Origin of the sequence: Brevibacillus halotolerans, from assembly GCF_026891775.1 — a bacterium.
In the GTDB taxonomy this organism is placed as follows: Bacteria; Bacillota; Bacilli; order Brevibacillales; family Brevibacillaceae; genus Brevibacillus_B; species Brevibacillus_B halotolerans.
In genome coordinates this window covers 230687-288357 of record NZ_JAPTNK010000004.1, presented here as the reverse complement: position 1 = coordinate 288357, position 57671 = coordinate 230687, and the positions used below count along the sequence as shown (strand labels likewise).

Below are 57671 nucleotides of genomic sequence, written 5' to 3'. Positions count from 1 at the left end.
GAGGTGAGATTGCGAATGAAGGAGCTTGAGGCCGGCGAAAAAACTACGAAATGTCGGATAAATGTAAGGAAGTTTTTATCTGTATTTTTTATGGAAGCAAAAAAATGAGGGATGTCTCCATCATAAGAGACGTCCCTCATCCTTTATTTTTAAACCGCTGTTATGCTAGTTTTTCTTTTTGCTTCTTTTGTCCCATTTGAATAAGGATTAGGAAGGCACTAGCTGCAACACCGCCAGCTAGCATTAGCATGAAGCCACCATCCCAGCCAGAAGCATCAACTAAAAATCCGATTACGGCATTAGCTACGAAGCTACCGCCTACATACCCGAACAATCCTGTCATACCTACTGCTGTACCTACAGCGAACTTTGGTACGAAGTCGATAGCGGATAGCCCGATTAAAAATTGTGGTACATAGATCAAACAACCGATAACAGATACCGCAATACTGATTGCTAGTACGTTGGAAGATTTCCAATATACCAATGTTGCAAGTACAACGCCTACCATACTAATGATACATAATGGCATACGATTACCTTTAAACACACGGTCGCTCAACCAACCAACAAGTAGGGAGCTTGGGATCGCAGCCCATTCAAATGCAAGATATGCCATATGGGATTGTGCTTGCGTAAAGCTTTTTACATCTGTTAGGTATAGAGGAACCCAGTTCAATACACCGAAGCGAATCAAGTAAACAAATGCGTTAGCAAAGCAGAGGAACCACACAAATTTGTTTTTCACAACATATTTCATCAAGATCTCTTTAGGAGATAGATCAGTACCATTTGATTCATCTTTTACATCATCATAATCGTTACGATACTCGTCAATTGGCGGAAGTCCGCAAGATTGAGGCGTATCTTTACCGCAGAACCATACAAAAATCGCAATAAGAATAGCTAGAGCTGCTGGGAAGATGTATACACCTGCTTGCCAGAACTGTGTACCGAAAATACCTAGACCCACACCAACGATTGGAGCGATGATACCGCCACCAATATTATGAGAGCAATTCCAGATACCCATTTTTGTTCCGCGTTCTTTCTTGGAGAACCACTTTGCCATTACGATACTGCATGGAGGAGCCCCCATACCTTGGAACATACCATTCATGAACAATAAAACGATAAACAGACCAAAGCTAGAAGTGAAACCAAAGAAAATGTTAGCCAAGGCAGACAGTACTAAACCAAAAGCAATAAAGCGTTGTGTATGAGCCTTGTCTGCTAGGTTACCCATAAAGAATTTACTTACGCCATAGGTAATAGCCATAACAGAGCTTAATAGACCGATTTGAGTTGTAGTAAAACCAAAATCACTTTTTAGGTAGGTTGTAGAAAGTGCGAAGTTACTACGAACTAAATAATAACCAGCATAACCGATGAAAATTCCGATCAATGTACGGATACGGAAGATCTTGTACATTTTAGCGATCATATGTTCAGGTAGACGAGGTGCGGCTGGAGCTTGCTTTAACCATCCAAACATGAATCATTCTCCTTGAGGTTGTTTTGTATCTCGTAATTTGTTCCAAAGTTTGATGATGGTATCATGCCATTTCATAGACTCATGAATCTGTATAACATCCATATTCAACCTATTCATCTTTTCTTGTTGTACGGTAGGAATCCCATATGATACACGTTCTAATACCTTTGCTGCTTGTTTGGACAACGAATAATCAATAAATAAATCAGCAACAAGTCCGTTTGGTGCATGCTTAATCTTAGAGAGAGCATTGACAGCTAATCCTGTATCTTCAGGGACAATGCTGATCAGTGGGAAGCCGGCTTCGCGTAGCTTTCGCTGATCCCCCAGAAAGTTAATTCCAATGAGATACTCTCCAGAACTTACTAACTGTGCCGGCATGTAGCCGTTTACAGTTAGAGCAGCTATATTTGGATGTAAACGTGTAATATAGTCGATTGCCTGCTTTTCACCTAATGTTTCAAACAAGGATAAAATAAATGTGTAGGCCGTGCCGGAGAAATTAGGGTTGGACATCACGATTTGGTTCTTATAAGCAGGATGTAACAAATCGGCCCATTTTGTTGGGAATGATAATCCTAACGGTTCAATCTCTTTGTGCCAGCGGTCTGCATTAATAGCTATAGATAACTGTTCGATCTCATAGCCGTACCAGTAACCATCCTCATCCTTTGTTTCTACGGGAATGTGGGAGCCGTTCTTGCTGTTAACGGGCTCTGACAGCTTCTCATTTTTCATTGTGATATGAGCGTCGACCGTGCCGCCGATAACTAAATCAGCTTGAGGGTTATTTTTCTCCTGTGCAACCCGGCGCAGAATGTCTTCTGTAGATAAACGCATGAATTCATACGTGCAGCCGGTTTCTTGGCAAAAGGATGATAGCAAAGCATTTCCTACTTCTTCACGAGAAGCAACATAGGCAACAAGGTGATGACCTTTTAAACGAGGAATCCCATGTTTATCATAGGTAATAGGATTCACTTCTTTGGAACAACTAACAAGTAATAAGGAACAAATACTTAACAGCAAGAAAAAGAATAAACGTTTCGTCATCATAGATCAGCCTTTACTTTCTTTATAAGAGTTCTGCTAAACGCCCAGTCATATAGATGGAATTCCCATTATCATCGCCTAAATACTGAACAATAAAGTATTTCTCATAAACGATAAAAGTAAGAATATCGTTACGGTCATTCCTTTTCTGCTTGCCATTCTTATAGACGGTGATGATGCCGAGCGGCTGCTGTTTCTGGAAGGTGAGCTGCTTAATTTCGGACGTATCCTTAATTTCGTACGCTTGCTTTAGTTTTTCAATCAAGAAAACCTTTTCATGAATGCGTTTACCGGAATCGGCCACCGTTTTTTTGACAAAAACGTCCTTAGCCTTTTGGGTAAACTCTGCAAACTGGTTCGATGAATAAAACAAGCGAAGCAGGTGTGTCCGAAAAGCAGATAAAATGGGAGTATCATACTTCTGGCCATACGTTAGCTCATCGAAGGTAAAAGCATTTTCTAACTGAAATCTATGCTCAACCCCATTAAGATAACGGATCTTGCCAGAGAACATGGTTCCTCTCTTATCTCCTGAAACAACGAGCGGATCATTTTCTTTTTTAATAAGATCAATGTAAGAAATGATTGAGTATAGCAAAACCTCATCAGTAATGTTTACGACTCCCCATTTTTCGTGGTGTATCATCGCTTCCACGGGCAAGGAATCGCTTACTTTTTTCAACACTTCATTCTGATCTTCTATCACGACTACTTTCCGATAGAGACTTTCTTGCAGGGAGTAGCCAACGGAAGATAAGAGTATAAGCATGATGATGAAAAGCAAAGCTGGTCTTAATATTTTTTTCATGTTTCTTGCTCTCCTCATAAGATAACCAACGATTATTTCGGAATTACATCTCAATTGTTTCGTAAATGTATTATTTAAGCGGTTTCACTTAGCAATATGTTCCAATCCGGCGGGGGTAGGGAAAAGTAAACGTACGGTTGTACCGGTTATTTCATCAGAAGCAATATCCATGCTACCACCCTGTTTTTTCATAAGCTCCCGGCATAATAACAACCCGAAGCCATTGCCGAAACTAGACTGAAGCGCTTCATTCGGTGGTGCATGCTTAATTTGGTCAAGCATTTCCTCACTGATTCCAATGCCATCATCGTGTATAACAAGGGTTAAGCTATGTTCAGCGATTTCCACATGAAACTCAAGGAAGGATGCATCACTATATTTAATCGCATTGTCTAATAGGTTTAAAAAAATCTGCTTTGTTTTATCTTGATCAGCTACTATTTTTGCAGATTCGACATGATTGTAAATCGTGATCTTGTATTTATTTAATCGTGGTTGGACACTAAAGACAGCTTCTTTTAAAATCGGTTGAATATCACATATCGTAGGTGAGACGTTAAATGGACTGTTTCCATATTTGGAGGTTTTCAGCAATTCCTCTACCAATGCAAGTAGGCGTTCGCTTTCAATAGAAATGTGCCTTAGACAATCCTTTACGTCTTGTTTATTTTCTAATCGGGGAATTAAATTGGCGTATCCCATAATGGCAGTCAGCGGCGTTTTTAATTCATGAGTGACCCGATCTAAAAAATCCTTTTGTTTTACCTTTTCCTCTTGAAGCTGAGTTATGTGCAGTTCAATGGCATGGGCCATCACATTAAACGATTGGGAAAGCTGCTTAATCTCTTCATAATCCTGTAGCTCGATTTTGCATTGGTACTTTCCATTGGCTAATTGCTGGGCCATGTCGCGTAATTTCTCAATCGGTCTGCTCAAAGAAATCGCAAATCTATGGGCAAAGAGTGCTACAGCAACAAACATGAGAATACAAGAAATCATAAATGTTTTATTGAAGTTGCTAATTAATAAGTCTTCTTGCTCAAGCTCATGAATAAAGCGAACAACACCAATTACTTTTCCGTGTACGTAAATCGGACTAGAGAATAGCAACAGGGGTGCTGATGTGGATTTTTCTATCATGTATGCTTTTTTCCCATCTAAAGCTTGAACGATATCGAGGTTTAAATTGGGAAAAGCCGTTCGTTTTGTATCAGCTAGTACCTCACTATTTATACCGATGATTTGTGTACGAGTACCTAAGCGTTTAGACAAATAAGAAGCGATTAGAGGGGCACCATTTTGCAAAGTCACAGTGGCCTCCGATTTTTCCCGCTCAACATAATTAATGCTATAGATTTGAGCCTCAACGCTTAACTTTTGAAAAGAGGTTACCGCATTTGTAAAAACATTTTTCTGCAACGTAACAATCAAGACAACGTACAAGAGGAGCATGACAGGAATTAAAATAGCCAGGATCGTTACATTTAAGTTTTTTTTAAGTGTCATACTCTCACCTAACAATCAATTTTATAGCCTACACCATATACGGTTTTAATTTTATCTCCGTATGAACCTAGTTTTTTGCGCAAGCGTTGAATCATGATATCGACAGCACGTGTATTGTCTGGATATTCGAACTTCCAAACCTTCATTAGAAGGTCATCTCGGGTAAATACACGTTGTCTATTTTTAAGTAACAAAAACAACAAATCATATTCTCTGTACGTTAGTGTTATTTCTTTTCCCTCAAGAAATACTTTTCGCTCGTTCGGATGGATGAGAAAGCGATCAATTTTCAGATTATCTGGGTCCGGCTTCTCTTTCATTTTTTCCATACGTCGTTCAATGATTTTAATCCGAAGTAGAAGCTCCGTACTATGAAAGGGCTTGGTGATATAATCATCAGCACCAAGCTGCAAGCCTAATAATTTATCATTAATTTGCCCTTTAGCCGTTAGCATAATGATGGGAATATCGCTATCCTTCTCACGGAATTCCCGCAATAGTTGATAGCCATCTATGTCAGGGAGCATGACATCTAAGATAATCATGTCTGGTCGTTGCTCCCATTGAGCTAAAGCCTCTTCTCCATTAGCTGCCACTAGCACCTGATGACCCTCTATTTCTAATGTCAGGCGTATTAGATTTTGTAAACTATTTTCATCGTCCACAACTAATACCTTCATAGCAATCTCCTCTCCAGTGAAAGGTAGGCAAGAATTCACTAGTAGTATTGTGTCAATAAGAGCCAAAAAGTAGCCTAGTTATTCTACAGGCTACTTTTTGCTTCATGTATTTCTTTATTTATGGGTGTGAAACCATTACTTCTAAGGAGCCAGTCAGCTTATATGTCCCAAATTGAGCTGGAAGGATGAAGTGGTCCCCTTTCTTTAATGCAAAGGATTGCCCATCCTTTTCAAGGGTACCTGTACCCGCTAGCACGCTTACTAATAAGAAAGCTTGATCCTGTTCAAAGGTAGCCGTACCACTGATTTCCCATTTGTATACAGAGAAGAATTCATTTGTTACGTACGTCGTGATGGTAGCATCACCGTTTTTTTGTACCGTAATAGTTGGGTTTGTATCAACATGTGGTGCAGTTGTTACGTCAATTGCTTTCTTTAGGTGTAGATCGCGTTTTTTTCCCTGATCATCCACACGATCATAGTCATATACACGATAAGTAGTGTCAGAGCTTTGTTGTGTTTCTAGCACCAGCGTTCCTTGGCACAAGGCATGAATTGTTCCACTAGGGACATAGAAGAAATCACCCGGCTTGATTTTTACTTTACGCAAGAAATCAGACCATTTACCGCCCATGATCATCTCTTCTACTTCTGCCTTTGATTTTGCGTTATGCCCAAATACTAGCTCAGCATCCTCGTCACAATCAATGATGTACCAGCATTCTGTCTTTCCATATTCCCCATTCTCGTGCTTATGAGCGTATTCATCATTAGGGTGTACTTGGACCGATAAATCATCATTGGCATCAAGAATTTTGGTCAACAGTGGGAATTTTTCGCTTTGATGGTGGCCAAACAATTCTTTATTGTTTTCCCAGAGGTCTGCTAATGTTTTTCCCTGATGAGGACCGTTTAGCACGACACACATACCGTTTGGATGGGCAGAAATGGCCCAGCATTCACCGGTTTTATCAGAAGGAATATCGTATGGAAAACGATCACGTAAGGCGGTTCCGCCCCAAATGCGTTCTTGAAAAACAGGTTGTAAAAATAGCGGCTGTATATTCATTATGTTCATCCTTTTCGCTAACATATCGTATTTGTTGAGCTAAATAACAGTCTTCATTATACAAAAAAAATATAAAGGAACAACCTTATTTTAAGGAAATGTAGGTAAGTTATCATAGGTAATCCTATCCTGTAGGGGAAATCAATAGAGAAAAACAGCACCTTGTAGACTTTAGCGTCTGCTAGGTGCTGTTTTGATAGATAAGCAAGTCAAAAATGTTCAACCATATTTGATTATGTAGGAATAGGTAACACTGCTTTAGCCATATCCGTAAATTCTACAGCCACGTACATGCTCAAAAATTGCGATATGCTGCGATTGATTTTAAGGATTCTGGTTCGTTTAAGGAAAGTAGGAATGAAGAAACGAGCTTTGCCATTGACGCCATTTCTTGAGTTTTTTCACTAGATAGTTTGATAGCTTTATCGTTTCCTCTCCAGTTAGCGGTAATTCAAAAGGAAAATGTACCTTCCTTACTTTTATGTATACCATCCTTTGACAGGGTGGCACCTGCTGTTTGCTCTTCTGTTATTGCAGTGTGCCCGTCTGAAGTAGATGTATGATGAGAGCAACCCAAGGCTAGTATGACAAGTAGAAGTGCCATGGCACCCAGTAAAAGCTTTCTCATGATTGCTGTGTCCCCCTGATTATCTCTTGTATCTCTACACATAAGTATAGGGGGAGGGTGAGATGAATGGGTTTCAAAAAGGTTACAAAGCGACCTGAGGGAAAACCATTGAAACAACGGCTATTTTCATGGGAGCAGTTTGTCCCTCTAGCGTTTCTTTACGCAAAAAAGGCCAGCGCACAGAATTTGATTATTTCTGTACGCTGACCCGGTAAGCTAGCACCTATTTATACTACGTAGGGAAAAATTAGTATCCCCAAATCATTGTGAATAAAGTACCGAAAATGGTGACTAAGCCTACAAATAGGGCGTAACCAACATTCAGATACAGCGAGTTTGCTGTTGAATTTTCTTCATTGATATGCATGAAGACAAACAACTGCAAGGACGCTTGAATAATAGCGCATACCGACAGGATGGTCATTCCTACTACTGGTGACATGTCCCAAAAGACGACGGCTAAGGCAACCAGAGAAAGGATGAGGGAAAAGATATATCCCATGACGTGACGAATCGGGAATAGCTGTTTCATATTACATCAATCCTTTCAAGTAGACAAAGCTGAAGATAAAGATCCAGACAACGTCAAGGAAGTGCCAGTATAGGGAGAAGATGAAAGTCTTGTTTGCGGTAATCTCATTAATACCTTCACGCTTCATCTGCATAATGATTCCCATTCCCCATAATAGACCAAAGGTAACGTGCGCTCCATGTGTGCCTAACAGAACAAATAAGCTAGATAGAAAGGCACTGGTTTGCAGAGTAGCACCTTCATTAACGTAAGTGATAAACTCAAAAATCTCGACACCTAGGAAGCCTAATCCTAGTAAAAGAGTAATGAGCAAAAAGACTAATGTAGGCTTTTTAAAACCAAGACGCATGCTGTGAATAGCTAGTCCACAAACGAAACTACTGGTTAACAGGAGGATCGTTTCAATCATAACGCCTTTTAGCTCAAAAAGATGAGAGGCTGTAGGGCCGTGACCTGTACGTTGCCACAAAGTAAAATATACAGCAAATAGGGTAGAGAACAGTACGATCTCGGCACCTAAGAATAGCCAGAATCCCAAAATCTTTAATTGATTTTCTTCCGTACGATATTCAAGCGGAAGGGATTTATCTATTTTCATACACGATCACCCCGCAATCTTTCCTCAGTCTCGATGATTTCCTTAACGGGAATGTGTTTGCCATGATCTCGTTCAAACGAGCGAACAGCTAGCATGACGATGACCAGAATTCCTGAGATAATCGCAGGAGTCCACCAGCTAAATACTAGGAAGAATCCAAAGAAGAAGAAGATTATACCAAGAATAAACGGTTGCCCGCTGTTATTTGGCATGTGAATCGGTTCAATTTTATCCGTAAACATCGGTAGATTTTTTTGTTTTGCAAACCAGAAGGCGTCACGACCAGTGTGATTAGGCATCACTGCAAAGTTGTACTCAGGTACAGGACTGTGTGTACTCCATTCTAGCGTACGTCCACCCCATGGATCCCCATTTACATCGCGCGGACTGTAACGGCAGCTCCAATAGATGTTGTAAACCAATAAGATAAAGCCAAGCGTTAAACCAATAGACCCGATGGTAGCAATCAGATTGAGCGGACCAAAGCCGGTTCCAGCAGAGTATGTGTACATACGACGTGTCATACCATTCAATCCTAGGAAGAATAGAGGCAGGAATGTCGCGTTAAAGGAAACAGCAATAACCCAGAAGCTGATTTTACCTAGACGTTCATTCAATTTAAAACCAAAGACTTTCGGGAACCAGTAGTACATACCGGCAATAACCGCAAACACCGTACCAGGAATCAACACATAGTGGAAGTGAGCTACTAGGAACATGGTGTTGTGGTATTGGTAGTCAGCACTAGCCATCGCAAGCATAACACCTGTTACCCCACCAATCGTAAAGATCGGGATAAAGGCTAGTGAATAAAGCATTGGTGTCGTAAATTCAATCCGACCCTTACGCAGTGTGAAGAGCCAGTTGAATATTTTTACCCCTGTCGGGACTGCTATGGCCATTGTGGTGATCGAGAAGAATCCATTCACCGCACTGCCGTGACCCATTGTATAGAAATGGTGAGCCCAAACTACGAAAGAAAGCAAGGAAATAGCTACCATACTGACAACCATGGAAGTATATCCATAAAGGTTCTTTTTCGAGAAAGTAGCGATGATTTCGCTATAGATACCGAACGCAGGCAGAACAACGATATATACCTCAGGGTGACCCCAAATCCAGAACAGGTTGGCCCATAGCATATCCATACCGCCGTTAGCCATTGTAAAGAACTGACTATCAAATAGACGATCAAACATCATTAGTGCCAACGCTACTGTTAAGACAGGGAAGGCAAACATGATGATCACGCAAGTAATAAGAACAGACCATGTAAACATTGGTATGTGCATCATTTTCATACCAGGAGCACGCATTTTTAAAATGGTTGCAGTAAAGTTAACACCGGTCATCAGTGTACCAATACCCGCAATTTGTAAAGCAATGGAGTAGTAGTTGTTACCTACTGTAGGACTGAATTCTTTACTTGCCAACGGGAAGTAAGCAGTCCATCCAGCGTCAGGCGATCCACCAATAACAAAGGAGATGTTAAAGAGCATCGCACCTGCGAAAAACAGCCAGAAGCTAACGGCATTAAGACGCGGGAATGCTACGTCTCTCGCACCGATTTGAAGAGGAATAACCACGTTCATAAGTCCAATGATAAACGGCATCGCCATAAAGAGGATCATGATAATACCGTGTGTTGTAAAGACCTCATTGTAATGCTGCGAATTTAAGAAGGTATTATCAGGTACAGCTAGCTGAATACGCATCATTACAGCATCTACGCCACCGCGGAATAGCATGAGTAGAGCGGCAATGATGTACATAACACCGATTTTTTTATGGTCAACTGTAGTGAGCCATTCTCTCCACAAGTAGCCCCATTTTTTAAAGTAGGTTAAACCGCCAATGATAGCGACCGTGGCAAGCACAATACTTGCCATAGCGCCATAGATCATCGGTTCACCTGTAACGAAAAATTCGTCCCATTTCATAACCGATTTGACTCCTTTCTGAGCTAGTTATTTCTTATGCTGGTCGTGATTCATTTCGGAATGCTCCGAGTGTTCGGAAGAAGAATCAGAATGCCCAGAGTGCTCAGAAGTAGAGTGTGGCTCCGATTCAGTTGTTGTTCCGCCTCCATGATTATGACCACCATGGGCACCCTCAGGCGCTGGTCTAAATGATAAGTGTGTGGAAGAATACGTTTTTCTTCCTACATGCTCCATGTCAAGCACGCTATCAAATTCAGGCTCTGTCAATTCAGGAGCCGTTTTCTTTACTTCATCCACCCATTTTGAATAATCAGCAGGTGACATTGCTAGAACTTCAAATTCCATTTGTGCAAAGCCTCTACCGGAGAAGTTAGAGTTTTTACCCATGAACGAACCCGGATGATCAGCGGCAAAATGCAATTTGGTAACCATGTCGGACATCGCATATTTTTGACCACCAAGCTGTGGAATCCAGAAGCTCGTGATTGGTCCATACGAATACAGACGGAATTCGATCGGACGGTTTGTCGGGATGTTCAGGTAGTTAACCGTCTCAATGTTTTCCTCAGGATAACTAAAATGCCATTTCCAGTTAGAAGACGAAGCATAAATGATCATTGGCTTCTGATCGTCATAGCCGGCTGGCTTGTTTTCCACTTGATCCAGTGTTTTGACAGTAATAACTGATAAAATCACTACAATGACAATTGGAATGGCTGTCCATGCAATTTCTAATAGCTTACTACCTTCCTCGTGAGGAGGTACATAGCCCTCGTTCGCTTTGGTAGCGCGATATTTCACTAGCATGTAAACAAACAAAACATAAACTACAAATAATACACCAGCCATAACCCACATAGAAAAAATAATGGTGTCCGATTGTATTTTGGCAACAGGTCCTTTTGGATCAAGTACCATTAATGGCTCACAACCGGATAATAAAAGAGCAAGACAAAAAAACATGAAAAGAAACGACCCTTTGTGTCTCATAAGTGACCCCTTTCTCTGAGATGTGTATTAGTCGAAGGAAGACGGGAGATTTCTGCCCCTAGGTGAAAGTCGTTTACCAGTGTTCTATGAGATTACTTTTAATACGAAACCACATATAAAAATAGGGTTCCTAGCGATATGAATAGACTTCATTTATACGGTATGTTAAATTGAACGCCTTAAACGTAAGGAAGGATTACTACAGGTGAGGCATACGCCATGTAGAATTAGTTGTGGTTTGTTGTTAAGTATGCAATGAATCATGGTTGACCTCCTAGGGTGTGAAATCAGTGATGATTGAAAACAAGAAGCCTCATGCAATAACCATATTGGGATATTGCACAAATGTTAAAAATAACAGTATAGAATCATTTTTAAGTTAATTCAATACGGTTTTTTTATAGAAACAGTTTTGTGCAAATACCTCATTTGAAGCTCTAACAATTTTGGCAAAATGTTAGACAATCTGCTTATGAGCATATAAAAAATAATTTTAATATGTTCCCATCTACCTCGAAAAAGTAAAAGCGCTTACTGCCCAACCTTCATTTTATGCTTTCTTGCCTAAATGGCAAGCACCTGATTGTGGTAGAGATGGGGCTATTACACATTGGATGTTAAAAAAATCACAAATTCGCCACGAATTGTATCAATTTGATGTCATTTTTGGCATTTTTGATAAGTGAAAAAAAGTACAATTAAGTTTTTGGATGTTTTTAGGAAAGAAAGGATTTTGGTGATTTATCGCTCAAAAATGAAATAGAAAAAATTTTTGTAACATTTGCTAATAGGTTTCGACTAATACGTAAATATATAGAACAAAACCCAGTAAAATTAGAGTATGCCTTCCCAATGATAAATGGTCGAATCATCAGAGAACCTGTACTTGCGTATACCTTTGAAAAGAATGCGTCTACCAGCATTCATGCAGGAACACAATGATCATACAATGTTCCGGCGTCACTCTACCTGCTCGATTTGACGGCGTTCCAGCCCAAGCTGTACCATGGAAGGATAAGCTAGCAGTAAATGGATAGCTTAGCTTGCAAACTATTCAATGGGGTGGAACTATTTGTAGCGCGCACATAGTTAAGTTAAACCGTAACGAGATTGGCCGAGCAGCGAATGTATTGGCTGAAGGATTTATGGAAGACCCACTGTATCAGCATATCCTGCCTGACCGTTCTACTAGACTGAATGTTCTACAGATCTTTTTTACAAACTATGTTACCATGCTGTATGATTACTCCGATTTATATGCGACCTCCGATAGATTGGAAGCTGTTGCATTAGTATTCAGATCGGAAAAGGCAGAAGCATTGCCTGCATACAGATACATGTGGGATATCTGTCGTACAATCGTAAAGTCGCTGAAAGCTAGTAAGTATATTGGGTTTAGGGGATTTTGCCGAGGATTGGCTATTCTACGCTGTATGAGCTCTGCTTGGTTGTCTGTGTTTGAGGGACGAGTATATATGCATTTGGATATGCTTGTGGTGCAGCCAGAGTTTCGGGGTCAAGGGTATGTGAGTAAAATTATGAAGCCTCTTTTAGAGGAATGTAAGCAACGAAACATCGTATGTACGTTAGAAACTCAAAACCCTCATAACATTGCTATATATGAGCGATATCAATTTACTACAATTGAAGTAATTCCTTTGCCAAAGAGTCAGGTAGAACAGTATTGTATGGTTTATCAATGAACATAATAAGCATTTCTAGATAAAGCAATACAGGTTGAGATAGATGACTTACCGATTAGATCTGTCGTTTGTGATGATAATAATCCAAGCGGCAGTTTTTTTTATTGGTAAGGCATCTGTATAATGAAGAAGGAAAAAGAAGCAAATATAGAAGGTGATTGGATTTTGTTAGAGTGGACAGGGGAACGTATTATTCCTAAATTGCTCAAGCCGATGAATGGAATGCTATTGGAGCATCTAGCGAGGTATTATTTCTCAACTCCGTATTGTCGGGGGAGAGTTCTAGATATCGCCTGTGGTACTGGCTATGGGTGTCACATGGTTGTGAAGGAACGCAAGCGGGAGGTGACCGAGCTGATTGGTGTAGATGTAGATCAAGAGACTCTATTTTATGCAAATCGTGAGTACAATCATCAAAAGGTTACATACTTACAGCATGATGCACTCGATCCTAAGCTTCCCGAAAAATTAGGTATGTTTGATACGATTCTTAGCTTTGAAACCATTGAGCATGTGGCAGATGATCAGCTATTTATGGAAAATATCTATCATATGCTAAAGCCTGGGGGTACATTAGTACTTTCTAGTCCATTTGGTAGAGGAAGAGGGATGCCCACTAGTGAACCGTTTCATGTTCACCAGCTAACTCCTGAGGAATTTGAGCAACTATTTGTTCGCTTTTCTGAGGTAGAAATTTATTACCAGCGTGGATTAACGTTTGAGAAGCCGCGTGATCAGGTTCGTTATTTTATTGGAATGGCTGTCTGCAAAAAGTGATAGCCACAGGTGTTGTTATTGGTAACGGGAAGAGGTGGCGGTTTTGCCAAAATTTCAGTCATTAGGAATACAGGCTTCAATAGAAAAAGCACTGCAACAGAATGGATTATACTCACCCACAGAGATTCAGGAGAAAGGAATTCCTGCAGTATTAACCGGGGTGGATGTAATTGCACAGGCACAGACGGGAACGGGTAAGACATTAGCCTTTGTTTTGCCTATTTTACAGATGATTAATCCTGAAAATCCAGATGTACAAGCTCTAATTGTGACACCGACACGTGAATTAGCCCTACAAATTACCGCCGAGGTAAACAAGCTTATTTTTACGCAGCCTGGCGTACAGGTTCTAGCTATCTATGGTGGACAGGATGTAGAGCGGCAAATGAAGAAATTAAGAGGCAGCCGGCAGATCGTGATTGCTACTCCGGGTCGATTGCTGGATCATATGCGCCGGGGTACGATACAGCTTGCTCAGGTGTCTCAGCTAGTTCTTGATGAAGCCGATCAGATGTTGCATCTGGGCTTTTTACCTGAGGTAGAAGAGATTATTCAAGCCACATCGCCAACCAGACAGACACTATTATTCTCAGCAACGATGCCAAAGCAAATCCAAAGTCTGGCAAAAGGCTTTATGCGCCAGCCTGTCACAATTAAGGCGAAGAGTGAAGGAATTACGGTAGCTAACATCGAGCAGCGGGTAATTGAGACGACCGACCGGGCCAAACAAGCGGCCTTGCGTCAGGCTATTGATGAGTGCCGTCCTTTTTTAGCGGTGATCTTCTGTCGAACCAAACGGAGAGCTGCTACTTTAAATGAAGCCTTGCAAGGATTTGGTTATGCTAGTGACGAGCTTCATGGTGATTTATCACAAGCCAAACGCGAACAAGTCATGAAACGCTTCCGGGAAGCCAGCCTACAATTTTTGGTGGCTACCGATGTCGCCGCACGTGGTTTGGATGTTGAAGGGGTCACACATGTGTTTAATTATGACATCCCTCATGATGTAGAGAGCTATATACATCGAATTGGCAGAACCGGGAGAGCCGGTGGTACAGGGGTAGCGATCACGTTTGTTGCTCCTAAAGACCGGATGTATTTAGATATGATTGAAAAGGGAATTGGGCAGTCCCTAACAAAAGAAGCCTATGGCAATTCCTTTTCTCAAGCGAGTTCTAATGAAGAAACGGCAAGACATACGGCGGACAAAAAGGTAGGACAATCAGAAAATAGACGTCAGTCAAAAGCAGGAGACGGTAATCGAGCGAAAGCTACAGGATCGAAAGCGGGGTCTAAGTCGTCAGCACGATCAGGTCAGGCAAAGCATAATCAGACGAGACCGGGACAAAAGACGGGAGTAAAGCAAGGGGCAAAGACACAAAACAAGCCAAGCTCAAGATCAGGTACACGTCAGGAGATAAAGTCAGGGGCAAAACGATCTGGAGGGACTGCTCCAACCAAATCAAAAGCCAAGTCAAGCCGCTCAGCCGGTCAAGGACGATCAGCTTTCTCTAAAAAAAGAACGAGAACAAAATAAGACAGAGAGTAAAAAAGCTGTTCAGTCATATTGCTGAACAGCTTTTTATATGGATAAAGCAAGAAGCCAAAAGCCAAAACGGCATATAGTAAACATAAAATTTACAAAGTATATTACATGGGATAGGATTGTGGTAAACAAGGTATGGATGATGGTTGTGATGGATGAAATGTTGGCGGATGGGAGTTTCTGAAGCTGTTCTGGGGGAACTTTTTTAGATGTGGGCAAAGATAACATGATTGAAATTGCTTAGTTTATGTAGATCCACTGCGCTTGAGTTTGACCGGATATTTACTGTTATTACCGATACAACAAAAGCCATATTGGGACATATTATCCGTATAGGCTAGTTGCTGTTACGTATGCTTTGATAATGTGTTTTCTACGATCTTATTACAGGGGTCAGGCGAGCAGGTTTGTATAGAGAGAGGCTAGATGCAATCAGGGCTTTCCATTTAAAAGCTTGACAGATGTTTATTGATGTAACTATAATCGTTACAATTGTAATCTTACCTATTCGGTTTTAAGAAAGGAAAGTAACATCGTATGAATTCTTCTTCACAGTCAGCGGCTACGGAAGCTGCTGCTAAATCAAAACGTTTATGGTTAGCGATTGTGTTAGGCGCATTATCTGCGTTTGGACCGCTTTCGCTGGATATGTATCTGCCTGCCTTGCCGGCAATGGCTACCGATTTTCAAACAACTACTTCGGCTGTACAGCTTAGTTTGACAGCTTGTTTATTAGGTTTGTCCCTAGGGCAGTTGTTTGCTGGACCGTTAAGCGATATTCAAGGTCGACGTAAACCGCTGCTGATTGGTCTGGCTATTTATGCAGTCGCTTCTATTTTGTGCGTATTTTCAACTTCTATATGGGCTTTAGTGGCTCTCCGATTTATTCAAGGGGCTGCCGGTTCAGCCGGAATTGTTATTTCACGTGCGATGGTAAGGGATATTTATGTAGGCCCAGAATTAACTAAATTTTTTGCCCTTTTAATGCTGGTTAATGGAGTTGCTCCTATTGCGGCTCCCATCTTTGGAAGTCAGCTCTTACTCTTTACACCGTGGGAAGGTGTTTTTGTAGTATTAGGTGCAATTGGTATTATTATGCTATTGGTTGTTCTATTTGGTTTACCCGAGTCATTGCCTGTCGAGCGTCGTTCCACGGGTGGATTCAAGAACACCTTGGTTACATTTAAAAATCTATTCGTAGATAAAATGTTCATGGGCTTTGCTTTGTCACAAGGCTTGGTGATCGCTGCCATGTTTGCTTATATATCTGGATCACCGTTCGTATTGCAAAATATGTTTGGTGTGTCAGCGCAAATGTTTAGTGTGTTTTTCGCTATCAATGGTTTGGGAATTATTCTTGCTAGCCAAATTACCGGGAAGCTGGCTGGTAAAATTAGCGAGAGTAAGCTGATGATCAGCGGGTTGATTTTAGCGGCGATTGGTGGCGTTAGTCTACTGATTGTGATTTTGCTAGGTGCCGGATTATATGCTATTTTACCACCTTTATTTATAATCGTATCGTGTGTGGGGATTGTAAGTACGGCAGGGTTTTCTCTCGCAATGCAAAGTCAGGGGAAAGCGGCAGGCAGTGCCTCTGCTTTGCTAGGTGTCTTGTCATTAATCTTTGGTGCGCTCCTTGCTCCCCTAGTAGGTATTGGTGGAAGCGGAACGGCGGTTCCAATGGCCATTGTAATAGCAGCAGCAGATGTCGGGGCACTTTTGTGCTATTATTTCATGGTTCATAAGGGCAAACCAACCAGCTAATCCATCTAAATGATCTAAAAGGAAAAGGAACTAATTCAGGTACATTTTTTGCGTACCGGGCTGGTTCCTTTTTTCTGTATAAGGTATGCCTCTTTATCCAACTGGTTTGATCTTTGGCAACTAAGAGCATAATAAGCCGAGCTATTATTTTAGATGCATCTTTGTCGATCAGGAGGAGGCTAGCTTTGATGAATGGGTCATTGCTGATGGAATATGGATGGGTGCTACTCATATTAGTGGCTTTGGAAGGAATTCTAGCGGCTGATAATGCGTTAGTATTAGCCATTATGGTCAAGGATTTACCTGAGAAACAGCGTAAAAAGGCCTTGTTTTATGGCCTAGCTGGGGCTTTTATCTTTCGCTTTGCTTCATTGTTTATCATTTCCTTCTTGGTTGATGTGTGGCAGGTTCAGGCACTTGGTGCTATTTATTTACTATTCATCTCCATCAACCACATTTTTCGCAAAAAATACAGGAAGCCCCAAGAAAAAGAACACACTGATAGGAAAAAAGGAGCCGGTAGTTTCTGGGGGACTGTAGCAAAGGTAGAGCTGGCTGATCTTGCTTTTGCAGTAGACTCCATCCTAGCTGCTGTGGCACTTGCTGTTTCCCTTCCTTCAACGAATCTACCTAAGATTGGAGGACTAGATGGCGGGCAATTCCTAGTGATTTTTACAGGGGGATTTATCGGGTTAATTATAATGAGGTTTGCAGCCAATTATTTTGTGGCGTTGTTAAAACGACGGCCTGGATTAGAAACCGCGGCTTTTTTGATTGTGGGCTGGGTTGGAATCAAATTGCTGGTGTACACCTTCTCTCATCCCCATGTGGCTTTTTTACCAGAGAGCTTCGCAACAATGAAAGCTTGGAAAATTACCTTCTATGTAGTTCTAGTAGGAATCGCACTAGGTGGATGGTTTTTATCGAAAGAAAAAACGACAGAGTCAGGCAGATCATAAATCATGTATAATAAATGATGCCTGAGATCACTTTGAGCTAGAGATTCCTAGGCTGAAATATCTGCTATGGAAGAAGGATACATAACATGAGGATTAATAAATTTATTAGTGAAACAGGCTATTGTTCCCGCCGAGAAGCAGACAAGCTCATCGAGGCTGGGCGAGTCACGATTAATGGAGTGATAGCAGAGCTAGGGAGTCAAGCTACTAGTGAAGACGATGTAAAAATTGACGGAAAAGCGCTGGGGATCAAAAAAGAAGCTATTTATATTGCTCTAAATAAGCCTGTTGGGATTACTTGTACAACAGAGAGGCATATAAAGGGAAACATCATTGATTTCGTCAATCATCCAGAACGGATTTTTCCAATTGGACGACTAGATAAAGACTCAGAGGGATTAATCCTATTAACGAATGATGGGGATATCGTCAACAAAATTCTGCGGGCGGAAAACAACCATGATAAAGAATATATTGTGACGGTGGATAAACCGATTACAGATTCTTTTCTAAAAGGTATGGCTAGCGGGGTACGTATTCTTGGGACTACAACCAAGCCTTGTCAGGTACAACGCATGAATGAACGATCATTTCGAATCATTCTGACCCAAGGATTAAATAGGCAAATCCGCCGAATGTGTCAGGTATTTGGCTATAAGGTTCAGCGTTTACAACGGATACGCATTATGAATATTCATTTGGATGGCATCAAAAAAGGTGAATGGCGTGATGTAACTACAAAGGAATTGAATCAATTGCTACAAAATCTAACGTAATGAACCGACGAAGCGCTTCCTTACATATACAAGACTCTCGTATCGTTCCAGCGTACAAGGTAATTCCACAGCGATTGATGTCTTTTTTAATGGGCAAGGAACGTAGCAAAAGATTTCAACATATAGGTACATGGAGTCCCTTATTTCTGGGGGGTCATGTGCCTTTTTCATTTTTTTAACCGCTATTGGGAGATTTGATGCTAACAAGTCCTATTCAGGCAAGACCTTGTATTCAAAAAGCCCACCTCAAATTACCCCAAGCAAATGGTCTAACCTAAGAAAAATCATAATGTCGCTTATGGTTAAAAAGGAGGGGCGTATAGATGAACCAATTACAAATATCCCTGTGCATGATTGTTTGTGATGAGGAGGAGCACCTTGAACGCTGTTTATCTTCAGCAGTCGATACTGTCTCAGAAATGATCATCGTTGATACAGGTTCACAGGATCGAAGCGTAGAAATTGCCAGGAGCTATGGAGCGCAGGTTATCTCGATACCTTGGAGGGGAGATTTCTCTGAGGCTAGGAATTTATCGTTGGAATATGCGACCAAGCCGTGGATTCTGGTACTAGATGCGGATGAGGAATGGGTCGTGCCACCAGCCGAGCAATTGATAGAGATGATGGACGAGGCAGAAGCGTTTGGCTATTATGTCCAATTGCAAAGCTATGTGGGCGCTACAGGAGAAGAATTTATCACTAATTCGGTTTGTCGCTTTTTTCGAAACGATGAACGCCTGCGCTTTCGAGGAATGATTCATGAAGAGATTGCCACGTGTATTCTGGAAGTGGAACCAGAAGGTGTGAGATTTTCGCCTATGATGGTTAAGCACTATGGCTGTTTAGACCATGTTATCGCTCAAAAAAATAAAGCTACCCGGAACATTTCTCTTATCCAAAAGGCACTGCTAGAAAAGCCGGATGACCCTGTGTTGATTTACGCTCTAGGCACAGAATATTTTCAGCAGGAAGAATACCAGAAAGCGCGGGTATTATTTGAAGCACTACTTTCTGCTGTTCCTCTTCGGGTTGGTTATATGTCGGATGTATTGCTAAAGCTAGCGTTTTCCTATAAAGAGATGGGCAATACGAAAGAGGCGCAAAACATGATAGAGGAAGCGTTGCGCCATTATCCAGATTTTGTTGATCTGATCGAACTGCGGGCCATTCTTCATATTGAAGAAAATGAGCTAGATTCAGCTCTTGCGTTATTACAGAAAGCCGTCCTTCTGGGAGATGTATCTCATAAATATACATCGTGTTCAGGGGCGGGGACCTACCGGAGCTTTTATATAAGGGGATTGCTTTATGAAAGACTGCTTTCTTATGAAAAATCATGTCGTTGCTATGAGGAAGCCTTGACCTTCCAGCCACAATTCCATGCAGCTTGGCAGAGATTAATCCGTATACGAGGAGCTTTTAATCAAATTCAAGAATTAGTGGAGCAATTCCAGTTATATAAGGGGAAATTGTCGCCTCAGGTCCAAAGCAGTATCGTGCAATATTTGATGGAATTAAATCAGCCGCAGTGGTTCACACAATATCAGTTGCTATTGCCGGATGCTTATACCCATAATCCGCTTTGGAAAGGAATTTTCCTCGCACAGCTTGGAAAGGAGGAGCTTGCTTTACTAAGCGTCAGGGAAGCACAGCAATGCTTTCATACCCATATGCAGGCGGATAAACAGCTTGAGGCGGATCTTTTACTATGGGCGATTTTCCTGCAAATGAATGAATACGCGCAGGCTTATGAAATCGTCTTACGGTTAGCTCAACGGCAAAAAGAATATCAAGCTTTATTTGGATGGAAGCCAGGCCAAATCATGGCTTTGTCGCGACCTGTATACCAATCCTGTAGTCGAGCATTGCTAGCGATAGGGGCTTGGGAAAAATGGTTAGACCTGCATCGTTCTTGTTCCCCCTTAGGATGGACAGAGGAAGTAAATGATTCGTTTGCAATCGCGTTGCTTCGAGCCCCTCATTCTATCCAGCTTCAATTCCTCCAAATGTTTCTAATGGAAACTCATTTATCTTCGCGACTTCTTCAGATTGCTGGAGTTCTTGCTATTCAATGCAGGAAATACCACGAAGCTACGACTTTATTCGAAAGGCTGAACCATAGCTCCATCGAGAAGGAACAAATAATAGCCCAGTTAGGCCTATTATATGCGCAAGCAGGGCTAGCTAAGAGATGGAGAGCTGATATTTTATCTGATCAGGTCAACAGCTTGCAGTTTTTATCTATTTTTTCGTAAGGACAGCACGAAAGCAGGTTAATACGCTACCATACATTTGTGTTTTGACAGCATCTTCAGCATTTTCTAAAAGGGGAAAGTCCCCCCAGTTCACATGAGGAAAAACAATTGCTTTGCTCATGGTTCCCTTCCTTTTCTTGAGCTGAATAACCTTCTGAAGTGTATGGGAGTATGCAGGGATTGGGCCCTTTTTTTTGAAAGTAAACAGGGAGGAAAAATTCTGATTCAAGATAGTTTTATTAGGGTAAATAGAAAAGAACTCTGTATTTTCTGTTTTATATTTTGTCTAAGGATGGGAGAGATATGACTTTTCGCCGAAAACAATTGCTTGGCTACAGCTTGATTTTATTCTTATTACTGATTTTAGCTTCCTTGGTTATCTTTACGATGAATAGTATTAATAATAACGTGGAAGAAATTGCGAACGAACGTTCTGTGAAAATCAAGCTAGTGAGCGATTTGCAGAACAAATTTTTTCATATAGACCAAGAGCTTAGCTATATCATTACAGAGAATAATATTTTGCTCATCAATCAAAAAATCGAACAAATGAATCAGAAAATACTAGATACTAATTCCTTATTGACAGTGATCGGCATTAAAATGAATTCGGAGTCTGGACAGCAATTATTAGCGCAAATTAAAGTTCACTATACAGATTATCTCACCTATCAAAAGCAGATTGTAGCGTATGTTAAGGCAGGAAATAAGGAAATGGCTAGAGGCATGTATGTGGGTGGAAAAGAAGAGACTCGCAAAAATGTTATGGAGTTAACGGAAGAATTTAAAAATCGCCAGCAGGAACTAATGGATCAAGCTGCTGACGAATCTGTGAGAACTTACCATAGCATGTTGCTCATCATCATTTTGAGTGTCGTACTTTGTTTGGCATTAGGAATCGGAATTGCAAGCTGGGCTATACGCAGTACCTCGCGTAGTCTTAGTCATATCTCCAGTACAATCTCCGGAATTGATTTTAAACAAGCTGAAAATGTACCGCGATTATCTGTTGTAACGAGAGATGAAATAGGGAACATTTGTGAATCTTTCAACGAGATGGCGGCCTCCCTAGAGGAACATACGACTAAGGTAAAGGAATTTAATAAAAAGATAACAGAGCAAAGCTGGGTAAAGACCCAACAAGCTTATATGGCTAATTTAACGCAGGGGATGCAGGATTTTGAATCTCTAGGGCGAGAATTTATTTCAAAAATCGCTTGGATAATAGAAGCCTCCTACGGTGCTTTTTATCTAGCATTTGGAAAAGGGGACGCCAAGGAATTTAAAAAGATTGCTTCATTTGCATCAAATGGGGAAGATGTGGGAGCTGCCAGCTTTCGTTTCGGTGAAGGCGTAGTGGGGCAATGCGCGCAAGAAAAGAGAATACTCACCTTAAAAGAAATGCCTGAGCAGTACATTACCATTAAGTCTGCTTTAGGGGAAGCTTATCCGAAACAAATTTTGATTGTTCCAGTTACCTTTGAGAACGAAACGGTTGCTGTGATCGAGATGGCTACCTTAGGTTCGTTTTCCGAATTACATATGCAACTAATGGAAAATGTCACAAGTCACTTGGGGACTACTGTTAATCGAATTTTCGATCGCTTAGAGGTAGATCGCCTTCTACGAGAATCGCAAGCAATGACAGAGGAATTGCAGGCTCAATCAGAAGAGCTACAGACACAATCCGAGGAATTGCAGATGCAGACAGAGGAGCTTACTAGCATTAACGAAAGGCTAGAGGAGCAGAAGCAATATGCAGAAGAGAAGGCCCGAGAGCTGGAGCAAACAAAGATAGAGCTAGAGGAACAGACAACAGCACTATTGAAAAGCTCTCAATACAAATCTGAATTTCTAGCTAATATGTCACATGAACTACGTACTCCACTAAATAGTATTTTAATCCTCTCAGAAATGCTCTCGGAGAATCTTAATGAGACGCTTACCGCGGAAGAGCAAGAATATGCACGTGTTATCAATTCCTCTGGTTCAGATTTACTTAACCTGATTAATGATATTTTAGATCTTTCCAAAGTGGAAGCAGGCAAGCTGGAGGTTGTCTTTGAAGAGGTAAATATCAGTGAATTGCCGATATTTATGGAAAGTCACTTTTCACACATTGCGGCTCAGAAGAATCTTCCGTTCCATATTGAAGTACATGCTGATGCGCCCGATATTATGTACACCGATGAACAACGACTGCATCAAATCTTACGGAATTTACTTTCCAACGCCTTCAAATTTACAGAAAAGGGCTCCGTGACTCTACAAATTAGAAGGGCAGACCCTTTGCAGGTCAATAAGATAATGCCAGAGGAGAAGTATACGGATTACTATTTGGAGATTTCCGTCACGGATACTGGTATTGGCATAGCCGAGGACAAGAGAGAACACATCTTTGAAGCCTTCCATCAAGCAGATGGTGCAACGAGCAGAAAGTATGGGGGGACAGGTCTAGGGTTATCCATCTGCCGAGAATTTGCACGTTTATTAGGTGGTTGCATTACCTTAGACAGTGAAGAGGGTTGCGGTAGTACCTTTACGCTATATATTCCAAATATGCAGGAAGGGATGACACAGGAGCTGTTTTCCGTTCACACAGAAACGGCAGTAGCTCATATGGAAGGGGTTCACGCAGATAGCTCACAGCCTCCTGTTTTTGAAACAGAGGACTTACAGACTTCCTTGGAGCAGGGGCAAGTAATGGTAGAGCAAGATCAAGATCAAATAATTTCTTCACAAGCACAAAAGTTTACACAGCAGGTACCAAGCTTGTTTAAGGGTAAGCGTGTCTTGGTTGTGGACGATGACAATCGAAATGTTTTTGCGCTCACCACCACTCTTGAACGAGAAGGATTTAAGGTGATCGCCGCCAGTAACGGGAGAGAGTGTCTTGAAATACTAGATAATGTTCAGTACATGGATATCATACTCATGGATATTATGATGCCAGAGATGGATGGATATGAAGCAATACAGGCTATTCGCCAAAAAGCTGATATGAAAAATGTACCAATCATTGCCTTGACCGCAAAAGCTATGAAATATGACCGAGAAAAATGCCTGAGGGCTGGAGCATCCGATTACATCAGTAAGCCATTAAAGACGAGTCAACTGCTTTCAGTTATGCGTGTCTGGTTGGTGAAGTAGGTGTAATAAATAGATGGAGGACAGATCGATGACTTCTTTGACTGAGGCAAATGAATACCAGATGGATGAACGAGAAAGCATTGAAATCGATCTTCTTTTAGAAGGAATTTATCGGATGTATGGCTTTGATTATCGTGATTATGTTAGATCTTCAATAAGAAGGCGCATATGGAATCGTATGATACAAGACAGGATTCCTACAGTTACCGCTCTTTTAGAGAAGGTACTTCATGATGCTAAATTTGTGGATAAATTGCTACATGATTTCTCCATTAATGTAACGGAAATGTTTCGTGATCCTAGCTTTTTCTACGTTTTTCGTAAAAAGGTAATACCTTTTCTTCACCAGCTTCCTGAAATTAGAATTTGGCACGCAGGCTGTTCAACAGGAGAAGAAGCATATTCCATGGCTATTCTAATTGAAGAAGAGAATCTGAGCCATAAGACTAAAATTTATGCGACAGATATGAACGAAGAAGTGTTGAAACGGGCCGAAAAGGGGACCTTTTCCTTAAAGAAGATGCAGAATTTTACAAGGAATTATATACAAGCCGGTGGCAAAAAAGCCTTCAGTGAATATTATTCGACTGACTCTGAATTTGCAATCTTAAACCAATCCATCTTAAAAAACGTAACCTTTGCCCAACACAATTTAGTAACAGATGGTTCTTTTAACGAGTTCCATGTAGTGATTTGTCGGAATGTCCTGATTTACTTTAATACAGACCTACAGAGTCGTGTCTTCCAATTGTTTGATGAGAGCTTATCTACCAATGGTTTCTTCGGCTTAGGGAGTAAGGAATCGCTCTCTTATGTAAAGGATATGGGCCATTATCAGGAGATTGAAGGAGTGCGGATATATCAAAAGTGCAGGTAGAAACATAAAGGAAAGCGAACCTTCTGGATTACGGGAAGGTTCGCTTTTTATTGAAGGAATCAGGAGGTATGATCCGATGGAATTATTGTAGAGGCTCACCTGTCAGCGCATCAATGAAGTAGGAATCTGACGGCTGACTTAGGATATAAACTAACAAAGGAGCAGGTGCCATTTGATCCTCGTATTGTGGCCATAGGTAGCTCAGCTTCACTGGATGAGATGCGACAAAGGCTTTTTTCGCTTGTTCAGCAGTAATGATTTTTTTGCTGTCAGGCAGGGCAGCTTCTGTTTGGAGGTCAAAATGGAAACCAATTATTTTTCCTGTAAGAGCATCTACCTGAACCGAGTATGCTTTGTCAGCTACAGGGATGTTTTGGTGTAGCTGGCTGAAGGTAAGATAATATTGGGGATGTTTCTCATTCTTCTTCAGCTTACTCTTGTCCACCCATTCAGGAATTTGCTTTGTATCCTGATCGTTTGAGAAAAGGGAATCAAGAGAAAGCTCTTTTACCTTCGAATCAGCATACTTCTCTATAAATGGCAGGGCTGCTTTCTCGGCATCCGCAGGTGATAGGGTCCCTTTTTTCCCTAGTTGGGAGCTATCATGTGAGTTCATTCTGATAACTTCTCCTGTTGCCTTATTTGCGCTCAGGTTTATATAGATATTCTTATTATCATCGGTATGAGAACTCCAGGAATATTCTACGTAGGTGTTACCTGTATAAGAGTCTTTTTCCTCACGCTCGTCGTATTTTAGCTTGCTCAGATCAAGGCCAAATGCAGGCGATGACAAAAGCTTTTCTGCCTCAGCTTTAGATGTTACCTTCAAGGCTTCCCCTTTAGCGGAGATGGATACTTTTTTAGGGGTCAAGGGTTTAGTTGAATCCCATGTATCCACAGGCTTACCTGTCTTGGCATCGAGTATTTTGACTTGGGCGGGAGCGTAAGCAATCACAGGTTTTGAGTTGGTTTTGGCTTGGTTATTAGAATAGTTGCTGATATAGAATACATTCATTTCCGTCAGCTTTTGAAGTGCTTCTTCTGCCTTTTCTTTACTCAACACTTCTTTTGGATCGGGGAATTTTTTATCGTCATAGACCATATCTGAATCCCCTAAGTAATAAGCGGTAATGTTACCCGATTTGTCCACAGATACATGGACGCCGCTTGAAAGCAGAGGAATTCCGTTGTACAAGCGTTCAAATGCTACACTTCTATACTTCCAATCCATTCTCTTTCCGTCTTCCGTTGTCATCCCACTTTGTGAGACGCCGATGCGCTCACTTACCTTTAATTTATCCAGCTCATCACCTAATACGGTTTTGAGAAATGCAGTGGCTTTTTCCTTAGCTAGCTTTTCAGATGGCGGAGTATCTGATGTCCATTCAGAATGATTAATAGAAAGCTCTAGCAATCGACCAGATTTTTGATCAAAGGAAAGGAAGGCTTCTGGTTCTATTTTATCTTTAGAGGCTTTATCAGCGCCTTTATCGGAACGTTTAAGGAGATAGACCTGATACTTTCCGGTCTGTGTCTTATTATCGCTATCAGGTCTATGAGATACCACAGTAAATGCTTTTAGCTCAGGGATTGCTGTAAGTACCTTGTCAAGCGATTGTTTGATAGCTGTAGGTAAGTTAGCCTGTTCCTGTTTGACAGGGGCTGGTGTCGTGCTTGCCGATGTGTCCGCTGCCCATACGGGTGTAACGGATAGCATGCTAACGGCAATAAAAGTAGCTAGCGCTGTATGAAGCTTCTTTGCTTTTCTCATAATGACCTCCTCGTAGTGAATCTTTGTAAAATGTTCCCAATATATAATGACGACAATAAACAAGAAAAGTCACGCTTATCAGAAAAAATATTTTTTAAAAATGCTTACAGGGAGGTTTATTCGTTAGCACGAATCATTAGCAGGCACATATCATCATGCTGATGCTCCCTAGCTTCAGGAGGTAAAATATTTTCTACCAGTTGTTCAGGAGTTAGAGGGTGATTGAAAAGCGCTGTCTTCATGATTTCTGTCCCATCATCTACGGTATTTTCCAGCATTTCTAATAGACCGTCCGTGTATAACACCATTTGCATGCTCTTCTCGTACGCAATAACCGTTTTTTGTACCTCAATTTCTGCGAAGAAACCGACGGCACAACTTCCTTTATCCAAATAATGAACCGTTACATCGTCTACGATCATGATCCCCTTTGGATGTCCAGCATTGACGTATTCTACAGTCCTTTTTTCGGTATCAATGACTAGGTAAATGGCGGTGAAATAGTATTGAAGGAAGCGCTCTGTACTGTTTAACTGATACATGTATCTGTTTAACTCCTGAATGACTTGTTCTGGGTCAGTAATTTTCGTAATGGTATCACGTAGAACAGATGAAATATACATACAAACCAGAGAAGCCGCAATTCCATGGCCCATCATATCTAATAGGATCACGCCATAGCGCTTTTCATCAATAGGTATCCAGGAATACATATCTCCAGCTAGTTCAAAGGTAGGCAGATAGGCAGCGCTAATCTGAATCCGTTCATTATGGATTGGATGGCTTAACACGCTTCGTTGTACTTGTTTAGCAAGCTGAAGCTCACTTTGGATGACCTTATCACGTTCTCGATGCCAGTCGCTTTCGTGCTTTAAACGCAAAGCAACTCGAATACGCGCCATTAATTCAATTTTATTAATCGGCTTCATTACATAATCATTTGCACCTACATGAAGAGCCTCTGCCATTTTAAACGAGTCGCCCATAGCTGTAACAAAAATAATCGGGATATGCTTTAATTCGTCATTTTGCTGAATGCGGCGACAGGCTTCAATGCCGTCTATTTCCGGCATCATGAGATCAAGCAATATGAGATCCACACTGCGATGGATTTTATGTGGCGCATCTATTTGCAGATAGTCAAAAAGCTCGTTGGCTGAATGCAGGAGCTTAATATCTGTATATCCTTCACTGTTTAATATCTTTTCAATTATGGTGAGATTAATCGGATTGTCATCCACGACGAGAATGCTCATTACCTAATTCTCCTTTTCGTAAAGACGGAATATGTACTCGGTTAATCGTATCATAGCTAGATAGTGAGTGAGCGGCTACACGTCACTTACCTCTTTACCCGTAAACTATATGTTTGAAACAGACTCATGATAAGATTTTGTCTATCTTGTTTTGATACAATAGAAAAAAACATGGTGGCAAATGAACGGGAGCTGCCAAAAAAAGTGGTGATGATAATGCTACATTTACATCAGGCAGAGGAGCTTCTGCAAAGATATTACGGCTATCCGGCCTTTCGACAAGGACAGCAGCAGATTATTGAAAGTATTTTGAGCGGACACGACACGCTAGGAATCATGCCTACAGGCGGGGGGAAATCCATCTGTTATCAAATTCCCGCCTTACTGTTCGATGGAATTACACTCGTAATCTCTCCCTTAATCTCTTTAATGAAGGATCAGGTAGATGCCTTAGTTAGTATGGGTGTACCTGCTACTCAGATTAATAGCTCTCTTTCCTATCATGAGGTGCAGGAAAGAATGAGTGATGCTAGAGGGGGCAGGTACAAATTGGTTTATATTGCTCCAGAGCGACTTGAATCCGAACAGTTTCGGGAAATGATTCAGGAGATGCCGATTTCGTTATTAGCCGTGGATGAAGCGCATTGTGTCTCGCAGTGGGGGCATGATTTTCGCCCCAGCTATCTAGCGGTTGCGAGCCTTGTACAGTCATTACGTACGCGGCCTATCGTGGTGGCTCTGACCGCAACGGCTACCCCTGAGGTAAAAGAGGACATTTGCCGACTCCTTGCACTGCAAGAAGGTCAAGTATTCGTTACCGGGTTTGGCCGGGACAATTTAATGCTGGCTGTACGGAGAGGCGAGGATAGACGCTCATTTGTTTCTGACTACGTGACAGCAAATCATGGACAGGCTGGTATCATATATGCTTCTACTCGCAAAGAAGTAGAAAGTCTCTATGAATTTTTACGCCAAAAGGGGCATCGTGTAGGTAAGTATCACGCAGGCCTATCCGAGGATGAGCGTATCAGCAATCAGGATGCTTTTCTATTTGATGACGTAAATGTCATGATTGCAACGAATGCATTTGGAATGGGGATTGATAAGTCCAATGTCAGATACGTCATTCATTACAATATGCCGAAAAATCTGGAGGCCTATTATCAGGAGGCTGGTCGTGCAGGACGTGATGGAGAACGTAGTGAATGCATCCTGCTGTTTCAGGCACAGGATATCCAAACGCAGAAATATTTTATTGAACAAAATGAACAAACGGATGAAAGAAAAGAGCAGGATTACAAAAAATTATATGCAATGAGTGACTATTGCCGAACCTCACGTTGCTTGCAGGAATACATCCTGGAGTATTTTGGTGATCCCCATGCCAAAGAGTGTGGTACCTGCGGAAATTGTACAGATGACGCAGAGTTAATAGATATCACGGTGGAGGCTCAGAAGATTTTTTCATGTGTGAAACGAATGAAGGAACGTTTTGGAGCGGTTATGGTCGCACAGGTTCTGAGGGGCTCTTCTAATAAAAAGGTACTGCAATTCGGTTTTTCGGCACTGCCTACATACGGCATTATGAAAGACTACACGGAAAAAGAGATTGTAGAGATGATTCAGTGGCTGATTGCGGAAGGTTATATGAGCTTAACAGAAAGCCAATATCCGGTGGTTATGCTTGGGGAAAGAGCGGTGCGAGTATTAAAAGGAGAAGAGCAGGTCTGGCATAAGCAACGCGCGAAGCCGATCAAGCGACAGGAGGATAGTCAATTGTTTGATATCTTACGTCAGTTGCGCAAAACGATCGCCGAGCGAGAGGGATTGCCGCCTTATGTTATTTTTCATGATAGTACCTTGCGGGAAATGAGTGAAATCGTTCCCACTGATAAAGCTACCATGCTCACGATCAAGGGTGTGGGGGAAGCTAAGTGGGAAAAATATGGCGAAGAATTTATCGCATGCGTAACCGAGTATAGTCAGAAGGCGTAGCTGGAAAATGGAGTACATGATGTAGAAAGAAAGCGTGGGGAAAGCCTTGAATTTGGCTCTCCCCACATTTTTTAGAAGCATAAGGCTTATTTTATTTTTTGGAAATAAAAACCTTCAATTTTTCCTGCTTATTTTTAGTTGTAACATTATTAATATTTCGGTAGTCTACTACTAGGACATTTTTTCACAATTTGATAAAAGGGAGATACTACATGCACTTACTTCAAAAAGCCTGCAAAAGTTTCCTAACAGCTATGCTTGGTTTTTCCTTTCTTGCAACCGGAGTAGCAACTCCTGCTCCTGTAGAAGCTGCAGAGAGCAAGAGTAACGATGTGAACGTCACGCTACTGGGCACATCTGATATTCACGGACGCTTCATGCCGTGGGATTATGGCTTAGATGGTCCTAATCTGACTGGAAGCATGACACAATTATTTACAATTATTAAACAAGTAAGAAAAGAAAACCCAAACACGATCTTATTGGATGCAGGTGATCTTATTCAGGATAACTCCGCGGAGCTATTTAATGATCAGCCGCAATCTCCAATGATGGTAGCTTTAAACGAAATGGGCTATGATGCTTGGGCATACGGAAATCATGAATTCAATTTTGGGTTAGATGTATTAGATAAAATCGGAAGCCAATTCACAGGTACGATGCTCGCAGGTAACATTTACAAAGAGAATGGCGAGCGTTTTATGCCTGCTTATAAAATCATCGAAAAAGATGGCGTTAAAATAGGAATTATCGGAATGAATACGCCAATGATTACAGAATTTGAAAAAGGCACTGACCATCTAAACGGGTTGATCGTTAAGAACCCTGTTGAAGAAACAAAGAAAGCCGTTAGCGAGTTAAAAGGGAAAGTAGATGTCATGATTGGTCTTATGCACATGGGGATTGAGAATGAGAATGGCATCCCAGGTACAGGTGTAGAGGACATTGCGAACGCTAACCCGGAATTAACCGCCATCTTTGCTGGTCATATGCACAAATTGGTTAAAAAAGAGGTCATTAATGGCGTTTTAATCACAGAACCTGATAAATATGGAACACACATCTCCCGCATTGATCTTTCCTTTACCAAACAGGGAGATAAAGTGGTTTTAAAAGAGAAAGAAGCAACTGCCATTCCGGTGAAGGCGGCGGATGGTACTTTTATAAAATCTGACGCTGGTTTGGAAAAAACCTTGCAGCCGTTCCATGAATTCGCTCGTGCCGATGCTAACATCGTCGTTGCAGAATTAAAGGATGGCAATCTAGTACCACGCGATGAAATTAAAGGCATTCCACAGGTGCAAGTACAAGCCACACCAATGGCTAACTTCTTTAATGAAGTAATGCTATATTACAGCAAAGCGGACGTGGTTGCTCACCAGATCGATAATGACGATGTGAAGCTAGATGCAGGCCCGATCAAGAAAAAAGATATTGCCTATAGCTATCGCTATGCGGGCGGAGAGGTTACCGTTTATAACATTACAGGTAAAGACTTGAAGGATTATATGGAATGGGCAGCAGGCTACTTTAACACAACTCGCCCAGGTGATGTAACTCCTAGTTTTGATAAAAAACGCCGTGCCTCGAAATATAGCACGAATGATTTTTTTGGTAACGTGAAGTATGAAATTGATTTATCAAAACCAGCCGGTGAACGTATTACTAATTTACGCCGAATGGATGAGACTGCAATCAAACCAGAGGATACAATTAAAATCGGTATGAACTCCTACCGTATGGAAGCTCTGCAAGCAAAAGGTGGGGCATTAGAAGGACGCAAATTCGACGTTCTTTGGTCTTCTAAGCAAAATGATGCGTATGGAGAGACAGGCGGGACGATCCGTAACCTGTCTATGAAATATCTGCAAGAAGTGAAAAAAGGTGTTTACACGCCAAACAACGAGCAATACTGGAAGGTTACCGGCTTCGATGCGAAAGCTCCAGCGCGTGCAGATGTGGTAGAGCTTCTAAATGACGGCATTATGGAAGTCGCAAAAGATGGTAAGTACACAAACATAGCTTCTATTAATGTAAACGATGCTGTTACACCAGCCGAAATCGCAGAGCTTGCAAAAAAAGCGAATGTAAAAGCAGATCAATTTACTGGTGTAAAAACCAAAGGTGAGTTCTATCAAAAGCTAAACCAAGCTCGCAAGGCGTCTGAATCTGCAACGGATCAGTCCACAAAAGAAGCTGAAAAACCAGCTCCTGCGGCTAAAGCGGAAGAACCAGCAGTAACAACGCCAGCGGAAAAAACAGTGGTTACTCCTGTTCACCCAGCAAAACAATCAGCAAAACAGCCAGCAAAACAACCAACAGTAGAGGCTCCTGTCAAAAAGCTTGAGCCAGCACAAGTGGTTGCATCTGACAAGAAGCAGGCTAGAGTTACAGCATACTTTTTGAACCTACGCACCAAGCCATTAGCGGGTTCTAAGATTATGGGAGCTGTACCGAAAAATACCGTTTTAGAGATTGTAGGTTCGCAAAAAGGCTGGTTACAAATCTCTTATCAGGGTAAGACCGCGTACGTTGATAGTGCCTTTGTAAAGGTACTACCGTAACCAGCTAAATGAAATCAATACCGTAAAATATGATGTACTAGGAAAGCAGTCCGATTATAAATCGGGCTGTTTTTTTATTTTGAGGGCCTTTCCAGCTAGGATAGATGCCGTGTCCAGCTATGGAATGAACACATAGAAATAAGGAGGTAAGTCAGAACTACCTGACAGCTAGGAGCTAAGAAGGAGGATGACATGTTAAAACCAAAACAAATAAGAACGGCTAAAGAACGGTTCATAGTAAAAGCAAAGAACGAAGCTACTACAAAAGAAACACCAAAACCAAAGGTCACAACAAAACCAAAGGCCGCATCAAAAACCAAACTAACAGGACGAATTGTTTTCCCGGGGGATGCTGATTATAATCGGGCACGTGCAGAGTATAATCGTCGATTTAATAAGTTTCCTAGAGTAATTGTGTTTTGTCAGTGTACAAAGGATATCATTAATGCAGTTAAGTGGGCCCGTGAAAGGAAGGTACCCATTCGTATCCGCAGTGGTCGACATAGCTATGAAGGGTTTTCCGCCGTTACCGGTGGAATTATTATCGACGTGAGTGAGATGAACAAGATAATTGTAGATCGCAAGCGTAATCTTGCTTACGTACAGACTGGTGCACCGTTAGCAGAGGTCTATCAAAAATTATGGGAAAAAGGGGTAACCATTCCTGCCGGCACGGCGGCCGATGTGGGCGTGGCCGGACTCACATTAGGTGGGGGAATTGGACTGCTGTCACGCCAATATGGACTTACACTGGATCATTTGCAAGCAGTCAACATGGTGGTAGCTTCCGGGAAAAAAGGGGCAAAGCTATTAAAAGCTACTCCAAGCCAGCATGCTGATCTGCTGTGGGCTTCCAAAGGTGGGGGAGGAGGCAATTTTGGTATTGCTAGTTCCTTTATATTCCGAGTTCGCCCGATTCAATTCGTATCGATCTATAGTATTACGTGGAAGTGGAAGGACTTTATAAAGGTATTTGATAAATGGCAACACTGGGCACCAAGTGTAACCAATCGCTTAACATCTACCATTGAAATGTCTTCTAAGCAGGTAGGTACAATCGTTTCAACGGGACAATTGCTAGGAACAGCAAAGGAGCTTAGAAGATTAATAAAACCCCTCCAAAGCACGGGTTCACCGATAAAAGTTAAAGTGCGACAGGTTCCTTATATCGAGGCAGTTAAGTTCTTTGCCGAATCAGACGAAAATTTATTGCCAAAATTTAAAATAACCGGAGCCTACGCATATAAAAATCTACCTATTAAAGGGATAAAGGTTTTACAGGAGTTTTTGGCAAACGCACCAAATCGCCATTCTACAGTGTGGTGTCAAAGCCTAGGGGGAGCTGTTGGCCGTGTCCTGCCCTCGGATACCGCCTATTTCCATCGAGGGGCCAGATATATATTTGAGCTTTCGGCTAGATGGAGAGATAAATCATTCCAGACAGCTAGCATACGATGGGTCAATCGCTTTCGAGAAGCACTTACTCCTTATGTCATTGGGGATTACGTGAATTTCCCCGATCTTCATATCAAAAATTGGCCACAGGCCTATTATGGGACCAATTTTGCCCGCTTGAAGCAGGTAAAGAAAAAGTACGATCCTCACAATGTATTTTGCTTCGCTCAGAGTATTCCGGTGAAAAGGACAACGAGGAAAAAAGTGAAATAAAGCAAGGAAGCTACGCTTTCCCGGAGATTTGTGCTCCGGGTTTTTTCATTCCAGTAGTTTCCGAGAAAAAGATCAATTTCCCTTGAAACTTTTCCTACATTCTGTCACGATTTTCGATATAATCATAGAGATGTAGATTTGGGTAAATCACCGTTGAGAGACAATTACGCAAGAAATGATTCTTTTTTTATACAGCAAGCAAACAATTAATCATAAAACTAAAGGAGTTAATCATGAGTATTTTAACCGTACAAGGTCTAAGCCATGGTTTTGGCGACCGTGCTATTTTTAATGACGTTTCCTTCCGTTTATTAAAAGGGGAACATATCGGTTTAATCGGTGCTAATGGCGAAGGAAAATCTACCTTCATGAACATTATCACGGGAAAGCTAGAGCCGGATGAGGGGAAAATCGAATGGGCGAAGAACGTGCGCGTGGGCTATTTGGATCAGCATGCCGTTCTGCAACGCGGCATGACGATTCGCGACGTGCTGCGTGGAGCGTTTCAATATCTTTTTGACATGGAAGCTGAGATGAATGCAATCTGTGACAAAATGGCCGATGCGACTCCAGAAGAGCTAGAGCAACTGCTTGAAGATATGGGAACCATTCAGGATACGCTAACTAACAATGATTTTTATGTGATTGACGCTAAAATAGATGAGATTGCCCGTGGACTAGGTCTAGAAGACATTGGTTTGGAACGAGATGTACAAGATTTAAGCGGTGGACAACGTACCAAGGTTCTGCTTGCCAAACTGCTTTTAGAGAAACCAGACATTCTGCTATTGGACGAGCCGACCAACTATTTGGATGAGCAGCATATTGAATGGTTAAAACGCTACTTAAACGAGTATGAGAATGCCTTTATTTTGATTTCGCATGACATTCCATTCTTAAATAGCGTTATTAACCTGATTTATCATATGTCCAACCAAGAGCTAGGCAGGTATGTTGGAGATTATGATAACTTCATGCAAATCTATGAGGCGAAAAAGGCGCAGCTTGAATCTGCTTATAAACGCCAGCAACAGGAAATTTCTGAGCTTAAGGACTTCGTAGCACGTAACAAGGCACGTGTATCCACGCGTAATATGGCGATGTCCCGTCAGAAGAAGCTGGATAAGATGGAAGTGATTGAGCTTGCGAAGGAAAAACCAAAGCCAGAGTTTAACTTCAAAGAATCTCGTGCTTCCGGCAAAGTGATTTTGGAAGCAAAGGATTTGGTTATCGGGTATGACGAGCCATTGTCCCGTCCGCTTGAATTGTATATGGAGCGAGGACAAAAAATCGCCTTAGTAGGTGCAAACGGTATTGGTAAAACAACCTTAATGCGCAGTATTTTAGGCCAAATTAAGCCAATCTCCGGTGATGTACGTATGGGTGATTACCTGAATATCGGTTATTTTGAACAGGAGATGAAAGGAAGCAATCCTAATACGTGTATTGAAGAAGCGTGGCAGGAATTCCCGTCATTCACTCAATTTGAAGTGCGTGCAGCATTGGCGAAGTGTGGGCTGACAACCAAGCATATCGAAAGTAAGATTGATGTGTTGAGCGGGGGAGAAAAGGCGAAGGTACGCCTATGTAAGCTAATTAACCGCGAAACCAATTTACTCGTACTAGACGAGCCTACGAATCACTTGGATGTTGAGGCCAAGGATGAATTAAAACGCGCCTTGAAAGCCTACAAGGGCAGTATCCTAATCATATGTCACGAACCAGAGTTCTATCAGGATGTTGTGACTGATGTATGGAATTGTGAATCCTGGACGACTAAAGTATTCTAAGCTTGCGCGAGATCGCGCTATTATATAAGGGTTTCATAAAAGAGAAGCACTCTAAATCCAGCTTTTGCTCGATTAGAGTGCTTCTTCTGTTGTTAGTAAGGCGCTTTTTTTCTTAGTATTGCCTTTACTGTCCGTGACGTGCCAATTGCTATGATTGTGATTTGACCTCATGCCTAATTTGCTTTGGAAAAATCGCCGTTACTTTAAAGTAGTCACCATCAATATCGATGTGCAATTCCCCACCCTGCAAATCCATAATACTCTTGGCTATGGCAAGCCCCAGTCCTGAGCCTTCTGTATGGCGGGATTGATCTCCGCGCTTGAAACGCTCAAATAGCTCGCTTACTTCATAGCTAATTTCGTAGGCAGAGACATTTTTGATCGTAAACAGCACGCGATCTGCTTCCTCGTTCAGGGAGAGGTAAACACGAGTATTAGGCAAGGAATACTTAATCACATTGCTAATGAGGTTTTCGAATACACGCCAGGTCTTTTTCCCATCCACATGCATAAGTATTTTAGGCTGATCAACATGAAGGCGGAAGATTAATCCTGAAGCAGGTATCTTATCAGTAAACTCAGCCAGTGCTTGGTCTAGGAGAGCGACAATATCTACCTGCTCTACATGCATCTCGACAGCACCGCTCGCGACCTTGGATGCCTCAATCAAATCATCAATCAGCACCTTTAAACGATGGGTTTTTTTGTCCAATATGTTAAGGTATTCTTTTGATTCCTCAGGAGTCAGTGTGTCTTGTTTCAAAAGTCCGACATAATTCATAATCGAGGTAAGCGGTGTACGCAGATCATGCGAGACATTGGTGATCAGCTCCGTCTTTAACTTTTCGCTTTTCATCTGGCTATCCAGCGATTTTTTTAAGCCCTCCCGCATATTATTGAGATTCTGGACTAGTTCTTTAAAGTTTCCGGCTTTTGGCTCCTCTATGTGCAGGCTAAGCTGTCCCGCTGCTATATATTCTGTAGCTTTCATAATTTTGTTTAAGGCACCTATTCTACGTAGGGTAAGAGGTACTACAAAGAGAAGGTAAAACAGGATATAAAAGAAGCCACAGATAACAGGAATACGACGGATATCAACCATTCCCCGGATTCCCCAGAAAATTAACAGACAGCTAAAACCAAACCCGGCTGATAAAATAGCTAATAGGACGACTTTAAACAGTAAGCTTTTGTATAACGTGCTTTCTTGATAGAGAATTTTTAGCTGATGCAAAAAACTTTTTTGCCATTGAAGCTGGAGCTGTTCCCGATTATTCAAAATGTAACAAGCTTCGTAGATATGCAAGATGATATAGGCAAACAGTAGTGCAAAACCGGTTAATACAAGAACATGTACGATGCCAGGCTGTAAATAGAAAAAGGATGTTCGATTCAAGGAAATGATTGTAGTTATGCAAACAATGGCTAATAAGAAAATCCGAATATCAATCGGTATACAGCGTAGTACTCGTGCCATTTTTTCTAAGAGTAGGACAGTTATATTCTTTTGTTTGAATAAATAGATACCAATCGAGATGATTCCTATCAGACTAGCCAAACCTACTAGGCACTCGTTCATCAATCGATCTCTACTTGATAAAAAGTACGTATAGTATTTAAGTTCCAGATTTTCTTCATTTAGGGTAAGGGGAACTGTGATATAACCCCACCAGTCAAAATGTTTGAAAAGATAATTAACGTCTTCAAGATTATCAGGTGGATTTAACATTGGGAATTTTGCATAGAATAGTGTTTTTGTTTTTAATTCTTCTTCAGTTGGAGTTTTATCTATGTTTTCATAAACATCTTTCGTTTGTTGATCTTGAATATGGTAGTGAAAGGTATTATCTAGTATAGAAAGTCTAAACTCGGTCCTTTTAAATTCTTCAGCTTGTTCAGCAAACGGTTTTTTTTCGTAATCTTTAAAATCAACAAATCTTCGTACCAATAAATCTGAAAATCGATTCACATCTCTTCCAAAGTCATTGGTAGTAAAGTAATAGTCCTTGCTTAATTGCGGTATGTTATTCAGAACATCTATCGTAACTAGGAATGGTAAAGCCAACAAATAAAAGCTTACAATGAGAGCAACTAAGGGGGTAAATTTACCCTTCGATTTTGTATCCAATGCCCCACACCACCTTTAAATATTTGGGCTCTTTTGGGTTGATTTCAATTTTTTCGCGAATTCTTCGGACATGAACAGCCACTGTATTTTCCGCATTGTAATAGGGTTCCTTCCACACTTTTTCATAAATCTCCTCAATAGAAAATACGTGACCTTTATTGACCATTAATAGCTCAAGAATTTTATACTCCGTTGCGGTCAAACGAACCTCTTCACCATCTACCGTTACGGTTTTTGCATTCGTATTAAGGGTCAAACCGCCGACTGTCGTTTCACCATCGCGTACCTTGTAATTGCCTAGATTGGTATATCTTCGCAATTGGGATTTCACACGGGCAATTAATTCAATAGGATTGAACGGCTTCGTGATGTAATCGTCTGCACCTACATTAAGACCTAGCACGATATCAGTATCTTCAGACTTTGCTGAAAGCATAATGATAGGAATATTCTTTGTTTCTCTGATGGTAAAGGTAGCTTTAATTCCATCCATAATCGGCATCATAATATCGAGTAGGATGAGTTGAATATCTTCTGTTTCTAGAATCTCTAATGCTTCCACACCGTTCCTCGCTTGAAAGACGGCGATATCCTCATTGCGCAAATAAATTTTGATAGCTTCTCTAATTTCTGCTTCGTCATCTACGACTAGTACTTGATATTTTGGCATCTGTTATCCACCTTTTCTTCACGTTCCTTTCATTGTGTCATAGGCTTATCTTACAAACAACTTGTTACAAATAATAAAACGGAAATCTTACAAAAGTCTTAAGATGTAGCAAGTCCTGCTGTTCAAACAACAAAAACCCCCTTCACTAATGTGTAAAGGGGGAGCTGAAACATCTATTAATGGCTGATTTGCCAAGGCCGTTTGGCAGGAGCAGGTACACCTGTCGGAAAGTGAGAAGGGTAGGAATGCCTACATGAGTGTGTGGTCGAATGTTCACGGCGTACGACCTTGGGGATGGCACTTTGTTCAATACGCTGGCGTAATGCGCCGGAGGAAGTGATTAATCCGGGTCGAGTGTACAATCTAACGGCGTCCTTTGTGCAAAACGGACAATCAATGATTTCGGTAGCATGCTTCATGTTCATTGTCTCTTCAAATAGGCCGCAATCCTGACAGTGAAAGACGTAGGTTGGCATTAATAGCTCCTTTCTTTTGAATCACGCATGAGCGCTCAACACGATTATTTTGGTAAAATATCTCGATCAAAAATGGAGGTGGGAAGCCACAGTGTGCAACAAGCATTGGGTACGGTTGAGATTCACATTTGGAATATCACTGGGGTCGTCATTATTTAAGATTTGCCCATCAGTTCAGTCTTTGCATTCCATTCGAAAGACTGCTCCAGGATTTACAGAAACAATGGCGGGAATGTCTGGATGCCAACGATTATGACCAGGAGTGACCTGATCCTCCATAGGCTTGTTCAGATCTACTTGAAATAAAACCTCCGGCATAGAAGACCTCCTTTTACTGTATAGCCTTGTTATCCATTCCTATGTGGACAAGGATAAAATCATTACTGATTGAATGAAATGGTTTCTTGTTTGGATATGTTGGTAGATAGAGGTACAATAAGAGCTAACCAAAAGACTAGAGATTATAGGGGATATGCGATGAATAATATTTTTAAGATATTCAAAAGAGACGTGAAAAAAATTGCGACGAATTGGGCTGCTGCCATTATTATTTGTGGACTTGTTTTCTTACCGTCTCTTTATGCGTGGTTTAACATTAAGGCTTCTTGGGACCCGTATGGACAAACGAGCGGTATTAAGATTGCTGTGTCTAATCTGGATAAGGGAGCAGAACTGCGCGGGAACAAGCTTAATATTGGAGAAGAGATCATTACCTCGTTACAAGAGAATAAAAAGATAGGCTGGGTATTCACCGATGCGGATAATGCCCTAAGAGGAGTAGAGCATGGTGAATATTACGCGAGTATCACCATACCTGCTAATTTTTCAGAACGAATCGCAACAGTGCTGTCCAAAAATCCGCAAAAGGCGGAAATTATCTATAACGTAAATGAAAAAATCAACGCTATCTCACCTAAAATAACGGCTAAAGGGGCAAGTGGTGTAACGGAGGAGGTCAATCGCAATTTTATCAAGACAGCCAACGGCACCATTTTCCGCATATTTAACGAGATTGGCATTCAGTTAGAGAGCGAGCTACCAACGATTAGACGACTAATTGAACTTGTATATAAAGTAGAAGCCTCCTTCCCGGAAGTGCATAAAGTGATTTCTACAGCAAGTGCCGATTTGAAAAAAGCGGATGACATCTTAAAGAAGGCGCAAAGTAATCTGCCGGTAGTGACGCAGCTTGCACAAGATGCCGAAAAGCTTTCTGTTCACGTAGGTGAGTTCTTGGATCACAGTGCAGATGCTATCGGAACGCTGACACCTACCATCAAAGAGAACTTACTTTTGATTCAACAAACCGCTGTGCTAAGCGAAAAGTTGTTAGGCATACTGCAAGATGTAAGCTTTGTGCCAAGTTTGGCTAAAGTAGAGCTGGATCGTACTGCTGAACGCTTGGACAGAGCGCTTAGCGTTACCAATCGTTTGATAGGAGTGTTTGAGCCACTATCCAATTTGACTGGGAAACGACTGCATTTTGTTACGGATAAGCTTAAAGATATAAAATCAACGTTTGAAAAGCAGCAGACGATTGTCACCTCCATAGCAGATGCGCTTGATCGCGGTGAACGGCCGGCTCAACAGCTAGTGGATCAGTTTATGCAGCTCTCAAGAAATACCTCGCAGGCGATTGATGACCTTCTCAATCGATTTGATACGCAGATTGAACCGCTTATCATGGAGGGCATCGAAAAGGCGAAACAGGATGCTAATCAAGCAAGAGCGGTGATCAAGGATGCAATTGCCAGCATACCGGATGTGCAACAGATTTTACAGGATGCCGCGAAGGGACTTTCTTTGGGAAGTAAGGATTTATTGCTGCTTCAAAAAAATCTTCCTGAGATAGAAGCAAAAATTAAAGATGTAGCCAAGCGGATACGAGCCTTAGAAAAAGAGGGCAACTTAGAAGAAGTAATTGATCTGTTGAAGAGAAATGCAGAGAAAGAAAGCCAGTTTTTCGCAGAACCCGTTATTTTAAAAGAAAATCGGATGTTCCCGATTCCGAATTACGGTTCAGCAATGTCGCCGTTTTTTACCACACTATCCCTGTGGGTGGGTGCCTTGCTTCTTGTTTCATTATTAAGCGTAGAGGTTCATGATGAGAAGCATGTCTTTAAAAGCTACGAGGTCTATTTTGGCAGGTATCTGACCTTTGGCCTATTAGCTATGCTCCAGTCTGTTATGGTCACGATGGGGGATATCTATATACTGGGTGCCTATGTAGCAAATAAAATGTGGTTTGTATTATTTGGTTTAATCATTAGCGCGGTGTTCATGCTGATTGTTTATACGCTGGTCTCCGTTTTTGGAAATGTAGGGAAGGCGATGGCAATTGTGCTTCTGGTACTCCAGCTTGCTGGGTCTGGAGGGACATTCCCGATTCAGGTTACACCTCCATTTTTTCAAGCGATCTATCCATTTTTACCCTTTACGTATGCTATTAGTATGATGCGAGAAGCGGTTGGTGGCATTCTATGGGATATTATCAACAGAGATATCATCATGATGACTGTCTATGCTGGAATTGCTTTGATCATCGGATTGGCTTTGAAGAAATTCATAAACCGATCATCAGCTAAATTAGTGAAAAAAGCTAAGGAAAGTCAACTGATTCATTAGTACAACCTAGCCAGGATCATTCAGTATGTTTCTCAACCAAATGAAAGACCGTTCCCCAGCTTGCGGGAACGGTCTTTTACAAATCATTTGTGAGTATAATGAATCATATCTCACAGGAATCATGTTTGATTACTTGTTTGGAAGTAGCTCAGCTTTTGTTTTACCTACTAGAATTGTTGATTCAGTAGGAATCCACATACCTGTGTTTTCATCGCGACCTTGTAGTACGTATTTAGGGTTTGGTCTGTTCATTTCATCCACAGCTTGTTTGGAAACCTTGCCAATATTTCCTTCTTTTAGAAGATTAAGAATTAGAACTAATTTTGTATCAGGGAATTGAGTCATCATTTCGTAGTCACCGTTGCTGTCGCCGCCAATGAATAGAGGACCGTTTCCACCGTGTTTTTTAGCAATTTCTGCTTTAATTACTTCTGTTTTTCCGCCATAAACGGTTTTGTACCAGTTCTTTTTGTATACGGGTTGCATAACGCCTTTTGCGTCTTTTTCCAATTCCATACCGATTACGTTTTCTTTTGGAATGTTATAGCCATACTTAGGATTTGATGCAAATACTTCTACTACTTCTTTCATAGAAGCAGACACTACATAAACATCAATTCCATTAGAACGGAACGTATTCATCATGGAAGCAACCTCTGGAGATAGACGAAGACCAGATGTATATGTAACGCTGATTACGCCAGCTTTACCGCTTAGTTTTTTAGGGCTTGTATAGTTGATTTTGCGGATAGAGTCACCAAGACCGTAGTCATTGGAACGTTCAGCCAACTCATGAACTTCATCAACGCTCATGTTAGTCAAGAAGTAAAGAACCCAAGGATAACCTACATCGCTACCATGAGAACCGTTGATCGCTTCGTACAAGAAGTACATTTTTGTACGGAAGTCGATGAATTGGTCAGACTTAGTAACTTCCTCTAGGGATTTTTTACCTTTTAAGCCTTTATAGTTTTCATACAAGTATTTGTAGTCAGAAATGATGTCAGCAGAAACGTTTTCCATTGTGATTGCTTTGCCATCTACTGTTTTGTATTTGTCAGCAAAAGGACCTTTTGGAACGTTCATAACCAATACTTTTGCAAATTCTTCTGGTGTTAATTTGAAGATCAAGTGATTGATTTGATAAATAAGAAGCGCTTCTTGCGTATCGTGCATGATGCTAGTGTTATCCCAGTCAAATACAGCATAAGGCTTTTTATCTGCTTTGTAATTAGGACTTTTCACGCCATATTGGTCGATCATTTTTTGAACAGCAGCGTGAGTTTTGTCAGCCCATTTACCTTTATCAAGCAGTTGTAATTGCTGTTGAGCAATTTGTGTAGCAGCAGCTGTTGATAGTGGAGCTGCGAATGCTGGTGCTGCACCTAGCATAAGTGATAGAGATAGTCCAACACTTAGCAATACGTTTGTTTTTTTCATGATTTTCTCTCCTTTAATGATGTGAGTTTTCTTATAAACAATCGGGAATATCATGGATACTCCCGACTATTTGCGATGGAAGTCTTGCTAAATAGAGAGTATAAATATGCTGTTATACACGGAAACGCTCAATTAAGCTCGTTAATTCCTGAGATATTTGACGTAGTTCCTCAGATGATCCTTGAAGAGCCAGCATTGCAGTTACCTGAGACTCAGAGGATGCAGACACATTTTGCATGTAGTCAGCCGAAAGCTTAGCGATATGTGCTGTCTCATCTACAGAAGATGCAATCTCTTCACTGGCAGCAGACATTTCCTCTGAAATTGCCGAGTTATCATGGATTTGTTCAGTTATATTTTTGATTTGTTGAAGGATGCGTTGGAATGCTTCACCGGAATCCTGTACCATTTGAACACCGTTCGAGACGCTATGGTTTACATCATTCATAGAATCCATGGCACGATTGGTTTCTCCGTGTACTTCATTGATTAAGCTAGCAATCTTACCAGCAGATTCTGAAGATTGTTCGGCAAGCTTTCTTACTTCATCCGCAACAACAGCAAAACCTCTACCATGTTCTCCCGCACGAGCAGCCTCTATGCTTGCATTTAGAGCAAGAAGGTTGGTTTGGGAGGAGATGTCGGTAATCATATCTACAATTTTTACAATCTCGTTAGAACGATCCTGTAGGACCTTCACAACAGAGAGAGAATGCTCGACAGATACACCGATGTTGCTCATTTGCTGAACAGCGTGCTGTACGGTTTGGTTACCATTCTCAGCTTCTTGTGTTGTATCAAGCGAAAACTCTGCAATAGAGGAGGTGGATTCTGCAATTCGTTGAATACCCAGTGCCATTTCCTCCATGCCTTTAGCACTTTCCTCTGTACGCATGAGCTGATTATCTGCTCCGCTTGCTACTTCTTTTACGTTTTCAGCAATTTTATCGATAGCAATTATATTACTCTCCACATGAGCGGATACCTGCCCGGAGGAGGCTACCAGTTTTTTGGATGCGGATACAATCTCTGAAATCAGATACTTAATAGATAATTGCATGGATTGCAGAGAATTTGCTAGAGTACCTAACTCATCCTTACGTTGAAGTAAATGAGGCTGTACTTCCTTGGTTAAATCACCTTCTCCAATCTCCTGCATATGACCAATTAAGGTAACGATTGGCTTAGAGAACTTACCAGCTAGAATAATAGATGCAACCAAAGCAATAACGCCTAAAATTACACTCATGATCAAAATAAGGAAGAAGATATGATCAATGCTGCTATTAAGCTCGCGTTGTTCAATAAATGAAATATATTTCCAACCAGTTTTTGGAGAGGTATAGACGTTCGTTAAATAATTTTGATTTTCCATAACGACTTCTAGTTGACCTGTCGACATTTCACTAAGTTGGGCTAATGTTTTATTATCCAAATCTTTTACGTTTTTGGAGATCATATCCGGATATTGAGGGTTGGCAAGTACAGTACCCTCAGCGGAAATCATCATAACATAACCGGTCTCGCCAATTTTCATTTCCTTCAAGACTTCGGTTAAATTCAGCAGGTTTGTATCAATACCAAAAACCCCTACTGCTTTTCCAGTCATATCGCGAAGCTGTGTAACGATACTGACTGCAATAGTCTCTGTTCCTGTCAAGATATAAGGAGCAGTGATTACGGCCTTGCCTGGTTCTTTCATAGCATCTGCATACCAAGGACGGTCACGTGGGTCATAATGTGAGCTCATATTTTTGACAGGATACTGTGTATAACCGCTAGCCTCAGTGCCTATAAATAACGATGAAGTGTTGGGATGGGCTTGAATATAGCGTTTAAACTCTTGGGCCAGTTCTGCTTCTAAACCACCATTTGCCATAGCATCTATTTTAACTGTTCCAGTTTCGTTCTTATATGACTTGATCGATGCATCTGTTCTTTTCAACAGTGCAGAGTTTGCAAGCATGAGTACGTTTTCACGAATGGAATTAAAATAAATAGATACGCCATTATCCACTTGGGCTACTTCCTTGGTATTAGCATCCAAGAAGTCCTGATGAATCTGTCTTTTCATATCCAAGTAAACAATGCTACTAATAAGGGCAATCGGGATCGTGATGCATAAGACAAATGCAATGATTAACTTGGCTTTTATTGTATGAAACAAAGGCATTCCCTCCCACATGCAAGTAACCCCTATCAACTTTTTCCAAATAAAAGGAAATAGAGGCGGAATTTTATTTCTGTTCTATTAATTAATCGGATAAATCGGGAATAAAATGAAGGATTATTTCAAAGGTACATAACAATGTTAAATATTCGTTGAAAATTTATGATATTTCTGTGAAATTTTAAAAACATGATATGTAAGGGATTCTATTGGATTTAATCGTGTAAAAACAGGTGGTTTTTCGAGCGTTTTTACGTGAAATTTAAACATTATTTTCACAAAAAAATTATCATTTTAATGCATATTTTTAGGATAAATATGGTAAACAATGGTGATCACATTCATTTTCTTAACAAAATGCAGTTCTAAACTTAACAGGACCTACACAGCATATTAAAAAACAAAAGGTACGATACAACTAACAAGTAGATAGTGAAAAGGTTGGAGCTGGGGAGAAACCTCAATAGAAATTACCAAAAACTTTTTTAAAAGAAAGTGGATTGGCAGGTTCTATTTGAGGTTTTTTGTTTTTTAAACAGGAGGCGAATAGCAGACATGAATCAAGCGGAGTTTTACGCCAGATTAGCAAGGCATAAAATCATTGCATCCATTAAGCAGCCAAAATCGCTGGAACGTGCATTAGAGGCTCCCATCAGTGCTGTAGTGTTGTCAATCGGGAATCTAAACACAATGAAACGATACGTTGATCTGTTTAAATCGCACCAGATTCCCGTTTTTCTTCACCTAGAGCGCATTGGTGGTATTAGCTACGACCGGGAAGGCATGGCTTATGTAGGCGAGAATGTGAAGCCAACAGGCATTGTTGCAACGCGTAACACGCTGATTAAATTAGCAAAAAAGCATGGCCTGCTTACGATCCAACGTTTGTTCTTAGTTGACAGCGATTCGCTCAAATCTGGAATTCAATCGATTCAGGAAACTCAACCGGATGCGGTGGAGATCATGCCTGCCCTGCTGCCGGAGTATATCATTGAGTACCGCAATTCGCTTCAACAGCCAATTATTGCAGGCGGGCTGATCAAGAGGCGGGAGCAAATGGTGACTGCTCTTTCGCACGGTGCTATTGCTGTATCTGTAGGAAAACATCAGTTGTGGAAGGAGAATATGGGGAATGAACACTTGCAGCACTCTTCTATTTGATTTGGATGGAACCTTGCTGGATAGCAGGGAAGGTGTGATAGATGCGGTTTACTACACGATAGAAGAGCATTGTCCAGGCTTGTTTACCAGAGGGGAAATAACAGATCGGTTTGGCGAAGCCTTGGAGGAATTTTTACATGCCGTTGAAGCAAAAATCAATGAGCAGCAGGTACAAAAGACTGAACTGCCTGACCAATTCAAAGTAAGTCATTGGGATCGCACAGCATATTGCAAGGATTACTTTACGTACATGAAACGCCACAACCAACAGGTACAGTTGTTTCCATTTGTGAGAGAAGGGATAGAGGCACTCAAAAAACGAGGATTTCAGCTTGCTGTTGTCACTAACAAACAACGTGAGCTTGCTTTGCAAAACCTAGAAATAGCGGCGATTCTGCAACTAATGGACACAGTGGTCACGCTAGATGATGTGGTGCTTGGCAAGCCGTCTCCTGAGCCCATACAGAAGGCGATGGCAATCCTAGGGACCGTCCCTGAAGCGACACTCATGATTGGTGACAGTAGGTATGATCTGTTATCTGCTCGTGCGGCAGGTGTGCGCAGCGTTTTGTTGGAGTGGTACGGAGCAGATCAACGAATCCAAGAGGAGCCTCATTATCGATTTCAAACATTCCAAATGCTTGTCGATGAACTGCTGTTAGCCAGTGTACAAGGAAAGGGTGAGTAGAGTGGCAGAAGTTGTGCTGAAGCAGGTAGTGAAGTCCTATCAGCATCAACAGGTGGTAAAGGGGATGGATTTGGTGATTCCGGAGGGCTCCTTTACCGTTCTTGTTGGTCCATCAGGCTGTGGAAAATCAACTACGTTACGAATGATAGCTGGACTTGAGAGAGTGACCAAAGGCGAAATTTGGATAGGTAAGCAAAAGGTGAACGATGTACCACCCGGTAAACGAGATTTAGCCATGGTGTTTCAAAACTACGCGCTGTACCCCACGATGACAGTCTTTGACAATATTGGCTTTGGAGTAAGAAACCGAGGCATTTCGAAAAAGGAATGCAAGCGACTGGTCGAGGAAATTGCTGAAATCGTAGGGCTTCAGGATTACTTGCATCGTAAGCCGGCCCAATTATCAGGAGGTCAGCGCCAGCGTGTGGCTTTAGCTAGAGCCATGGTGAAAAAGCCAAAGGTGTTTCTCATGGATGAGCCCTTATCTAATCTTGATGCGAAATTGCGGAATCAGATGCGTGTAGAATTAACCAGCCTGCATAAACAGCTAGGCACTACATTCATCTATGTGACACATGATCAGGTAGAAGCAATGACGATGGGCGATCAAATCGTGGTCATGAATGAAGGGGAAATTAAGCAGGTGGCCTCTCCGATCAAGCTCTACCATGAGCCGGAAAATCTGTTTGTTGCCCAGTTTATCGGGTCCCCTTCTATGAACATTTGTCAACAGAAGGATCACGCAGGATTACTAGTAGGTTTTCGCCCGGAAAAAGTGATGATCACGCCAGAGCAAGGATTGGTACAACATGAACATATGCCGCAATCATCTGGCTCGGACTTTTCTAGTAGAGGCCGTATTATTTCGCGGGAAATTCTTGGTTCCGATGTATTGTATTACGTACAGACAGATTCAGATCAGATCGTAGTCAAAAAGGAGGCAGACCAGCTTCTTTCCTCAGGGGCCGATGTTATTGTATCCGTGCCTCCTGAACACCTGTATCTCTTCGATCCAGCTACAGGAATGCGTAAGAATCCTCCCCATCCTCCTTATCAAAAGTCTGCGATTGCAGGAGGATTGGTCTAAATGGAAAAGGTGGCTGCATCAGAAACCAAATCGCTGCCTACTCCATCGGTCTGGTCTCGGGAACAGATGATGAAAACGAAATTTTTGGAACATGTGCGCCCTTATGCATACATTACTCCTGCTTTGTTGTTTTTTACGCTTTTTTTCTTATTTCCGATCGGTTACATGATTTATCTTAGCTTTCATGATTGGTCGTTGTTGAATTTGGGTGAGATCGAATGGGTAGGCTTTGCTAACTTTCGAGAGCTATTTTATGAACCAGATTTTCATCTCGTATTTTTCAATACGATTGTGTTCACTATTGGTACTGTGTCTATCAGTATTTTGCTAGCATTTTTTCTGGCTCTTTGGCTAAATCGAACAGCTAAAATTTATGGAATCATGCAAGCCGCGGTTTTTAGCCCGCATATCATTTCTCTGGTGTCAGTGTCCATGCTTTGGATGTGGCTAATGGACCCGCAATACGGTTTATTGAACGCTCTTTTGGAATTCATCGGATTACCTGCTTATACATGGCTTAGTGATACCAAAAGTGCGCTGATTTCACTCATTCTAGTCAGCGTTTGGAAGGGGGTAGGCTATAACACGCTAGTCTTTATTGCGGGACTGCAAAGCATACCGAAAGATCTCTACGAGGCGGCCAGTTTAGATCAGGCAAGTAGATGGAAAACGCTACGCAAAATTACGCTGCCGATGCTGTCCCCCACTTTATTTTTTCTAACGGTCATTAACATCATCTCCTCCTTTCAAGTTTTTGACACGATTTATATCATGACGCAGGGAGGTCCTGTTAATAGCACAAATATGCTTGTCTTCTATATCTATGAACAGGGAATGGATTTCTACAATGGGGGGATTGCTTCGGCCGCGTCTGTTTTACTATTGGGACTCATTGGAGTGGTCACTCTTCTGCACTTTTTATTTGTGGAAAAACGTGTTCACTATCGCTAAAGGAGAGATGACAAGTGAAGCAAATAGGATACCTTTCGCTTCAAGCGCTTGAATGGATGCTGTTACTAGCCGTATCGCTCATCTTTGTCTTTCCTTTTCTATGGATGGCGTTGACTGCTTTTAAAACATTGCCGGAGGTCTTCCAATTTCCGCCTACCTGGTGGCCTGAGTCTTTGCAGTTTCAGAACTTTGTAATTGCTTGGAACTCGGGGCCATTCTTTACTTATTTACTAAACAGCCTGCTGGTAGCAGTTGGTATTTTAATTTTTCAAATCTTAACGGCTGTGCCTGCTGCCTATGCATTTGCAAGGTATCGCTTTCGGGGAAGAAATTTTTTGTTTGGCGTCACCTTAATCGCTCTGATGATTCCGCCTCAGGTGATCTTTCTGCCGATCTACGTGGAGATGAGCAATTGGGGGCTCGTGAACACCTTATGGTCATTGATATTACCTTATGGAGCGAGTGCCTTCGGTATTTTTTTATTACGTCAGGCCTTTATGCAGGTACCAGACGAGGTAATTGAGGCGGCACGGTTGGATCATGCATCTGAGTGGAAAATCATGTGGACCATTATGGCTCCTATGGCAAAGCATGTGCTGGTCACATTTGGACTATTTAGCTTCATTTATCACTGGAATGATTACTTTTGGCCGCTCATCATGACCAACAGTAACGAGGTGCGCACATTACCGATAGGAATTTCCATGCTGAAAGCGGCTGACGGAGGCAGTCAGTGGAATGTGATTATGGCGGGGAATATGATTTTGGTGTTCCCGATACTGCTGATTTTCTTTTTTGCTCAGCGCCATATTATTAGCGCGTTTGTTTATCAATCCAAATAACGTAATGTCAAGGAGGGCAAGAACGTGAAAAAGTGGGGCTTATCTATTCTAATGTGTACAGTAGGCTTGTCAGGAATGCTAGCGGGATGTGCTCAGCAGCAGGCAGTAGGAACTACTGAACAGCGGACAGCAGCAAGTCAGGAAGCAACAGCAGCTACCCAGCCTGTTGAGATTGATTTCTGGTATGCAGTAGGCGGTCATAATGGGGAAATGGTTCAAAAGCTTGTAAAGGAATTTAATCAAACGCATAAGGATATTGTGGTGAAGCCCTCTTATCAAGGAAGCTACTACGAGAATCATACTAAGGTGCTGTCAGCGGTCACAGCCGGGAATCAGCCTGATGTTACGATGGTTGAGATTGCTTCCATTGGAGCCTTTGCGGATGCGAGGGTGTTAGAGGACCTAGGGCCGTATGCCGCTGGAGAAGAGAAGAAATACAATCCTGGTCTTATGGGCAACTCCTATTGGAAGGAGAAATTATATGCCGTTCCCTTTAACCGTTCCACTCCTTTGCTATATCTCAATCGCGATTTATTGAAGAAAGAAGGACTTGATCCAAATGGTCCAAAAACCTGGGAGGAATTACGTCAATTTTCTCAGAAGCTCACAAAAAAGGAAGGCGGAAAAACGAAAAGATACGGATTTTCTACGCCCATCGATATTTGGTTCTATGAAGCGCTGGTATTTGAGAGCGGCGGACAAATTTTAAGCGAGGACGGCAAGAGCTTAATGATTCATACAGAGGCAGGTAAAGCGCCGTTGGAATTTTGGATGAGCATGTTACAAGAAGGGATCATGAAAGCTCCTCCAGGTGAGAAGTACAATGCATGGGATGTAGCCGCGCAGGATTTCTTAAATCAGCAAGTAGGGATGATCTTTACAACCACCGGTGAGCTGAAGGGCATGCGGGAAAAGGCCAAGTTTGATGTAGGAACGGCCTTCCTGCCTGCTAATAAGGATTTCGGAGTACCAGCAGGTGGGGCAAATCTAGTAATTCTACAAAAATCATCTGAAAAAGAAAAGAAGGCGGCGTGGGAGTTCGTGAAGTGGATTACTGATACGCCGCAAACCAGTGTATGGTCAGCGGAAACAGGATACATGCCAGTCACATCAGAGGCAATTCAATCAGATGAGATGAAAAAAGTGTATGAACAGGATCCGAACTTCCAAGTAGCTGTGAAGCAGTTAGAGTATGGTAAGCCACGCCCAATGGTACCGGGCTATAAAGAGCTACAGGAAGTCATTATGACAGAAATTCAGCGTGTAATTTTAGGTCAGGCTAGTATTGACGAGGCACTATCCAAAGCTGTGGAAAAGGGGCAAAAATTGTTGAAGAAATAGGGGGGAATCTCATATGAGCTATTGCATGGCACACCGAGGCTGGTCAGGGAGGGCACCTGAAAATACGATGGCAGCTATTAAGCTTGCCTTAGCAGAACCGGGTATTCAGGCGATTGAGGTAGATGTACAGCTATCCAAGGATGAGATTCCTGTGCTTATTCATGATTTTACGCTAGAACGCACCACAAACGGATCAGGGCTAGTTAAAGATCATACATTTGAGCAATTGCGTCAGTGGAGTGCAGGAAGCTGGTTTGCTGAGGAATTTTCTGATGAAACCATCCCCGCCTTAGAGGAATTGTTTCAAGCTGTTTCACAGCATACTTGTCGCCTTAATGTAGAGCTAAAGACAGCAGGAAATCTATATCCGCGTCTAGCGGAAAAGGTCGTGGAGCTGGTAGAAGCATATGAGCTTTATTCACAGGTTTGTCTCACCTCTTTTGATCACGAAATCATAAAAAAGGTCAAAGAACTACAACCCTCGATGAAAACGGGGTTAATTATAGCGGGCAAACCAGTTCTGTTACGTGAACAGCTAGAGGAAACAGGAGCAACCATTCTGTCCATGGCCTATCCTTATCTGACAAAAGATTTTGTACACATAATGCTGGAGCAAAACTACGAGATATTTGCTTGGACGATTGATGATGAACATGAGATAAGGCGAATAAGCGAATGGCATCCCCATCTATATATTTGCACCAATCATCCTGACCGAATGCTTTCTTGGCACGCTGAACGAAAAGAGTCGGAGTAAAAAAATAGAAGGTTGAACCAAGAAGAGCAGTTACATGTAACCGATGTAACTGCTCTTTTTATTTTTTTGATAGATATTTATAAAAGCGCTTTATTTGGTAATGATAATTTTTATGCTTCATGATTATGTTTTAGATTTTTTAACTATTAATGAAAAGACAAAAATATTTTGATTTCGTTATAGGAATGGCTCAAATCCTCCTATATAATTTACAAGGGGAAATAGTAGTTCCCTGTATATTTTTTCATTTTAGGAAGGAGAAATTCTTGATTATGGGAGCGGATGAGAAAAAACTCCGATGGTATAATATTGCGTTAATGGCGTTTGTAGCAGTTTGGGGCTTTGGCAACGTTGTTAATAACTATGCCAACCAAGGATTACAAGTCATTACCTCTTGGGTTTTGATAATTGCCTTATATTTTATTCCTTATGCCTTAATGGTGGGTCAATTAGGTTCTACCTTTAAAGATGGTAAGGGTGGTGTTAGTACCTGGATTAAAGAAACGATGGGGCCTAATATTGCCTATTTGGCAGCATGGACCTACTGGGCTGTTCACATTCCATATCTAGCACAAAAGCCTCAGGCTATCTTGATTGCACTAGGCTGGACATTTACAGGCAGTGGTAAGGTACTCGACCAATATTCTACGTTGGTCATTCAATTAGCTTGTTTAGTTATCTTTTTACTCTTTGTATGGATTGCTTCTAAAGGTATTTCGTCCTTAAAGCGAATTGGGACCGTTGCCGGTATTTCTGTATTTGTGATGTCCTTGTTGTACATTTTGCTAGCTGTTACGGCACCAGCACTCACAGGTGTAAGTGTTGCAACAACCAATATGACGGTCAGCACATTCATTCCTGAATTTAATTTTGCTTATTTTACTACCTTATCCATGCTGGTCTTTGCGGTAGGCGGGGCAGAGAAGATCGCACCGTATGTCAACTTCACGAATAACCCAACTCGTGAGTTCCCAAGGGGGATGTTGATTCTAGCGATCATGGTTGCTGTCTGTGCGCTCTTAGGCTCGTATGCTATGGGGATTATGTTTGATGCGAATAACATTCCTGCTGACTTAAAAATGAATGGTCAATATTATGCGTTCCAAATGCTAGGTAATTACTATGGAATTGGTAACACGTTCTTAATTTTGTATGCGATTTCTAATACCTTGGCTCAAATTTCAGCATTGGCATTCTCGATTGATGCGCCATTGAAGGTATTATTATTAGATGCTGATGAAAGATACATTCCAAGAAAGCTTTTGAAAAGCAATGACAAGGGCGTCCCTACTAATGGTTATATCCTAACTACGGTGTTAGTAGGTATTCTCATCATCGTACCAGCTCTGGGTATCCGTAATATGAATACATTGTTTGACTGGTTGCTAGACTTAAATTCTGTAGTAATGCCGCTTCGTTACCTATGGGTATTTGCAGCCTATATTGCTGTAATGAAAATGGCTGATAAATTTACGTCTGAATATCAATTCGTGAAAAATAATAAGTTTGGTCTACTGATTGGTGGATGGTGCTTTTTCTTCACTGCGTTTGCTTGCTTGATGGGGATGTTCCCGAAAGTACCTGCTTTTACACCACAATGGTACTTCCAGATTACTCTTAATATCGCAACACCGCTCGTGCTGTTAGGTTTGGGTCTGATCCTGCCGTCGATTGCTAAACTGACAAATAATAAATAAGCGTAAGAACGAATCCATCCTGTGTTTATACATGGGGTGGATTTTTTCCTGTAAAAGTGCGTCATGCTTTTGTCAAAAAGAGAGAAGGGACAAGGGGAAAATCCTCAGTACAATGAAAGGGAGGATAAACATCGAAAGGGTGTTTTTGATGGAGCAACAGCTAAGGAATACAGAAGATCATGAGCCGAAAAATCAAATTCCCGTGGCTTTTTTAGAGCAAATGGAGCTTGCAACAGACTGGCTGCATCGAAGAGGGGCTTTTCTAACAACCAAGGACAAGGAAGAAATCAACACGATGACAATTGCTTGGGGTAGCATTGGTTTTCTATTTGGAAAACCCACGCTGACCGTGATGGTGCGTAAAAGTAGGCATACCACCCAGCTTTTACAGGCTTCCAAGGAATTTACGGTTAGTGTTCCTTTTTCAGAAGATATGGGGGAAAAGCTCTTTGCCTGTGGAACACAATCTGGTCGTACGGTGGATAAAATCTCTACATGCCAATTAACCGTTGTAGACTCTCAGGTCATTGATACACCTGTGATCGGCGACTGTGAGCGTTATTATGAATGTAAGGTGATCGTGGCTCAAGAAATTACGGCACCTGTCCTGTCCGAAGAGATTAGGCAGGAGCATGTGATAGCAGATGATCCTTATTATTGTTATATCGGTGAGATCGTTCATTGCTAGGGACACGGAGGGGCAAATTACACGACAGGTGTTTAAAGAGATCCTGTATTTGTCGCAGAATACGACAGTAGGGAAGGTCGGTCCAAGCTGTGCCTATGCAAGACGATCATGGTAAAGTATATGTCGGAATGAGTAAATAAAATTTCTCAAACGCTAGGAGAAAGGTGGTTCATATGCAACAATCTATCATTGAAATTAGTAAAAGTGTGCTGCAAAGCTCGTTGGGCGTAAAAGCTGGTGAAACTCTTTTAGTTGTAACGGATGACTCCAAGAAAAACCTAGCGGAGGCTCTCTATGAGGCAGGAAGAAGTCTAGGAGCCCAAGCCTTACTTATGGTTATGCAGGAGCGTACCAAATCGGGGGAGGAGCCTCCTGAAGCCGTAGCGATCGCTATGACGAAGGCTGATGTAGTGATTGGGATTACCAAGCATTCGCTCACTCATACGCATGCCCGAAAAAATGCGGTAGCAGCAGGAGCTAGGGTGGCTACGATGCCAGGAATAACAGAGGATATGTTCATGGCAGGCGCTATTGCGGCCGATTATGCAAAAGTAAAAGAACTGACTGAAGAAGTAGCTAGCATGCTGACAGAAGCTAAGCAAGTAAGAATTGACAAAGCGGGTTATTCCCTAAGCTTTTCCATTGAGCAAAGAAAAGGGATTCCCAGTACCGGTGTGTATGTGAATCCCGGAGAATCGGGCAATCTGCCGTCCGGAGAAGCTTATATCGCCCCTTTAGAGGGAACAGCTACCGGGCAAATCCTTGTAGATGGTTCCATTGCTGGGATTGGAAAATTAACAGAACCTGTCTTGCTTACAATTGATAAAGGACGCATTGTCTCTGCAGAAGGCCCAAGCGGAAAACAGCTTTTGGAATTGCTGGGCGATGGAGATGGCCGATTATTAGCCGAGTTTGGAGTAGGGACGAATGATAAAGCTCGTATTACTGGGGTTGTTTTAGAGGATGAAAAGGTATACAGCACAATTCATGTAGCGTTTGGAAGCAACAATACCTTTGGGGGAGTCATCTCAGCAGGTGTACATATTGATTGTGTTGTAATGGAGCCAGACTTCTATTTAGATGAGCAGAAAGTAATGGAACAGGGAGCCTTGCTTGGCGTGTAGGTTAAAAAAGCATGAGAGAAAAAGAGCGTTAGCTAGGCTGACGCTCTTTTTGCTGATCACCTGGTTATTTGCAAAATAAGTGTACGAAGCTGTTGAATCTATTGTTTCTACATGGCTTGCAAGCCAGCCTGATTTAAGAAGTTCCAAGGCTTGTTGTAATGCGGTTGGAAGAAGAAATCGACAAAGGCAAGCTGGTCGATTGTCATATGATTTTGGATGCAGACAGATAAGGTATTCATGGATTGCGTTAAATCAGCCTTGGACATGATTTGGGCTCCGAGAATGCGGCGAGAAGTCTCTTCAAAGACTACTTTTAGTAAGACCTTTTCATGCTCTGGCATGAATTCTGGTCGATAGCTGTCTTCAATTGTGACAGTTTTCACATTGATAGCCAAGTCTGAAGCAGCCCCTTCTGTTACTCCAGTAGAAGCAATGTTATAATCATAGATTTTAATCCCGGATGTTCCTTGTGTGCCCATATAAGCCATGGTAGGGGCTACTAGATTCTTAGCAACTAGTGTACCCATACGTACAGCATTAGTGGCTAGGGGAATATAGGTGTGTTGCCCGGTAGGGTTGTAGCGAATCGCACAACTGTCTCCAGCAGCATACACATCCGTTTTGCTAGTTTGCATGTATTCATTTACGATAATGGCTCCGTTACTCAACATATCGACTTGTCCTGTAAGCAAGCCTGTATTGGGACGAAAGCCAATGCATAGAATCACCAAGTCAGCCTCGTATTCGCCTTTTGTGGTGATGACTTTTGTCACTTTACCGTCCATGCCATCAAATTTCGTAACAGTTTGACCTAGAGCAAGTGTAACACCATGATCCAGTAATTCTTTTTCGGTAACTTGAGTAAATTCTTCATCAAGATAACGGTTTAGAATCCGATCAGCACTATCAATGAGAGTCACCTGCTTGCCATTCATTTCAAAGGCCTCGACTAATTCAATCCCAATGTATCCGGCCCCAACGACGACTACATTTTTAGCTGTTTTTGCCTTTTCAATAATGGTATTGGAGTGGTTAAAATTCTTGGACAGTACGATATTGTCTAGCTCAATTCCTGCTAAGTTAGGCATGATTGGCCAAGAACCAGTAGTAACGATTAATTTATCATAGGAATCTATGATCTCTTCATTTGTATTTAAATTGCGAACGACCAATGTTTTTTGATCGGTATCTATTGAGATCACATCGTGGCGCATATTGGTAACCACGCCAAGCTCAGCTAATTTCTCTGGGGAAGAGTAGAACAAGCCTTGCGGGTCTTTCACTACACCACCTACATACAAGGCAATACCGCAAGAAAGAAAGGAGATATTATCATTTCGTTCATAAACGGTAATGTGAGCATCTGGATATAACTTAGCAGCAGTAACAATAGCGGCAGTTCCGGCATGTGTGCATCCAATAACAGCAATTCTCATAGCTAGTCCTCCAAGCAGTTAGGATTTATGTGCAAGTCTGTTATTCCTCTTTTTACGATAAACACTGTTGTAATAGTGTTTATGCTGTTTATTATAGGAGCGTATTAGTAAAGATGACAGTGAACGTTTTGTGAATGTTATCACATTCACAACCGTTGCTTTTTTCACTATGCACGTTCTGCTATAAATAGGGTAAGAACCGCATACATACAAGAATAAAAGCAGATAAAGTTCTTTTGA

45 protein-coding genes and 2 pseudogenes (1 of these 47 cut by a window edge) are annotated in these 57671 nt (G+C 41.6%); 26 read left to right on the top strand and 21 right to left on the bottom strand.

Annotated elements, in window-relative coordinates; genetic code table 11:
- Positions 1-108, top strand: partial view of a response regulator gene (locus O0550_RS08380; RefSeq protein ID WP_258426018.1) — the final stretch only. It extends 825 nt beyond the left edge of the window; the window shows 108 of its 933 coding nt (coding positions 826-933); the start codon falls outside the window, past its left edge; it ends in the stop codon at positions 106-108.
- A 52-nt stretch (positions 109-160) separates the two neighbouring features.
- Here O0550_RS08380 and pgtP read toward each other — a convergent pair whose 3' ends face one another.
- From pgtP to qoxA, 11 genes are all read right to left on the bottom strand, one after another.
- Entirely contained in the window at positions 161-1495 is a 1335-nt protein-coding gene (pgtP, locus tag O0550_RS08375; RefSeq protein WP_003334089.1) for an MFS transporter, read from the bottom strand.
- Between the two features lie 3 nt (positions 1496-1498).
- A complete protein-coding gene (locus tag O0550_RS08370; RefSeq protein WP_035318738.1) occupies positions 1499-2548 on the bottom strand; it encodes an ABC transporter substrate-binding protein in 1050 nt (349 codons plus the stop codon).
- 22 nt (positions 2549-2570) lie between these two features.
- Positions 2571-3356, bottom strand: a complete 786-nt coding sequence (locus tag O0550_RS08365) for a DUF3919 family protein (protein WP_068792234.1) — start codon at positions 3354-3356, stop codon at positions 2571-2573.
- Between the two features lie 84 nt (positions 3357-3440).
- Positions 3441-4862, bottom strand: coding sequence for a sensor histidine kinase (locus O0550_RS08360; RefSeq protein WP_101669359.1), 1422 nt, complete (start codon positions 4860-4862; stop codon positions 3441-3443).
- Between the two features lie 8 nt (positions 4863-4870).
- Positions 4871-5542: a response regulator transcription factor gene (locus O0550_RS08355; protein ID WP_003342879.1), complete on the bottom strand. Its 672-nt coding sequence runs from the start codon at positions 5540-5542 to the stop codon at positions 4871-4873.
- Between the two features lie 118 nt (positions 5543-5660).
- Positions 5661-6611 carry a mannose-6-phosphate isomerase, class I gene (gene manA / locus O0550_RS08350; protein WP_003342877.1) on the bottom strand — a complete coding sequence of 317 codons (951 nt, stop codon included), beginning with the start codon at positions 6609-6611 and terminating at the stop codon, positions 5661-5663.
- A gap of 451 nt (positions 6612-7062) precedes the next feature.
- Positions 7063-7239, bottom strand: coding sequence for a hypothetical protein (locus tag O0550_RS08345; protein ID WP_003342874.1), 177 nt, complete (start codon positions 7237-7239; stop codon positions 7063-7065).
- A 247-nt stretch (positions 7240-7486) separates the two neighbouring features.
- Positions 7487-7771 (bottom strand): cytochrome aa3 quinol oxidase subunit IV, encoded by a 285-nt coding sequence (gene qoxD / locus O0550_RS08340; protein ID WP_003334096.1) that lies wholly within the window; start codon positions 7769-7771, stop codon positions 7487-7489.
- Position 7772: 1 nt separating this feature from the next.
- The gene (gene qoxC, locus O0550_RS08335) at positions 7773-8369 is read right to left on the bottom strand and encodes a cytochrome aa3 quinol oxidase subunit III (RefSeq protein ID WP_003334097.1); all 597 of its coding nucleotides are present in this window, start codon (positions 8367-8369) and stop codon (positions 7773-7775) included.
- The gene (gene qoxB, locus O0550_RS08330; protein WP_003342870.1) at positions 8366-10309 is read right to left on the bottom strand and encodes a cytochrome aa3 quinol oxidase subunit I; all 1944 of its coding nucleotides are present in this window, start codon (positions 10307-10309) and stop codon (positions 8366-8368) included. Before qoxB ends, qoxC begins: the two co-directional genes overlap by 4 nt.
- A 27-nt stretch (positions 10310-10336) precedes the next feature.
- On the bottom strand, positions 10337-11299 hold the full coding sequence (gene qoxA, locus O0550_RS08325) for a cytochrome aa3 quinol oxidase subunit II (RefSeq protein ID WP_022586070.1): 963 nt from the start codon (positions 11297-11299) through the stop codon (positions 10337-10339).
- Between the two features lie 1043 nt (positions 11300-12342).
- On the opposite strand from qoxA, the gene O0550_RS08320 reads away from it, so the two are divergent.
- The 8 genes and pseudogenes from O0550_RS08320 to O0550_RS08285 all read left to right on the top strand — a co-directional run bounded on the left by O0550_RS08320 (position 12343) and on the right by O0550_RS08285 (position 21079).
- The gene (locus O0550_RS08320; protein ID WP_258426017.1) at positions 12343-13002 is read left to right on the top strand and encodes a GNAT family N-acetyltransferase; all 660 of its coding nucleotides are present in this window, start codon (positions 12343-12345) and stop codon (positions 13000-13002) included.
- Positions 13003-13125: 123 nt separating this feature from the next.
- Positions 13126-13779, top strand: coding sequence for a class I SAM-dependent methyltransferase (locus O0550_RS08315; protein ID WP_022586072.1), 654 nt, complete (start codon positions 13126-13128; stop codon positions 13777-13779).
- A 43-nt stretch (positions 13780-13822) separates the two neighbouring features.
- Positions 13823-15316, top strand: coding sequence for a DEAD/DEAH box helicase (locus O0550_RS08310; RefSeq protein WP_258426016.1), 1494 nt, complete (start codon positions 13823-13825; stop codon positions 15314-15316).
- A 546-nt stretch (positions 15317-15862) separates the two neighbouring features.
- Positions 15863-17089, top strand: coding sequence for a multidrug effflux MFS transporter (locus tag O0550_RS08305; RefSeq protein ID WP_121473129.1), 1227 nt, complete (start codon positions 15863-15865; stop codon positions 17087-17089).
- A 188-nt stretch (positions 17090-17277) separates the two neighbouring features.
- Positions 17278-18048 (top strand): TerC family protein, encoded by a 771-nt coding sequence (locus tag O0550_RS08300; RefSeq protein ID WP_003342856.1) that lies wholly within the window; start codon positions 17278-17280, stop codon positions 18046-18048.
- Positions 18049-18134: 86 nt separating this feature from the next.
- Positions 18135-18824, top strand: a complete 690-nt coding sequence (gene rluF / locus O0550_RS08295; RefSeq protein ID WP_003342855.1) for a 23S rRNA pseudouridine(2604) synthase RluF — start codon at positions 18135-18137, stop codon at positions 18822-18824.
- 22 nt (positions 18825-18846) lie between these two features.
- A pseudogene (locus O0550_RS08290) lies at positions 18847-18930 on the top strand (DUF6385 domain-containing protein); the annotation flags it as partial.
- Between the two features lie 217 nt (positions 18931-19147).
- Positions 19148-21079 (top strand): tetratricopeptide repeat-containing glycosyltransferase family 2 protein, encoded by a 1932-nt coding sequence (locus tag O0550_RS08285; RefSeq protein WP_258426015.1) that lies wholly within the window; start codon positions 19148-19150, stop codon positions 21077-21079.
- Here the strand turns inward: O0550_RS08285 and O0550_RS08280 are convergent.
- The gene (locus O0550_RS08280) at positions 21066-21200 is read right to left on the bottom strand and encodes a hypothetical protein (protein ID WP_258426014.1); all 135 of its coding nucleotides are present in this window, start codon (positions 21198-21200) and stop codon (positions 21066-21068) included. The genes O0550_RS08285 and O0550_RS08280 overlap by 14 nt on opposite strands.
- Before the next feature lie 182 nt (positions 21201-21382).
- On the opposite strand from O0550_RS08280, the gene O0550_RS08275 reads away from it, so the two are divergent.
- Both O0550_RS08275 and O0550_RS08270 read left to right on the top strand, forming a co-directional pair.
- Positions 21383-24229 (top strand): sensor histidine kinase, encoded by a 2847-nt coding sequence (locus tag O0550_RS08275; protein WP_258426013.1) that lies wholly within the window; start codon positions 21383-21385, stop codon positions 24227-24229.
- Positions 24230-24257: 28 nt separating this feature from the next.
- Complete coding sequence (locus tag O0550_RS08270) at positions 24258-25106, top strand: CheR family methyltransferase (RefSeq protein WP_096886385.1); 849 nt, start codon at positions 24258-24260, stop codon at positions 25104-25106.
- A gap of 82 nt (positions 25107-25188) precedes the next feature.
- Here the strand turns inward: O0550_RS08270 and O0550_RS08265 are convergent, their stop codons facing one another.
- Positions 25189-26877: a DUF4901 domain-containing protein gene (locus O0550_RS08265; RefSeq protein ID WP_258426012.1), complete on the bottom strand. Its 1689-nt coding sequence runs from the start codon at positions 26875-26877 to the stop codon at positions 25189-25191.
- A gap of 116 nt (positions 26878-26993) precedes the next feature.
- Positions 26994-28133, bottom strand: coding sequence for a PP2C family protein-serine/threonine phosphatase (locus O0550_RS08260; protein WP_258426011.1), 1140 nt, complete (start codon positions 28131-28133; stop codon positions 26994-26996).
- A 216-nt stretch (positions 28134-28349) separates the two neighbouring features.
- On the opposite strand from O0550_RS08260, the gene recQ reads away from it, so the two are divergent.
- From recQ to O0550_RS08240, 4 genes are all read left to right on the top strand, one after another.
- Entirely contained in the window at positions 28350-30128 is a 1779-nt protein-coding gene (gene recQ / locus O0550_RS08255; protein WP_258426010.1) for a DNA helicase RecQ, read from the top strand.
- Positions 30129-30340: 212 nt separating this feature from the next.
- Complete coding sequence (locus tag O0550_RS08250; RefSeq protein WP_396125755.1) at positions 30341-32692, top strand: 5'-nucleotidase C-terminal domain-containing protein; 2352 nt, start codon at positions 30341-30343, stop codon at positions 32690-32692.
- 192 nt (positions 32693-32884) lie between these two features.
- A complete protein-coding gene (locus tag O0550_RS08245) occupies positions 32885-34360 on the top strand; it encodes an FAD-binding oxidoreductase (protein WP_181747479.1) in 1476 nt (491 codons plus the stop codon).
- Positions 34361-34593: 233 nt separating this feature from the next.
- Positions 34594-36150 carry an ABC-F family ATP-binding cassette domain-containing protein gene (locus O0550_RS08240; protein ID WP_003342840.1) on the top strand — a complete coding sequence of 519 codons (1557 nt, stop codon included), beginning with the start codon at positions 34594-34596 and terminating at the stop codon, positions 36148-36150.
- A 148-nt stretch (positions 36151-36298) separates the two neighbouring features.
- Here the strand turns inward: O0550_RS08240 and O0550_RS08235 are convergent, their stop codons facing one another.
- The 4 genes and pseudogenes from O0550_RS08235 to O0550_RS08220 all read right to left on the bottom strand — a co-directional run.
- Entirely contained in the window at positions 36299-38278 is a 1980-nt protein-coding gene (locus tag O0550_RS08235) for a sensor histidine kinase (protein ID WP_258426009.1), read from the bottom strand.
- Positions 38256-38948, bottom strand: coding sequence for a response regulator transcription factor (locus O0550_RS08230; protein WP_003334121.1), 693 nt, complete (start codon positions 38946-38948; stop codon positions 38256-38258). Before O0550_RS08230 ends, O0550_RS08235 begins: the two co-directional genes overlap by 23 nt.
- Before the next feature lie 176 nt (positions 38949-39124).
- Positions 39125-39424 (bottom strand): FmdB family zinc ribbon protein, encoded by a 300-nt coding sequence (locus O0550_RS08225; protein ID WP_258426008.1) that lies wholly within the window; start codon positions 39422-39424, stop codon positions 39125-39127.
- 99 nt (positions 39425-39523) lie between these two features.
- Positions 39524-39742: pseudogene (locus tag O0550_RS08220) on the bottom strand (acetamidase/formamidase family protein); the annotation flags it as partial.
- A 159-nt stretch (positions 39743-39901) separates the two neighbouring features.
- Between O0550_RS08220 and O0550_RS08215 the strand changes: the two are divergent.
- A complete protein-coding gene (locus O0550_RS08215) occupies positions 39902-42049 on the top strand; it encodes a YhgE/Pip domain-containing protein (RefSeq protein WP_035318720.1) in 2148 nt (715 codons plus the stop codon).
- A 129-nt stretch (positions 42050-42178) separates the two neighbouring features.
- Here the strand turns inward: O0550_RS08215 and O0550_RS08210 are convergent, their stop codons facing one another.
- Positions 42179-43489: an HAD family hydrolase gene (locus O0550_RS08210; RefSeq protein ID WP_096886394.1), complete on the bottom strand. Its 1311-nt coding sequence runs from the start codon at positions 43487-43489 to the stop codon at positions 42179-42181.
- Positions 43490-43601: 112 nt separating this feature from the next.
- Positions 43602-45662 carry a methyl-accepting chemotaxis protein gene (locus O0550_RS08205; RefSeq protein ID WP_258426041.1) on the bottom strand — a complete coding sequence of 687 codons (2061 nt, stop codon included), beginning with the start codon at positions 45660-45662 and terminating at the stop codon, positions 43602-43604.
- Between the two features lie 552 nt (positions 45663-46214).
- Here O0550_RS08205 and O0550_RS08200 point away from each other — a divergent pair.
- The 10 genes from O0550_RS08200 to O0550_RS08155 all read left to right on the top strand — a co-directional run bounded on the left by O0550_RS08200 (position 46215) and on the right by O0550_RS08155 (position 55995).
- The gene (locus O0550_RS08200) at positions 46215-46820 is read left to right on the top strand and encodes a glycerol-3-phosphate responsive antiterminator (RefSeq protein WP_068792218.1); all 606 of its coding nucleotides are present in this window, start codon (positions 46215-46217) and stop codon (positions 46818-46820) included.
- Positions 46792-47508, top strand: coding sequence for an HAD-IA family hydrolase (locus O0550_RS08195; protein ID WP_258426007.1), 717 nt, complete (start codon positions 46792-46794; stop codon positions 47506-47508). The genes O0550_RS08200 and O0550_RS08195 overlap by 29 nt, the downstream gene beginning before the upstream one ends.
- A gap of 1 nt (position 47509) precedes the next feature.
- Positions 47510-48595 carry an ABC transporter ATP-binding protein gene (locus O0550_RS08190; RefSeq protein ID WP_258426006.1) on the top strand — a complete coding sequence of 362 codons (1086 nt, stop codon included), beginning with the start codon at positions 47510-47512 and terminating at the stop codon, positions 48593-48595.
- Positions 48596-49546, top strand: a complete 951-nt coding sequence (locus O0550_RS08185; RefSeq protein ID WP_258426004.1) for a carbohydrate ABC transporter permease — start codon at positions 48596-48598, stop codon at positions 49544-49546. It begins immediately after the preceding gene.
- Positions 49547-49602: 56 nt separating this feature from the next.
- The gene (locus O0550_RS08180) at positions 49603-50388 is read left to right on the top strand and encodes a carbohydrate ABC transporter permease (RefSeq protein WP_276564953.1); all 786 of its coding nucleotides are present in this window, start codon (positions 49603-49605) and stop codon (positions 50386-50388) included.
- A 24-nt stretch (positions 50389-50412) separates the two neighbouring features.
- Entirely contained in the window at positions 50413-51729 is a 1317-nt protein-coding gene (locus O0550_RS08175; RefSeq protein ID WP_258426002.1) for an ABC transporter substrate-binding protein, read from the top strand.
- Between the two features lie 13 nt (positions 51730-51742).
- Positions 51743-52486, top strand: coding sequence for a glycerophosphodiester phosphodiesterase (locus tag O0550_RS08170; RefSeq protein ID WP_258426001.1), 744 nt, complete (start codon positions 51743-51745; stop codon positions 52484-52486).
- A gap of 272 nt (positions 52487-52758) precedes the next feature.
- A complete protein-coding gene (locus O0550_RS08165) occupies positions 52759-54183 on the top strand; it encodes an amino acid permease (protein ID WP_003342813.1) in 1425 nt (474 codons plus the stop codon).
- A 148-nt stretch (positions 54184-54331) separates the two neighbouring features.
- Positions 54332-54871 carry a flavin reductase family protein gene (locus tag O0550_RS08160; protein ID WP_258426000.1) on the top strand — a complete coding sequence of 180 codons (540 nt, stop codon included), beginning with the start codon at positions 54332-54334 and terminating at the stop codon, positions 54869-54871.
- Positions 54872-55044: 173 nt separating this feature from the next.
- Positions 55045-55995: an aminopeptidase gene (locus O0550_RS08155; RefSeq protein ID WP_121473114.1), complete on the top strand. Its 951-nt coding sequence runs from the start codon at positions 55045-55047 to the stop codon at positions 55993-55995.
- 107 nt (positions 55996-56102) lie between these two features.
- Here O0550_RS08155 and O0550_RS08150 read toward each other — a convergent pair whose 3' ends face one another.
- Positions 56103-57431, bottom strand: coding sequence for an FAD-dependent oxidoreductase (locus tag O0550_RS08150; protein ID WP_258419821.1), 1329 nt, complete (start codon positions 57429-57431; stop codon positions 56103-56105).
- Between the last annotated feature and the right edge of the window lie 240 nt (positions 57432-57671).

Bases quoted from the DNA above. Each gene is read 5' to 3' on its own strand.
- O0550_RS08225 (WP_258426008.1), bottom strand. From the start codon at position 39,424: ATGCCAACCTACGTCTTTCACTGTCAGGATTGCGGCCTATTTGAAGAG.
- O0550_RS08215 (WP_035318720.1), top strand. From the start codon at position 39,902: ATGAATAATATTTTTAAGATATTCAAAAGAGACGTGAAAAAAATTGCG.
- O0550_RS08360 (WP_101669359.1), bottom strand. From the start codon at position 4,862: ATGACACTTAAAAAAAACTTAAATGTAACGATCCTGGCTATTTTAATT.
- O0550_RS08265 (WP_258426012.1), bottom strand. From the start codon at position 26,877: ATGAGAAAAGCAAAGAAGCTTCATACAGCGCTAGCTACTTTTATTGCC.
- O0550_RS08205 (WP_258426041.1), bottom strand. From the start codon at position 45,662: ATGCCTTTGTTTCATACAATAAAAGCCAAGTTAATCATTGCATTTGTC.
- O0550_RS08250 (WP_396125755.1), top strand. From the start codon at position 30,341: ATGCACTTACTTCAAAAAGCCTGCAAAAGTTTCCTAACAGCTATGCTT.
- O0550_RS08370 (WP_035318738.1), bottom strand. From the start codon at position 2,548: ATGACGAAACGTTTATTCTTTTTCTTGCTGTTAAGTATTTGTTCCTTA.
- manA (WP_003342877.1), bottom strand. From the start codon at position 6,611: ATGAATATACAGCCGCTATTTTTACAACCTGTTTTTCAAGAACGCATT.
- O0550_RS08365 (WP_068792234.1), bottom strand. From the start codon at position 3,356: ATGAAAAAAATATTAAGACCAGCTTTGCTTTTCATCATCATGCTTATA.
- O0550_RS08240 (WP_003342840.1), top strand. From the start codon at position 34,594: ATGAGTATTTTAACCGTACAAGGTCTAAGCCATGGTTTTGGCGACCGT.
- O0550_RS08300 (WP_003342856.1), top strand. From the start codon at position 17,278: ATGAATGGGTCATTGCTGATGGAATATGGATGGGTGCTACTCATATTA.
- O0550_RS08245 (WP_181747479.1), top strand. From the start codon at position 32,885: ATGTTAAAACCAAAACAAATAAGAACGGCTAAAGAACGGTTCATAGTA.
- recQ (WP_258426010.1), top strand. From the start codon at position 28,350: ATGCTACATTTACATCAGGCAGAGGAGCTTCTGCAAAGATATTACGGC.
- O0550_RS08180 (WP_276564953.1), top strand. From the start codon at position 49,603: ATGCTGTTACTAGCCGTATCGCTCATCTTTGTCTTTCCTTTTCTATGG.
- O0550_RS08200 (WP_068792218.1), top strand. From the start codon at position 46,215: ATGAATCAAGCGGAGTTTTACGCCAGATTAGCAAGGCATAAAATCATT.
- O0550_RS08260 (WP_258426011.1), bottom strand. From the start codon at position 28,133: ATGAGCATTCTCGTCGTGGATGACAATCCGATTAATCTCACCATAATT.
- O0550_RS08160 (WP_258426000.1), top strand. From the start codon at position 54,332: ATGGAGCAACAGCTAAGGAATACAGAAGATCATGAGCCGAAAAATCAA.
- O0550_RS08170 (WP_258426001.1), top strand. From the start codon at position 51,743: ATGAGCTATTGCATGGCACACCGAGGCTGGTCAGGGAGGGCACCTGAA.
- O0550_RS08185 (WP_258426004.1), top strand. From the start codon at position 48,596: ATGGAAAAGGTGGCTGCATCAGAAACCAAATCGCTGCCTACTCCATCG.
- O0550_RS08150 (WP_258419821.1), bottom strand. From the start codon at position 57,431: ATGAGAATTGCTGTTATTGGATGCACACATGCCGGAACTGCCGCTATT.
- rluF (WP_003342855.1), top strand. From the start codon at position 18,135: ATGAGGATTAATAAATTTATTAGTGAAACAGGCTATTGTTCCCGCCGA.
- qoxB (WP_003342870.1), bottom strand. From the start codon at position 10,309: ATGAAATGGGACGAATTTTTCGTTACAGGTGAACCGATGATCTATGGC.
- O0550_RS08355 (WP_003342879.1), bottom strand. From the start codon at position 5,542: ATGAAGGTATTAGTTGTGGACGATGAAAATAGTTTACAAAATCTAATA.
- O0550_RS08275 (WP_258426013.1), top strand. From the start codon at position 21,383: ATGACTTTTCGCCGAAAACAATTGCTTGGCTACAGCTTGATTTTATTC.
- qoxA (WP_022586070.1), bottom strand. From the start codon at position 11,299: ATGAGACACAAAGGGTCGTTTCTTTTCATGTTTTTTTGTCTTGCTCTT.
- O0550_RS08285 (WP_258426015.1), top strand. From the start codon at position 19,148: ATGAACCAATTACAAATATCCCTGTGCATGATTGTTTGTGATGAGGAG.
- O0550_RS08195 (WP_258426007.1), top strand. From the start codon at position 46,792: ATGAACACTTGCAGCACTCTTCTATTTGATTTGGATGGAACCTTGCTG.
- O0550_RS08280 (WP_258426014.1), bottom strand. From the start codon at position 21,200: ATGAGCAAAGCAATTGTTTTTCCTCATGTGAACTGGGGGGACTTTCCC.
- O0550_RS08345 (WP_003342874.1), bottom strand. From the start codon at position 7,239: ATGAGAAAGCTTTTACTGGGTGCCATGGCACTTCTACTTGTCATACTA.
- O0550_RS08230 (WP_003334121.1), bottom strand. From the start codon at position 38,948: ATGCCAAAATATCAAGTACTAGTCGTAGATGACGAAGCAGAAATTAGA.
- O0550_RS08315 (WP_022586072.1), top strand. From the start codon at position 13,126: ATGAAGAAGGAAAAAGAAGCAAATATAGAAGGTGATTGGATTTTGTTA.
- O0550_RS08165 (WP_003342813.1), top strand. From the start codon at position 52,759: ATGGGAGCGGATGAGAAAAAACTCCGATGGTATAATATTGCGTTAATG.
- O0550_RS08270 (WP_096886385.1), top strand. From the start codon at position 24,258: ATGACTTCTTTGACTGAGGCAAATGAATACCAGATGGATGAACGAGAA.
- qoxC (WP_003334097.1), bottom strand. From the start codon at position 8,369: ATGAAAATAGATAAATCCCTTCCGCTTGAATATCGTACGGAAGAAAAT.
- O0550_RS08305 (WP_121473129.1), top strand. From the start codon at position 15,863: ATGAATTCTTCTTCACAGTCAGCGGCTACGGAAGCTGCTGCTAAATCA.
- O0550_RS08155 (WP_121473114.1), top strand. From the start codon at position 55,045: ATGCAACAATCTATCATTGAAATTAGTAAAAGTGTGCTGCAAAGCTCG.
- qoxD (WP_003334096.1), bottom strand. From the start codon at position 7,771: ATGAAACAGCTATTCCCGATTCGTCACGTCATGGGATATATCTTTTCC.
- pgtP (WP_003334089.1), bottom strand. From the start codon at position 1,495: ATGTTTGGATGGTTAAAGCAAGCTCCAGCCGCACCTCGTCTACCTGAA.
- O0550_RS08210 (WP_096886394.1), bottom strand. From the start codon at position 43,489: ATGAAAAAAACAAACGTATTGCTAAGTGTTGGACTATCTCTATCACTT.